The organism is Aeromonas sobria (genome assembly GCF_050266975.1).
GTDB classification, from domain to species: Bacteria; Pseudomonadota; Gammaproteobacteria; order Enterobacterales; family Aeromonadaceae; genus Aeromonas; species Aeromonas sobria_B.
Genome location: NZ_JBKISU010000019.1, coordinates 1 through 55,976 on the forward strand (window position 1 = coordinate 1; position 55,976 = coordinate 55,976).

53 protein-coding genes (1 of these 53 running past the window's edge) are annotated in these 55,976 nt (G+C 63.9%); 29 read left to right on the forward strand and 24 right to left on the reverse strand.

The annotated features are described in order from the left end of the window. A partial coding sequence (locus ACLHZ1_RS12105) for an IS3 family transposase (protein ID WP_427262353.1) occupies nt 1-158 on the forward strand: 158 nt, incomplete at its 5' end. 67 nt (nt 159-225) lie between these two features. Here ACLHZ1_RS12105 and hemN read toward each other — a convergent pair. The 4 genes from hemN to ACLHZ1_RS12125 all read right to left on the reverse strand — a co-directional run bounded on the left by hemN (nt 226) and on the right by ACLHZ1_RS12125 (nt 4,063). After that, a complete protein-coding gene (gene hemN / locus ACLHZ1_RS12110; RefSeq protein ID WP_427262285.1) occupies nt 226-1,599 on the reverse strand; it encodes an oxygen-independent coproporphyrinogen III oxidase in 1,374 nt (457 codons plus the stop codon). Nucleotides 1,600-1,626: 27 nt separating this feature from the next. Next, nucleotides 1,627-2,067 carry a DUF2489 domain-containing protein gene (locus ACLHZ1_RS12115; RefSeq protein WP_427262286.1) on the reverse strand — a complete coding sequence of 147 codons (441 nt, stop codon included), beginning with the start codon at nt 2,065-2,067 and terminating at the stop codon, nt 1,627-1,629. A gap of 11 nt (nt 2,068-2,078) precedes the next feature. Next, nucleotides 2,079-2,651 (reverse strand): Der GTPase-activating protein YihI, encoded by a 573-nt coding sequence (gene yihI / locus ACLHZ1_RS12120; RefSeq protein ID WP_427262287.1) that lies wholly within the window; start codon nt 2,649-2,651, stop codon nt 2,079-2,081. 794 nt (nt 2,652-3,445) lie between these two features. Next, nucleotides 3,446-4,063, reverse strand: coding sequence for a c-type cytochrome (locus ACLHZ1_RS12125; RefSeq protein WP_408796836.1), 618 nt, complete (start codon nt 4,061-4,063; stop codon nt 3,446-3,448). A 142-nt stretch (nt 4,064-4,205) separates the two neighbouring features. Between ACLHZ1_RS12125 and yihA the strand changes: the two genes are divergently transcribed. Next, complete coding sequence (gene yihA, locus ACLHZ1_RS12130) at nt 4,206-4,856, forward strand: ribosome biogenesis GTP-binding protein YihA/YsxC (protein ID WP_427262288.1); 651 nt, start codon at nt 4,206-4,208, stop codon at nt 4,854-4,856. 754 nt (nt 4,857-5,610) lie between these two features. Here yihA and ACLHZ1_RS12135 read toward each other — a convergent pair. The 8 genes from ACLHZ1_RS12135 to ACLHZ1_RS12170 form a co-directional block, all read right to left on the reverse strand. Then, nucleotides 5,611-5,871 (reverse strand): DUF1488 domain-containing protein, encoded by a 261-nt coding sequence (locus ACLHZ1_RS12135; RefSeq protein WP_427262289.1) that lies wholly within the window; start codon nt 5,869-5,871, stop codon nt 5,611-5,613. Further along, on the reverse strand, nt 5,868-6,689 hold the full coding sequence (gene aroE / locus ACLHZ1_RS12140) for a shikimate dehydrogenase (RefSeq protein ID WP_427262290.1): 822 nt from the start codon (nt 6,687-6,689) through the stop codon (nt 5,868-5,870). Before aroE ends, ACLHZ1_RS12135 begins: the two co-directional genes overlap by 4 nt. A gap of 103 nt (nt 6,690-6,792) precedes the next feature. Continuing rightward, nucleotides 6,793-7,701 carry an oxygen-dependent coproporphyrinogen oxidase gene (hemF, locus tag ACLHZ1_RS12145; protein ID WP_427262291.1) on the reverse strand — a complete coding sequence of 303 codons (909 nt, stop codon included), beginning with the start codon at nt 7,699-7,701 and terminating at the stop codon, nt 6,793-6,795. A gap of 69 nt (nt 7,702-7,770) precedes the next feature. After that, nucleotides 7,771-8,331, reverse strand: coding sequence for an L-threonylcarbamoyladenylate synthase (locus ACLHZ1_RS12150; RefSeq protein ID WP_408796841.1), 561 nt, complete (start codon nt 8,329-8,331; stop codon nt 7,771-7,773). A gap of 350 nt (nt 8,332-8,681) precedes the next feature. Continuing rightward, complete coding sequence (locus ACLHZ1_RS12155) at nt 8,682-9,239, reverse strand: topoisomerase DNA-binding C4 zinc finger domain-containing protein (protein WP_427262292.1); 558 nt, start codon at nt 9,237-9,239, stop codon at nt 8,682-8,684. A gap of 54 nt (nt 9,240-9,293) precedes the next feature. Further along, on the reverse strand, nt 9,294-9,767 hold the full coding sequence (locus ACLHZ1_RS12160; protein WP_427262293.1) for a DUF494 family protein: 474 nt from the start codon (nt 9,765-9,767) through the stop codon (nt 9,294-9,296). Continuing rightward, nucleotides 9,760-10,911, reverse strand: a complete 1,152-nt coding sequence (dprA, locus tag ACLHZ1_RS12165; RefSeq protein WP_427262294.1) for a DNA-processing protein DprA — start codon at nt 10,909-10,911, stop codon at nt 9,760-9,762. The genes ACLHZ1_RS12160 and dprA overlap by 8 nt, the downstream gene beginning before the upstream one ends. Nucleotide 10,912: 1 nt before the next feature. Next, nucleotides 10,913-12,001 carry a LysM peptidoglycan-binding domain-containing protein gene (locus ACLHZ1_RS12170; protein ID WP_427262295.1) on the reverse strand — a complete coding sequence of 363 codons (1,089 nt, stop codon included), beginning with the start codon at nt 11,999-12,001 and terminating at the stop codon, nt 10,913-10,915. A 109-nt stretch (nt 12,002-12,110) separates the two neighbouring features. On the opposite strand from ACLHZ1_RS12170, the gene def reads away from it, so the two are divergent. The 5 genes from def to ACLHZ1_RS12195 all read left to right on the forward strand — a co-directional run bounded on the left by def (nt 12,111) and on the right by ACLHZ1_RS12195 (nt 17,913). Next, nucleotides 12,111-12,623 (forward strand): peptide deformylase, encoded by a 513-nt coding sequence (gene def / locus ACLHZ1_RS12175; protein WP_427262296.1) that lies wholly within the window; start codon nt 12,111-12,113, stop codon nt 12,621-12,623. A 12-nt stretch (nt 12,624-12,635) separates the two neighbouring features. Further along, nucleotides 12,636-13,580, forward strand: a complete 945-nt coding sequence (gene fmt, locus ACLHZ1_RS12180; RefSeq protein ID WP_427262297.1) for a methionyl-tRNA formyltransferase — start codon at nt 12,636-12,638, stop codon at nt 13,578-13,580. Between the two features lie 60 nt (nt 13,581-13,640). Further along, on the forward strand, nt 13,641-14,939 hold the full coding sequence (gene rsmB / locus ACLHZ1_RS12185; RefSeq protein WP_427262298.1) for a 16S rRNA (cytosine(967)-C(5))-methyltransferase RsmB: 1,299 nt from the start codon (nt 13,641-13,643) through the stop codon (nt 14,937-14,939). A 61-nt stretch (nt 14,940-15,000) separates the two neighbouring features. After that, the gene (gene trkA, locus ACLHZ1_RS12190; protein ID WP_427262299.1) at nt 15,001-16,377 is read left to right on the forward strand and encodes a Trk system potassium transporter TrkA; all 1,377 of its coding nucleotides are present in this window, start codon (nt 15,001-15,003) and stop codon (nt 16,375-16,377) included. Nucleotides 16,378-16,470: 93 nt separating this feature from the next. Continuing rightward, nucleotides 16,471-17,913, forward strand: coding sequence for a TrkH family potassium uptake protein (locus ACLHZ1_RS12195; RefSeq protein WP_427262300.1), 1,443 nt, complete (start codon nt 16,471-16,473; stop codon nt 17,911-17,913). Between the two features lie 67 nt (nt 17,914-17,980). Here ACLHZ1_RS12195 and rmuC read toward each other — a convergent pair whose 3' ends face one another. Beyond that, nucleotides 17,981-19,321: a DNA recombination protein RmuC gene (rmuC, locus tag ACLHZ1_RS12200; protein ID WP_427262301.1), complete on the reverse strand. Its 1,341-nt coding sequence runs from the start codon at nt 19,319-19,321 to the stop codon at nt 17,981-17,983. Next, the gene (locus ACLHZ1_RS12205) at nt 19,318-19,533 is read right to left on the reverse strand and encodes a hypothetical protein (RefSeq protein WP_041999074.1); all 216 of its coding nucleotides are present in this window, start codon (nt 19,531-19,533) and stop codon (nt 19,318-19,320) included. Before ACLHZ1_RS12205 ends, rmuC begins: the two co-directional genes overlap by 4 nt. Nucleotides 19,534-19,669: 136 nt before the next feature. Between ACLHZ1_RS12205 and ACLHZ1_RS12210 the strand changes: the two genes are divergently transcribed. Then, the gene (locus ACLHZ1_RS12210) at nt 19,670-20,182 is read left to right on the forward strand and encodes a 4Fe-4S dicluster domain-containing protein (RefSeq protein ID WP_427262302.1); all 513 of its coding nucleotides are present in this window, start codon (nt 19,670-19,672) and stop codon (nt 20,180-20,182) included. A gap of 67 nt (nt 20,183-20,249) precedes the next feature. Here the strand turns inward: ACLHZ1_RS12210 and ACLHZ1_RS12215 are convergent, their stop codons facing one another. The 6 genes from ACLHZ1_RS12215 to ACLHZ1_RS12240 form a co-directional block, all read right to left on the reverse strand. Continuing rightward, nucleotides 20,250-20,702, reverse strand: coding sequence for an Rrf2 family transcriptional regulator (locus ACLHZ1_RS12215; RefSeq protein WP_427262303.1), 453 nt, complete (start codon nt 20,700-20,702; stop codon nt 20,250-20,252). 280 nt (nt 20,703-20,982) lie between these two features. After that, a complete protein-coding gene (locus ACLHZ1_RS12220; protein ID WP_427262304.1) occupies nt 20,983-21,822 on the reverse strand; it encodes a PfkB family carbohydrate kinase in 840 nt (279 codons plus the stop codon). Between the two features lie 109 nt (nt 21,823-21,931). Beyond that, complete coding sequence (gene ald / locus ACLHZ1_RS12225) at nt 21,932-23,047, reverse strand: alanine dehydrogenase (protein ID WP_427262305.1); 1,116 nt, start codon at nt 23,045-23,047, stop codon at nt 21,932-21,934. 43 nt (nt 23,048-23,090) lie between these two features. Then, nucleotides 23,091-23,810 (reverse strand): glutamine amidotransferase-related protein, encoded by a 720-nt coding sequence (locus tag ACLHZ1_RS12230; RefSeq protein WP_427262306.1) that lies wholly within the window; start codon nt 23,808-23,810, stop codon nt 23,091-23,093. A 51-nt stretch (nt 23,811-23,861) separates the two neighbouring features. Beyond that, nucleotides 23,862-25,358, reverse strand: a complete 1,497-nt coding sequence (locus ACLHZ1_RS12235; protein WP_427262307.1) for a CoA-acylating methylmalonate-semialdehyde dehydrogenase — start codon at nt 25,356-25,358, stop codon at nt 23,862-23,864. A gap of 95 nt (nt 25,359-25,453) precedes the next feature. Next, nucleotides 25,454-26,785: an aspartate aminotransferase family protein gene (locus tag ACLHZ1_RS12240; RefSeq protein WP_427262308.1), complete on the reverse strand. Its 1,332-nt coding sequence runs from the start codon at nt 26,783-26,785 to the stop codon at nt 25,454-25,456. Nucleotides 26,786-26,959: 174 nt separating this feature from the next. Between ACLHZ1_RS12240 and ACLHZ1_RS12245 the strand changes: the two genes are divergently transcribed. The 6 genes from ACLHZ1_RS12245 to ACLHZ1_RS12270 all read left to right on the forward strand — a co-directional run bounded on the left by ACLHZ1_RS12245 (nt 26,960) and on the right by ACLHZ1_RS12270 (nt 32,046). Then, nucleotides 26,960-27,502, forward strand: coding sequence for a cupin domain-containing protein (locus tag ACLHZ1_RS12245; protein ID WP_041999052.1), 543 nt, complete (start codon nt 26,960-26,962; stop codon nt 27,500-27,502). Between the two features lie 122 nt (nt 27,503-27,624). Then, nucleotides 27,625-29,124 carry an aldehyde dehydrogenase gene (locus tag ACLHZ1_RS12250; protein WP_427262309.1) on the forward strand — a complete coding sequence of 500 codons (1,500 nt, stop codon included), beginning with the start codon at nt 27,625-27,627 and terminating at the stop codon, nt 29,122-29,124. A 121-nt stretch (nt 29,125-29,245) separates the two neighbouring features. Beyond that, complete coding sequence (locus tag ACLHZ1_RS12255; protein WP_167335479.1) at nt 29,246-29,410, forward strand: hypothetical protein; 165 nt, start codon at nt 29,246-29,248, stop codon at nt 29,408-29,410. A gap of 132 nt (nt 29,411-29,542) precedes the next feature. Continuing rightward, the gene (gene rarD / locus ACLHZ1_RS12260; protein ID WP_427262310.1) at nt 29,543-30,445 is read left to right on the forward strand and encodes an EamA family transporter RarD; all 903 of its coding nucleotides are present in this window, start codon (nt 29,543-29,545) and stop codon (nt 30,443-30,445) included. Between the two features lie 105 nt (nt 30,446-30,550). Continuing rightward, nucleotides 30,551-31,366: an AraC family transcriptional regulator gene (locus ACLHZ1_RS12265; RefSeq protein WP_427262311.1), complete on the forward strand. Its 816-nt coding sequence runs from the start codon at nt 30,551-30,553 to the stop codon at nt 31,364-31,366. A 50-nt stretch (nt 31,367-31,416) separates the two neighbouring features. After that, complete coding sequence (locus tag ACLHZ1_RS12270; RefSeq protein WP_408796860.1) at nt 31,417-32,046, forward strand: LysE family translocator; 630 nt, start codon at nt 31,417-31,419, stop codon at nt 32,044-32,046. Between the two features lie 108 nt (nt 32,047-32,154). On the opposite strand, the gene ACLHZ1_RS12275 is transcribed toward ACLHZ1_RS12270, so the two are convergent. Continuing rightward, complete coding sequence (locus ACLHZ1_RS12275) at nt 32,155-33,573, reverse strand: PLP-dependent aminotransferase family protein (protein ID WP_427262312.1); 1,419 nt, start codon at nt 33,571-33,573, stop codon at nt 32,155-32,157. Nucleotides 33,574-33,733: 160 nt separating this feature from the next. Here ACLHZ1_RS12275 and ACLHZ1_RS12280 point away from each other — a divergent pair, with 160 nt between their 5' ends. The 3 genes from ACLHZ1_RS12280 to ACLHZ1_RS12290 are packed head-to-tail and all read left to right on the forward strand — an operon-like array spanning nt 33,734 to nt 37,427. Then, a complete protein-coding gene (locus ACLHZ1_RS12280) occupies nt 33,734-34,924 on the forward strand; it encodes an ATP-grasp domain-containing protein (RefSeq protein ID WP_427262313.1) in 1,191 nt (396 codons plus the stop codon). Beyond that, complete coding sequence (locus ACLHZ1_RS12285) at nt 34,921-36,174, forward strand: ATP-grasp domain-containing protein (RefSeq protein WP_427262314.1); 1,254 nt, start codon at nt 34,921-34,923, stop codon at nt 36,172-36,174. Before ACLHZ1_RS12280 ends, ACLHZ1_RS12285 begins: the two co-directional genes overlap by 4 nt. Before the next feature lie 11 nt (nt 36,175-36,185). Next, nucleotides 36,186-37,427 carry an MFS transporter gene (locus tag ACLHZ1_RS12290; RefSeq protein WP_427262315.1) on the forward strand — a complete coding sequence of 414 codons (1,242 nt, stop codon included), beginning with the start codon at nt 36,186-36,188 and terminating at the stop codon, nt 37,425-37,427. On the opposite strand, the gene ACLHZ1_RS12295 is transcribed toward ACLHZ1_RS12290, so the two are convergent. Continuing rightward, on the reverse strand, nt 37,400-38,116 hold the full coding sequence (locus tag ACLHZ1_RS12295) for a chromophore lyase CpcT/CpeT (protein WP_427262316.1): 717 nt from the start codon (nt 38,114-38,116) through the stop codon (nt 37,400-37,402). The two genes, ACLHZ1_RS12290 and ACLHZ1_RS12295, sit on opposite strands and share 28 nt — an antisense overlap. A gap of 394 nt (nt 38,117-38,510) precedes the next feature. On the opposite strand from ACLHZ1_RS12295, the gene ydfZ reads away from it, so the two are divergent. The 4 genes from ydfZ (at nt 38,511) to ACLHZ1_RS12315 (ending at nt 42,245) form a co-directional block, all read left to right on the forward strand. Continuing rightward, complete coding sequence (gene ydfZ, locus ACLHZ1_RS12300) at nt 38,511-38,708, forward strand: putative selenium delivery protein YdfZ (protein ID WP_427262317.1); 198 nt, start codon at nt 38,511-38,513, stop codon at nt 38,706-38,708. 380 nt (nt 38,709-39,088) lie between these two features. Beyond that, the gene (locus tag ACLHZ1_RS12305) at nt 39,089-39,616 is read left to right on the forward strand and encodes a winged helix-turn-helix transcriptional regulator (protein WP_427262318.1); all 528 of its coding nucleotides are present in this window, start codon (nt 39,089-39,091) and stop codon (nt 39,614-39,616) included. After that, nucleotides 39,613-40,890: a beta-ketoacyl-ACP synthase II gene (fabF, locus tag ACLHZ1_RS12310; RefSeq protein WP_427262319.1), complete on the forward strand. Its 1,278-nt coding sequence runs from the start codon at nt 39,613-39,615 to the stop codon at nt 40,888-40,890. Before ACLHZ1_RS12305 ends, fabF begins: the two co-directional genes overlap by 4 nt. A 404-nt stretch (nt 40,891-41,294) precedes the next feature. Next, nucleotides 41,295-42,245, forward strand: a complete 951-nt coding sequence (locus tag ACLHZ1_RS12315) for a transposase (protein WP_427262320.1) — start codon at nt 41,295-41,297, stop codon at nt 42,243-42,245. An 877-nt stretch (nt 42,246-43,122) separates the two neighbouring features. Here ACLHZ1_RS12315 and uvrD read toward each other — a convergent pair. Beyond that, complete coding sequence (uvrD, locus tag ACLHZ1_RS12320; RefSeq protein ID WP_427262321.1) at nt 43,123-45,294, reverse strand: DNA helicase II; 2,172 nt, start codon at nt 45,292-45,294, stop codon at nt 43,123-43,125. Nucleotides 45,295-45,745: 451 nt separating this feature from the next. Between uvrD and ACLHZ1_RS12325 the strand changes: the two genes are divergently transcribed. From ACLHZ1_RS12325 to ACLHZ1_RS12340, 4 genes are all read left to right on the forward strand, one after another. Beyond that, nucleotides 45,746-46,744: a BMP family lipoprotein gene (locus tag ACLHZ1_RS12325; protein ID WP_427262322.1), complete on the forward strand. Its 999-nt coding sequence runs from the start codon at nt 45,746-45,748 to the stop codon at nt 46,742-46,744. Between the two features lie 119 nt (nt 46,745-46,863). After that, nucleotides 46,864-48,444 (forward strand): ABC transporter ATP-binding protein, encoded by a 1,581-nt coding sequence (locus tag ACLHZ1_RS12330; protein ID WP_427262323.1) that lies wholly within the window; start codon nt 46,864-46,866, stop codon nt 48,442-48,444. A 240-nt stretch (nt 48,445-48,684) separates the two neighbouring features. After that, nucleotides 48,685-49,803 carry an ABC transporter permease gene (locus ACLHZ1_RS12335; RefSeq protein WP_427262324.1) on the forward strand — a complete coding sequence of 373 codons (1,119 nt, stop codon included), beginning with the start codon at nt 48,685-48,687 and terminating at the stop codon, nt 49,801-49,803. Between the two features lie 114 nt (nt 49,804-49,917). Next, nucleotides 49,918-50,883 carry an ABC transporter permease gene (locus tag ACLHZ1_RS12340; protein WP_427262325.1) on the forward strand — a complete coding sequence of 322 codons (966 nt, stop codon included), beginning with the start codon at nt 49,918-49,920 and terminating at the stop codon, nt 50,881-50,883. A gap of 57 nt (nt 50,884-50,940) precedes the next feature. Here ACLHZ1_RS12340 and ACLHZ1_RS12345 read toward each other — a convergent pair whose 3' ends face one another. Continuing rightward, nucleotides 50,941-51,846 (reverse strand): LysR substrate-binding domain-containing protein, encoded by a 906-nt coding sequence (locus ACLHZ1_RS12345; protein WP_427262326.1) that lies wholly within the window; start codon nt 51,844-51,846, stop codon nt 50,941-50,943. A 127-nt stretch (nt 51,847-51,973) separates the two neighbouring features. Here ACLHZ1_RS12345 and ACLHZ1_RS12350 point away from each other — a divergent pair, with 127 nt between their 5' ends. The 4 genes from ACLHZ1_RS12350 to ACLHZ1_RS12365 form a co-directional block, all read left to right on the forward strand. Then, nucleotides 51,974-53,101, forward strand: coding sequence for an S-(hydroxymethyl)glutathione dehydrogenase/class III alcohol dehydrogenase (locus ACLHZ1_RS12350; protein WP_427262327.1), 1,128 nt, complete (start codon nt 51,974-51,976; stop codon nt 53,099-53,101). A gap of 68 nt (nt 53,102-53,169) precedes the next feature. After that, on the forward strand, nt 53,170-54,018 hold the full coding sequence (gene fghA, locus ACLHZ1_RS12355) for an S-formylglutathione hydrolase (protein WP_427262328.1): 849 nt from the start codon (nt 53,170-53,172) through the stop codon (nt 54,016-54,018). A gap of 414 nt (nt 54,019-54,432) precedes the next feature. Next, entirely contained in the window at nt 54,433-55,866 is a 1,434-nt protein-coding gene (locus ACLHZ1_RS12360; RefSeq protein WP_427262329.1) for a hypothetical protein, read from the forward strand. 77 nt (nt 55,867-55,943) lie between these two features. Beyond that, nucleotides 55,944-55,976 carry the 5' portion of a DinB family protein gene (locus ACLHZ1_RS12365; RefSeq protein WP_427262330.1) on the forward strand. The gene runs 474 nt beyond the window's last position, so 33 of the gene's 507 nt are visible here — the first part of the coding sequence; it begins with the start codon at nt 55,944-55,946; its stop codon lies beyond the right edge, outside the window.

Genomic DNA, 55,976 nt, shown 5'->3' on the forward strand with positions numbered 1-55,976 from the left:
GCGAATGCTGGTTCAACGAAGAGTACGAAGATACAGAGCAGTTGAAGCGTGCGGTGGATGAATACATCCACTACTACAACCACGAGCGGATCAAAGCAAAACTAAACGGCCTGAGCCCGGTACAGTATCGAACTCAGGCCATGTCATCCGCCAACTAATGTGCCCAATAAATGGGGTTCACTTCACCGAGGCGGTTTTTTTTATGGTGAGCATAAGGGCTCTGGCTCAGATCACCCGGGAGAACTGCTGGGCCCGCGCCGCATTGCGCAGATAGACATCGAAGCACATGCAGATGTTGCGAATGAGCAACTGGCCCGTGCCGACCACCGTCAGGCCTGTGTCGGTCAGGCGCACCAGACCATCGTCGACAAAGGTCTGCAACAGCTTGAGATCGTCGGCAAAATACTGGGCGAACACCAGATCATGGGCCTGTTCGACCGCTGCGAAATCCAGGGAGAAGTCGCAGATGAGGCGCTTTATCACCTCCCGGCGGATCAGGTCGTCCCGGTTCAGGGAGCATCCCTTCCACTGGGCATGGCCAAGCGTTTCCACCTGGGCGTAGTAAGCCTTGAGATCCTTCTGATTCTGGGAGTAGGCATCCCCCATCATGCTGATGGAGGAGACCCCCAGCCCCAGCAGATCGCAATCCCCCTGGGTGGTGTAGCCCTGGAAGTTGCGATGCAGGGTACCGTTGCGCTGGGCCACCGCCAGCTCGTCATCGGGCTTGGCGAAGTGATCCATGCCGATGAACTGGTAGCCCTGACCGGTGAGGAAGGCGATGGTGTCCTGCAGCATGGCCAGCTTCTCCCGAGGGGCCGGCATATCCGCCTCTTTCAGCTTGTGCTGGGCGGCAAAGCGGCTCGGCAGGTGGGCATAGTTGAAGATGGAGAGGCGGGCCGGATCGGTCTTGAGCACTTCCTCCAGAGTGTGGTGGAAGCTGTCGCGGTTCTGGTGCGGCAGGCCGTAGATGAGATCCAGGTTGGTGGATCTGAACCCCAGCTCCCGCGCCCGCTCCAGCATGGCACGAATGAAGTCGTTGTCCTGCTCCCGGTTGACCGCCGCCTGCACCTGCTTGTTGAAGTCCTGCACTCCAAGGCTGATGCGGTTGAAGCCCAGCTCCCGCAGCACGTCCAGCATGGAGAGTGCGATCTCCCGCGGATCCACCTCTATGCTGATCTCCCCTTGCTCCGCAAACCGGAAGTGTTGCCGCAGCATGGCCATCAGCCGCCGGGTCTGGGCTTCGTCCAGATAGGTGGGGGTGCCGCCGCCCCAATGCAGTTGCGTCACGGTGCGGTGGGCAAACAGGGGGGCCTGGGCGGCAATTTCCCGCTCCAGATAGTCGAGATACTGATCGGCCTTGTGCTGATGGCGAGTGATCACCTTGTTGCAGCCACAGTAGTAGCAGAGCTTGTGGCAGAAGGGGATGTGCACATAGAGCGAGAGATTGCGCTGGGGATACTGGCCGGCGGCACGGACGAAATCCGGATAACCGAACGCCTCGTTGAATTCCAGCGCAGTGGGATAGGAGGTATAACGGGGGCCGCTGTGGTTGTACTTCTCGATCAGCGCCTGATCCCACACTATCGGTTCGACTCGCACACTTGCTTCCTCATGGGTTGGCCGGGATCACTTGCCCAGCTGAAAATCCTTCAACAGGGCCACATCCTTGAGGATCTGGGCCTCCAGTTCGACCTCGTAGCCGCTGCGCTCGAGATCCATCTTCATGATCTCGTTACGCTTGAGCGCCTTGCGCGCCTCATGGGTCGGCATCTCCTTCACCTTCTCATACAAGCCGTACAGGCCGGGGAACTCCTCGGCAAAGGCGCGTCCCTCCTTGATCTGCAGGGCATTGAGCAGGTTGGTCAGGCGGATGGCCCCTTCCGAGTAGTCGCACTGGCCATCGCGCACCGCATGGGCGATGACGCGCACGCTGTCGAGGATACGCTCGTTGCGTGCCCGAATGGCCTGCTCCTGCTGCTCCGTCTGGCGTCGTACCCTGGCCAGCAGCATGCCGGCATAGACGGCCAGACCGAGCAAGACAAGGCTACCCGCCAGGGTAGCCAGCATCAGGGCGCCGCTCACTTTTTCTTGGGCTCTGCTTGTTGCGGTTGGTAATCCGCCTTGGTGAAGCGATCCCACAGATCCTCTTCGGTCGCGGGAGCCTGCGTCTGCTCGGCATCCTCAGCCAGGAAGGCGGACTCGTCTTCGTCCTCGTCATCTATGATGCCGAGTTCATCCATCAGCTCCTGATAGCGATCGACCCGCTGGTCGACCCAGGCCTGATCGGCGGCGCTCAGGGTCTCACCCTCATCCAAACGGTCGAGGAAATCATTGAGACGATCATCGTTTTCGATGGCGGCCAGCTCCTGCTCCGGAGTCAGCTTGAGGATCTTCTCCCTGGCAACCTTGGCGGGCTGCGGCTTGCTCTGTTTGTCGTCGACGATCAGTGCTACCGGCTTGCGCGACCCCAGGCGAGGATCCTGTGCCTGCTTGCTGCCCTTGTTGCGCTTGGGCTCGGCGACCTGCTGGCGCGTCCCCGCCTTCAGACCTTTGCGCCGGGCGGCACGCTTGCGCTCACGGCCTTCCAGGGCACTGGCATCTGATTCTTTACGCTTACCCGTGGGTTTGCGACTGGGTTGTTTGGCCGACATGAATGACTCCGGGACATTGCTGGATATAAAAACCGCCACGAGGCGCCATGGCGCCTGGCGGGATAAGATGCTGACAGTGAATGATTGAGGAGGCACGGGATCCAGCATCATGGCAGCCCCGCAGGGCAACTGAGCATCGCAGGATCGGTACCCTCTGGGCATGTTGCTGGTATTTTGACACAAAATGCCGGCCCGGGTTAATCATCCAATAGAAAAAAGGCAGCCGAAGCTGCCTCTATATGCTGTGCGAGTCCCATCCCTGTCAATGCCGCCCTTCCCTGGCGCCTCGCCGCATATCTTTATATGGGTCTTCCTGACCTCAGTTGATCATTCCTGAATATGCGTGTGCCTGCTTGCCTCGACGCGCGACCTCCCTGTGGTACGTCGACCCGATTGCATCCCGCGCCCCTCCCGTCCCGAGAGGTCATCATCCTGATGCTTCACTCCCTTGCCAGACATCCCAGCCTGTCCCGACATCCTTGCGCTCACCCGCTCCCAGGTGAATCCTTGACCCGATCTCGAGTCATTTCCTGGCCGCAACTCTATCAAGTTCAGGAGGTGACTCAATCCGATCGCTCTCTCGTGAGGGGGAAAGGGTGACAAAAGAAATGAATAACCAATTAATAAATAATAACTTTATTGGATAAGGCGTGATTTTTTCAGCCGAGGCCAACGCTCGGAATGGGAAATATCGCACAGGGAGAGGGGCAAAGCGGCAACCCATAAAACAAGGGAGCCCTTGGGCTCCCTGCTTCGTTAGGCGGCTTGGCGGTGCAAGCTGCGCCATGCCGTCATCAGTGCAATCCGGCAACGTACTTGGACAGCACTTCGATATCGTGGTCCGTCAGTTTCTTGGCCACATCACGCATCATGCCATTGGGGTCATTGTCGCGGGTCGCGGCCCGGAACCCCTCCAGCTGCGCCTTGATGTAGGCGGGATGCTGACCGGACAGGCTAGGATACTTGGCCTGCTCAACTCCCACCCCACGGGGGCCATGACAGGCGGCGCAAGCGGGCAGGCCCCGGCTCATGTCACCCCCCATGTAGAGCGCCTTGCCTTCGGCAATGACCTCATCGGGCACCGCCACCGGCGTGATCTGCTGGCCGGAGAAGTAGGCCGCCAGGTCATCCATGTCCTGATCGGACAAGGGCAGTGCCATGGGTCCCATGATGGGAGAAGCGCGACCCGAGGTGCCAGAAGCGGCAGCCTTCAGTTCCACTAACTGTTTTTTGATATATGATGCGTGCTGACCAGCAAGCTTGGGGTAAATATCAGCAGGACCATTGCCGTCCGGTCCATGACAGGCAGCGCACACCGCCGATTTGGTTTGTCCCGCAGCGGCATCGCCCTTGGCTTGTGCCATCCCCGTTACGCCAACCATCAGAGCAAGAGTAATGACTAGGTTCTTCATGGCGTTCCAACTTCTCGTTATTAGGCTTCCAGATCCCATGCCGCTGAAGGCATGTTAAAATAAACGCGTTTAAGCGACGCCATTTTACACGATTTCACAAAAAAGTAACTCTATAACCCTCTCTCTCCATGGGGAATTTACGTTGGATACACAAACTCTGAATTTCAATAAGGTGCATTTTGTGACCAGCGCACCCGACATCCGTCACCTGCCAAATGATGGGGGTGTCGAGATTGCGTTTGCCGGACGTTCCAATGCCGGCAAGTCATCAGCCTTGAACACCTTGACCAAGCACAAGAACCTGGCCCGCACCAGTAAGACGCCAGGCCGGACCCAGCTGATCAACCTGTTCGAGCTGGAACCAGGCAAGCGTCTGGTCGACTTGCCAGGTTACGGTTATGCCCAGGTTCCACTGGAAATGAAGCTAAAGTGGCAAAAGTCGCTGGCCGAATACCTGCAACGTCGTGAGTCCTTGAAAGGCTTGGTGATCCTGATGGACATCCGCCATCCGCTCAAAGAAACCGACATGAACATGCTGGAGTGGAGCTCTCACCGCCAATTGCCGGTCATGCTGCTGCTGACCAAGGCCGACAAGCTGAGTCCGGGGCCACGTAACAATCAGGTGATCAAGGTTCGCCAGGCGGTGGCCAATCTGGGTCCTCAGATCCAGGTTGAAGCCTTCTCTTCCCTCAATCAGATCGGGGTCGAGAAGCTGGCGCAGACGCTCAGTGGCTGGTACCTCTCGGGTGAGACGGCCGCAGACGCCATCGATGCCGAGTCCGACACCGAATAATCCCGCCACTTTTCAATTGGCGGAGCCGGCTCCGCCAATTGAAACCCCTCCTGAGCCCCCTCTCATCAATCCCGCCGTCACCAACCCTCATCCACGACGTTATAACTAGCTGTTTTTAATAGCTAACAACTTAATTCCTACCAAGAACAAACAAAAACATCAAATGATAACGTTTTCAACATGGGTCAGTGCCCGCCGGCTAAAAATCGGCAACAAATACCAAACTGTAATTTAATTACATTGAGCAGCCGACAAAGGGATAAAAATGAGGCCAGTTCCCTGGGTAAGGAACCGGCCCGAAGACACTGTTCAAAATTGGGAAGAAATCAGTCTTGAGAAGAAATGACGACTGGGTTTACTCAAGAAACCCCCTCATTTTATCAGAGGACAGTGGTTTTTAAAGTCTTTACTCTAAACCAGAACCATAAAAAAACGCCCCGACGATGACTCATCGGGGCTGCTATTCAGCCACATTCAATTACGTGAAATAAAAGGTCTGAAAGATAGAACATCTTACCTCTGTACCCTACGAGAACAACTGTACATCAAACCAACAAAAAAGTGAAAGTAATTTATGTAACAAAGTTTCACCAAGAGTGGGCAAATATTTTTCTTTTATTTTCATATAGATAAAAAAATCCCCAGTACGAATACCGGGGGTTATAAAGGTGACTAACTAGCACTTCCTCAACTATCTAGTTAGTCAGCCTGGTCTTGAGAAAGTTCCAATCCTCAGCAAAAAAACTTTGTCTGTTTAGAGATAGATGGCGCCATCCTCTCCAAACTCTTGTTCTTCAATGAGTTTTTCAACCATTTCCTCAATATCGAACCGCAGGCTCTCGAATGCTCGCAGGATATCGTCTTCCCGCACCAGGGAGAGTCCGGCCAACCGCTCCAGACGGTGGCGACTGATATAGCAAGAGATCAATCCCCCCATCAACTGAGCCGGGAAGTGAACCCGCTGCTGCTCGGCCTGCCATTCGGCCGAGTCCGGGAATTGGATGCTCTGGTTCATGCCACCCCCAGATTGCGTTTCAGTTCGCGCAGCACCTGGGTCGTTCCCGGGCGAATGCCGCGCCAGATGGTGAACGCCTCGGCGGCCTGCTGCACCAGCATGCCGAGCCCATCCATGATCTTGCGCGCCCCCTGCGTCCGAGCCCAGGCGTTGAACGGTGTCTCTTCGGCGCCATACATCATGTCATAGACGGCGATATCACTGTGTATGACCGAAGGGGGTATGGGGGGCAGCGATCCTTGCAGGCTGGCCGAGGTGGAGTTGATCACCAGATCGAACGGCCCGAGCAGATCCTCGTATCGTGCGGCCTCAACGGGACCCAAGGGGGCAAAGTCCCGGGCCAGCTGGGCCGCCTTGTCATGGGTGCGATTGGCGATGACCAGGCGACTCGGCCCCTTGGACAGCAAGGGGGCCAGGGCCCCACGGGCCGCCCCCCCGGCACCGAGCAGCAGGATCCGGCTCCCCGCCAGGCCGACCCCCTGGGAGGTCAGATCGGCTACCAGGCCGGCGCCGTCGGTATTGTCCCCCAGCAGGAGGCCGTCGTCGGTCAGCTTGATGGTATTGATCGCCCCGGCCAGCCTGGCACGCGGGCTCAGGCTATCGACCAGCGCAAACGCCTGCTCCTTGAACGGGACAGTGATGTTGCAGCCCTTGCCTCCCTCGGCGAAGAAACCGCGCAACGCCTCGGCAAAGTCGTCAGGTGCGGGCTCCGCCAGGGTATATTCCATCGGCTGCTGGGTCTGCCGGGCAAAGAGGGTGTGAATGAAGGGGGATTTACTGTGTCGTACCGGATAACCGAATACCGCATACCTGTCCATCGCAAGGGTCCATCTGGAGGAGAATGATCCGATTTAACGGTTTTTCCCCCGCCGGGACAAGGGCATTTCCCATGAAAAAGGGCCGCCTCGGCGACCCTTGTCATCAGAGCCACTGCCGCGGCTTGAGATAATCCTGATAGAGCCGCGCCTCCGCCGACCCCGGCTCGGCATGCCAGTCGTACTCCCACCGCGCCAGAGGCGGCATGGACATCAGTATGGATTCGGTCCGGCCACCGGTCTGCAGGCCAAACAAGGTACCCCTGTCGTAGACCAGATTGAACTCGACGTAGCGACCACGGCGATAGAGCTGGAACTGGCGCTCCCTCTCGCCGTAGGGGGTATCCTGGCGGCGGGCCACAATGGGCAAATAAGCCTCGAGATAGCCTTCTCCCACCGCCCGCATGAAGGCAAATGACTGCTCGAAGGGCCAGCGATTGAGATCATCGAAGAAGAGACCGCCAACCCCGCGGGTTTCGTCCCTGTGCTTCAGATAGAAATAACGGTCGCACCAGGCTTTGAATTCGGGATAGATCTCATCGCCAAACGGCTGGCACAGCTCATGAGCCACGCTGTGCCAATGCCGCACATCCTGCTCGAACGGGTAGAAGGGAGTCAGATCGAAGCCACCGCCAAACCACCAGATGGGCGCTTCGCCCTCCTTCTCGGCGATGAAGAAGCGCACATTGGCGTGGCTGGTCGGCACATAGGGGTTGTGGGGATGGATGACCAGCGAGACCCCCATGGCCTCGAAGCGACGTCCGGCCAGCTCGGGTCTGTGGGCGGTGGCCGAGGCGGGCATGGCATCGCCATAGACATGAGAGAAGTTCACCCCCCCCTGCTCGATCACCTTGCCGGCCCGCATCACCCGGGTTCGGCCACCGCCGCCGCCCTCCCGCGTCCAGGCATCCTCGACGAAGCGGCCCAGGCCGTCGGCCCGCTCCAGCCCCTGACAGATGGTGTCTTGCAGTGCCAGCAGGAAGGTCTTGACTGCGGCCACATCCGGTTTGCTCATTGCTTCTCCAGCCGGCGGGATCGTGGCGCCCCGCCTCATTATTGTCTTGTCAGGGGTCCGGCCGTCACGTCAGGAGGGGCGGATCACGGCGCCGCTGCGAGCGTCTTTTATTTCGGACGGATTGCTGAGCCCGCCCACCTCGCCAACCTGTATATGTGCCAGCTGCGCGGCCAGGGCCTGACCTATCTGGGCGACGCTGCGAGCAGGCTCCTCACCGGTCAGGTTGGCGCTGGTCGAGACCAGCGGCTTGCCAAAGGCGCGGCACAGCGCCTGCACCTGAGGATGGCCACTGACCCGCACCGCCAGGGTATCGAAACGACCGGTCAACCATGCCGGGGTACTCGCCCGGGCGGGCATGACCCAGGTGAAGGGGCCGGGCCAGCTCGCGTCGACCCTGGCCATCTGCTCGCTGCTTAGCTGGCTCAAGTCGATGTAGCTCTCCAACTGACTCAAGTCGGCGGCAATCAGGATCAGTCCCTTCTCCACCGGGCGCTGCTTGATGGCGAGCAGACGCTGTACCGCTGCCTGGTTATCGGGATCACAACCCAGACCAAAGACGGCCTCGGTGGCATAAGCGATGACGCCGCCCGCCCGCAGGGCGGCGACGGCTTGTTCAAATTCGTTCGACATACGCATTCTGTATCAGGGCCAACGCGCCAGCTCGGGCTGTCGCGTCTGGTTCACGTCAATGATAAAGCCTGCAGGGTGGCGCCTTCGCCATGACCCCTTCGGCGCTCTTCCCTCGCCGGCACACGTAGGCAACCTAAGATAGCCTTGCCATCGATGCCAAGCCGCGAGGCGGTATTCGAAGGCCTGCTTCCTTGCCTGTGTCACAGCCAAGATGTCGCTGCCCGAAATGCGCTCCATCACGGGGAGCGCGGCACAAATCCCGGCGACGCAGGCTGATGCCAGACGGGGACACGCTTACACCAGAGGCGAACCAAATGACGATGCACTTGGCCCATCAGGCGGCGGCGCGATTATACCCGCTCGTCTTGGTGGCCGCATTTCTTTTGCGGACAGCACCATTTCAGCGTCCCCCGGACCCGCTTCTCCACCATGATGCCCCAACCACACTTGGCACAGGGCATGGCCACAGGCTTGTCATTGACCACATATTTACAGTGGGGATAGTCATCGCAGCTATAGAAGAACTTGCCAAAACGGGAGGTTCGGCTGACCAGATGGCCCTTGCCGCAGGCGGGACAGGGGATCTGGGTATCATCGCTCTCCTGCAGGGAGGCCATGTGCTGGCAGGCGGGGTACTGGGTGCAGCCGACGAAGAGACCGTAGCGCCCTTTCTTGATGGCCAGCGGTTGGCCGCACGACGGGCAGACGGAGCCCTCCATCACCGTTTCGATGTCGCGGCCGGAAGGGGTCAGCGAACGGATATAGTCGCAGGCAGGATAGCTGGCACACCCGAGGAAGGGACCATGCTTGCCCTGACGGATCACCAGCTCGGAGCCGCATTGGGGGCAGGGCTCTCGCTCGAGAGCATGCTCGTGGGCGGAAAACAGGTGATTGTCGATCTTGGACATGGGCCGCGCCTCGAATTCAGAAGATCCAAATTCTACCAGCGCGGCACCGGGCTGTCAGTGCAGTATGCCGTCCGACTCGTCGAACACCAGCTCTTCCATCTGATGGTAGGCGGTCTCGCTGCCGGGCACGTTGAACAGCACCATCATCACGACCCATTTCAGGTCATCGAGTTCGATGTCGGGTTTGTCGAGTTCGAGCAGCCGCTCGATGCAGATTTCGCGGGTCTCGGCGTTGAGCACCTGCGCCTGTTCCAGGAACAGCAGGAAGCCGCGACACTCGGTGCTGAGCCGCGCCAGCTCTTGCGGCGCATAGACCCGCATCGAGCCCTGGGCGCTGGCGGTGACATAGACTTCCCGCTCGCTGTCATGGAGGTTGGCCAGTCGTTCCAGCCAGTTGAGGGCCTTGTTGATCTCGTCCTGGTTGAAACCGGCACGGGTCAACTCGTCGGTGAGTTCATCTTGCTGGACCATTACATCGGCATCACTGTGGATGTAGGTCTCGAAAAGGTACATCAATACATCAAACATGATTCGCCCTCCTCGTTCTGACGTATCCACCGGCTACCGCTATCACAGCACCTGCCAGCTCAAGCTCGACTAACCTGCCCAGAACCACCTCGACAGGGAGCTCGGCCCGCTCGGCAACGGTATCCACGCTCGTGGTCTCATAACCTACGTTATCCAACAAATCGGCATAAGGCAATGCACTATTAGTACCGGTATTTGCATCCATCTCGTCGGCTTCGGCCCCCGAGACGGCGCGGATCTGTGCCCAATTGAGCTCGACCAACACATCCTCTGGCTCCATCACCAACTTGGCTCCTTGCTGGATCAGCCGGTTGCAACCGAGGGCCTGTCCATTCTGGGGAGCCCCCGGCACGGCAAACACCTCGCGCCCCTGCTCCAGGGCATAGCGGGCCGTAATGAGGGAACCACTCTGTTCGGCCGCCTCCACCACCAGGGTGCCGAGGGAGAGGCCGCTGATGATGCGATTGCGGCGAGGAAAGTGCTCCGCCAACGGCCCTTTGCTAGGGGCCAGCTCGGAGACGATGAGACCGCCGCTGGCCACTATCTCATCGGCAAGGCCCTGATGTCGCTTGGGATAGACGGCATCCAGCCCGGAGCCGAGCACGGCGAGGGTGATTCCCCCGGCGGCGAGCGCCTGCTGATGGCAGATGCCATCGATACCGAGCGCCAGCCCAGAGGTGATGGCCAGTCCGCTCTCGGCCAGTGCCCGGCTGAGACGGGCGGCATTGTCCCGGCCGGCATAACTGGGATGACGGCTGCCCACCATGGCCAGTTGCACTGTGCCCAGTGCATCGAGATCGCCACGGCAGTAGAGCAACAGGGGGGCGGCCGGGATTTCACGCAGCAGGGGAGGATATTCGGGGCTGTCGCGGCAGATGAGGCGGTTGCCCGGACGCTCGGCCCACTCCAGCGCCTGGACCACACCGACTTGCGGATGGCGCAGCGCCTGGATCTGCACCCAACTGAGACCGACCTCATGGAGCTTGGTGTCGTCCCAGGCAAAGAGGATGTCGATGGCGCTCGCCGCCGCCCCGCTGTCAGAGCCGGACACGGCCGCCAGCAGGCGGGTCGCGGTGACCGGGCCGATCCCGGGGACGGCCTCCAGGGTCAACCAGGCGGTCAGTCTGCCCTGGGAGGATCCCATCTCAGAAGTGGCTGACCTTGTAACCCGTGCTGACCATGTCCTGGCTCTGCAAGATCATGCCGTAGCTCAGCTTGTCATAGACCTTGAACAACATGATGCGGGCGATGGACTCATCCGGCAGGGGTGTGCGGTCCGCAGAGTGAAACCCCTTGTCATAGAGGGAGGAGAGATCCCGATAGGAGACCTTGCCATACTTGTCCGTCAGGCGCCCCCCGGGCCGCAGCACATCCAGCACGTCCCCGGGCGCCATCTGCTCCCTGGCCCCCTTGTTGATCAGGACGATATCGAACTTGCCCCCGCCCCGGGCCTTGCTTGGCAGCTCGACCACATAACCAGGGGTGGTCATGGGCGCCGCACGAGGGACAAACAGGGCTGACAGCATCTCCTGCGCCGGCAGGGGCATCAACCTGTCCCCCTGATAGACTTCCCGCTGACTGCTGGTGAGAAGGACGCGACTGCGATTCTTTGGCAACCGCTCCTGGGCGCGAGCCGTGCCCACGAAGATGGCCTCCTGGCCCAGCAGTTCGCGGGTCTGCTTGTCCCGGTAGACTGTGCCCGGCCGATAGATGCCATAATCCTGCCCCGGAATGAGCGCCCCCTGCACATAGAGGGTGGCCCCCTCCAGCATGCCGATATGGCCCGCATTCTCACCCAGGATATAGGGCAGGGTCTTGCTCTCCTGCTGCGTCGTGAAGATATGATCCGTCTGCATGAAGGGGCCTATCTCGCTCAACGGCAGGGTGGGGATCGGATTGGCCTTGCTCTCGTAGTGGCTCTTGGGGGAGAGCCGGAGCACCCGCTTGCCCCCCTGCACCATCTTGCCGAGGCGGGGCTCCCCATTGACCCAGCTCAGTTGCAGCACCTCACCCGGGTAGATCCAGTGCGGATTGGCGATCTGCGGGTTGATGTTCCAGAGCCTGGGCCAGAGCCAGGGTTGCTCCAGATACTTGCCGGATATATCCCAGAGGGTATCCCCCTTCTGGACCTGATAGCTGCTGGGATAATCGCTCTTGAGGGTCAGTGCCTGGGCCAGCACGCCCTGACTGATCAAGGCGAATAGACAGGCTAAAGTCGTTTGCTTCAGATACATAACGCTCCCTGTTATTTTCTGCACGCAAAGTGTTGCTGTTTTTTGTCGGCGTAAATGACTAGAATTACGTCAATATTGACTGCATTGATACGAAGCTAAAGACAAGACTATGGCCATTCTAGATGTACTGCGTTTCCCCGATGAACGTCTGCGCACCATCGCAGCCCCCGTCGAGACCATTACACCCGAGTTACAACAGATTGTAGATGATATGTTCGACACCATGTATGCGGAGGAAGGCATAGGCCTGGCCGCAACCCAGGTCGACATCCATCAGCGCATCATAGTTATCGACGTTTCGGATGACAGGGAAGACCCTCTGGTGCTGATCAACCCGGAAGTCATCGCCCAGTCAGGCAGCACCGGTATCGAAGAGGGTTGCCTCTCTGTCCCCGGCAGCCGTGCCCTGGTGCCCCGCGCCGAGTGGATCAAGATCCGCGCACTGGATCGCAACGGTGAGCCGTTCGAGCTGGAAGCGGATGATCTGCTGGCCATCTGCATCCAGCATGAGATGGATCACCTGGTGGGCAAGCTGTTTGTGGATTACTTGTCCCCACTCAAGCGCCAGCGCATCCGTCAGAAGCTGGAAAAAATGGCGCGCGAAGACCGTAAAGCCGGTTAAGGACCTGCCCCCTTGAAGAAATTGAAACTGATTTTTGCCGGTACTCCCGACTTCGCCGCCCGTCATCTGGCGGCGTTGTTGTCTTCCGGCCATGAGGTTGTCGCCGTCTATACCCAGCCCGACAAGCCTGCCGGCCGTGGTCAGAAGCTCAGCGCCAGCCCGGTCAAGGAGCTGGCCCTGGCCCACAACCTGCCCGTCCATCAACCCGCCTCACTGCGCAACGAAGCGGCCCAGGCCGAGCTCCAAGCCCTGGGGGCCGACCTCATGGTGGTGGTGGCCTACGGCCTGATCCTGCCCAAGGTGGTGCTCGACACCCCGCCCCTTGGCTGCATCAACGTCCACGGTTCCCTGCTGCCCCGCTGGCGCGGCGCGGCCCCGATCCAGCGCGCCATCTGGGCGGGCGATAGCGAAACCGGTGTCACCATCATGCAGATGGACGTCGGGCTGGACACTGGCGCCATGATCCGCAAGGCTCATTGCCCCATCGCCAGTGATGAGACCTCCGCCAGCCTGTATGACAAGCTGGCCGAGCTGGGCCCCCAGGCATTGGTCGACACCGTCAATGCCATGGCCGCCGGTGACACCGCCGCCGAGCCCCAGGACGACGCCCTGGCCAACTACGCCGAGAAGCTCTCCAAGGAGGAGGCGCGCATCGACTGGTCGATGGATGCCGCCGCCATCGAGCGCTGCGTTCGCGCCTTCAATCCCTGGCCCATCAGCTGGTTCGAGGTGGCGGGACAGACCATCAAGCTGTGGCAGGCGCAAGCCATAGACAGCGACCATGGCCAAGCCGCCGGCACCCTGCTCAAGGCCGACAGGCAAGGGATAGAGGTGGCCACCGGCAAGGGCGTGCTGCGCCTGCTGACCCTGCAGCCTCCCGGCAAGAAGGCCATGGCGGCGCTGGACCTGCTCAACTCTCGCCGCGACTGGTTTGTACCCGGCACCCAACTGGTTTGAGCGGGATTGAATCGAAACAAGCGGGGCCCGGGCCCCGACTTGCGCATCTAAGGTAAGACTATGAAAACACGTGCACAGGCCGCCCTCGTCATCCAGCAGGTGCTGGACCAGGGGCTCTCCCTCTCCGCCGTTCTGCCTGCTGCCCAGGAGAAGGTGGCGCCTCGCGATCGCCCCCTCCTGCAAGAACTCTGCTACGGCACCCTGCGCTGGATGCCGCGCCTGGACGCCGCCGTGGGCGAGATGATGGACAAGCCGCTCAAGAACAAGAGCCGCATCTTCCACTATCTGATCCTGGTCGGCCTCTACCAGCTCATCTACACCCGCATTCCCGCCCACGCCGCCGTGGCCGAGACCGTCAATGCGGTCAAGCTGCTCAAGGGCAGCTCACTGCGCGGCCTGATCAACGGGGTGCTGCGCAACTTCCAGCGCAGCGCCGAGGTGATACTGGCCCGCATCGACCGGGTGCCCAGCACCCGCCTCGGTCACCCGGAGTGGCTCACCAAGCGCCTGCGCCAGGCCTATCCCGACGATTGGGAATTCATCATGGAGGCCAACAACCAGCGTCCCCCCATGTGGATCCGCAACAACGGCCAGCGCCAGAGCCGCGAGCAGATGCTGGCCCGCATGGCCGAGGCCGGCATCCATGCCGTCGCCGGTGAAGAGGGGGCTGACTGCATCCTGCTCGAGCGCCCCTGCGACGTGACCAAGCTGCCCGGCTTCGAGGCCGGCGACTGCTCGGTGCAGGATGGTGCCGCCCAGCTGGCCGCCCAGCTGCTCGACCCCCAGCCCGGGGAGTGGATACTGGACGCCTGCGCCGCCCCGGGCGGCAAGACGGCGCACCTGCTCGAGCGCCAGCCCGAACTGGCCGGCGTGGTGGCGGTCGATGCCGATGATAGCCGCCTCAAGCGGGTGCAGGAGAACCTGGATCGCATCGGCCTCAAGGCCAGGCTCATCCATGGGGATGCCAGCACGCCGGATCTGTGGTGGCCAGAGGGGCAGTTCGACCGCATCCTGCTCGATGCCCCCTGCTCCGCCACCGGCGTGATCCGTCGCCATCCCGACATCAAGTGGCTGCGCCGGGATCAGGACATCCGCGAACTGGCCGAGCTGCAGGGCCGCATCCTGGCCGCGCTCTGGCCCCGGCTCAAGGCCGGCGGCACCCTGCTCTACGCCACCTGCTCCGTGCTGCCCGAGGAAAACCGCGACCAGGTGCGCGCCTTCCTCGCGGCCACCCCGGACGCCCACCTGATCCCGCTGCACCCGCAGGATACCCCGGCCTGTCCGGGCCGCCAGTTCCTCCCTGGCGAGGCGGGCATGGATGGCTTCTACTACGCCAAGCTGGTAAAAGTTCAGCCATGACCGGCATCATTGGCCAGGCCGATGGCCTCCTCTTCTCTCTGCATGTGAGCAAGCGTTCCCTATGAAAATCATCATCTTGGGAGCCGGCCAGGTGGGCGGCACCCTGGCCGAGAACCTGGCCGGGGAAAACAACGACATCACCTTGGTCGACACCGACAGCGACCGCCTGCGGGAGTTGCAGGACAAGTTCGATCTGCGGGTGGTCAATGGTCACGGCGCCCACCCCAAGGTGCTGCGCGAAGCGGGCGCCCAGGATGCGGACATGCTGGTGGCCGTCACCAACAGTGACGAGACCAACATGATCGCCTGCCAGATCGCCTACTCCCTGTTCAACACCCCGAACAAGGTGGCCCGCATTCGCTCCCCCGCCTATCTGGTGGAGCGGGATCGCCTGTTCCTGCCGGAATCCGTGCCGGTGGATCACCTGATCGCCCCCGAGCAGCTGGTGACCGACTATGTGCGCCGCCTCATCGAGTATCCCGGCGCCCTGCAGGTGGTGGACTTCGCCGGCGGCAAGGTGGGCCTGGTGGCGGTCAAGGCCTACTACGGCGGCCCCCTGGTGGGCAACGCCCTCTCCAGCCTGCGCGAGCACATGCCCAACATCGAGACCCGGGTGGCCGCCATCTTCCGCCAGGGCCGCTCCATCCGTCCCCAGGGCACCACCATCATAGAGGCCGATGACGAGGTGTTCTTCGTCGCCGCCGCCGGCCATATCCGCGCCGTGATGTCGGAGCTGCAACGGCTCGAGAGCCCCTATCGCCGCATCATGATCGTCGGCGGCGGCAACATAGGCGCCGGCCTCGCCCGCCAGCTGGAGAAGCGTTACAGCGTCAAGCTTATCGAGCGCAACCAGAAGCGGGCGGAGCAGCTCTCCGAGCTGCTGGAGAACACCATCGTCTTCTGCGGCGATGCCGCGGATCAGGAGCTGCTGGCCGAGGAACACATCGACCAGATCGACGTCTTCATCTCGGTCACCAACGAGGACGAGGCCAACATCATGTCGGCCCTGCTCGCCAAGAAGATGGGCGCCAAGAAGACCATGGTGCTGATCCAGCGCGGCGCCTACGTGGATCTGGTGCAGGGCGGCTCCATCGATATCGCCATCTCGCCCCAGCAGGCCACCATCTCGGCCCTGCTGACCCATGTGCGCCGGGCCGACATCGCCAACGTCTACAGCCTGCGCCGCGGGGCGGCCGAGGCCATCGAGGCCATCGCCCATGGCGACGAGAACACCTCCAAGGTGGTGGGCAAGACGGTGGGTGAGCTCAAGCTGCCGCCCGGTACCACCATAGGCGCCATAGTGCGCGGTGAAGAGGTACTGATCGCCCACGATCGCACCGAGATCCAGCAAGATGACCACGTGGTCATGTTCCTGGTGGACAAGAAGTACATACAGGAAGTGGAACGGCTGTTCCAGCCAAGTCCCTTCTTCCTGTAACGCCACCATGCGGATTCATCGGACTGACAAGCCAGGGAACAGCACCAGCGGTGGCGCTCCCGGCTTCTCTCATCAACAACCAGGCCGAGCATCATGATCAAGCTGCGTCCCATCGTGTTCACCCTGGGGCTGGTACTCTCCAAGCTCGCCCTCTTCATGTGGCTGCCCACCCTGCTCGCCTTGCTGACCGGCTCGGAAGGCTTCGTCGAATTTCTGCAGTCGGTGGTCATCACTCACCTCGCCGCCTTCTGGTGCCTGCACTACGGCCGCAAGGCGGAATTTAGGCTCGGGGTGCGGGAGATGTTCCTGCTCACCACCTCCGTCTGGGGCGTGGCCTGCCTGTTTGGCGCCCTCCCCTTCGTCTTCATCAACCACATCGGCTTCGCCGACGCCTACTTCGAGACCATGTCGGGGGTGACCACCACGGGCTCCACCGTGCTGTCCGGGCTCGACGGCATGGCCCACAGCATACTGCTGTGGCGTTCCATCCTGCAGTGGCTGGGGGGAGTGGGCTTCATCGTGATGGCGGTGGCCGTGCTGCCCTACCTCAACGTGGGGGGCATGAAGCTGTTCCAGACCGAGAGCTCGGATTGGTCCGACAAGAGCGCCCCCCGCGCCAAGACGGTGGCCAAGAACATAGTGCAGGTCTATCTGGTGCTCTCCATGCTCTGCTTCCTCGCCTACTGGGTGAGCGGCATGACGCTGTTCGAGGCGGTCAACCATGCCATGACCACTCTCAGTACCGGGGGCTACTCCACCTCGGATCAATCCATGTCCCACTTCTCCCATGCCGCCCACTGGATTGGCACCCTCTTCATGTTCCTCGGCGGCCTGCCTTTTCTGCTCTATGTGCAGAGCCTCTCCCGGCGCGATGCCAGCCTGCTGCGCGACGCCCAGGTGCGCGGCTTCTTCTGGCTGGTGGTCTGGGTCACCCTCATCATGACGCTCTACCTCTGGCATCGTGGCACCTTCGATTTCATGGATGCCTTGCGCATCAGCAGCTTCAACATCGTCTCCGTGCTCACCACCACGGGCTACGGCCTCGGCGATTTCGGCACCTGGGGCTCCCTCACCAGCCTGCTGTTCATCTTCATCATGCTGCTCGGGGCCTGCTCCGGCTCCACCTCGGGGGGGCTGAAGATCTTCCGGGTCCAGGTGGCCTTCGCCCTGTTCAAGAAGCAGATGCGCCAGCTGATGCACCCCTCTGCGGTCTTCCCGCAGAAGTACAACGGCCGCCCGGTCAACGACGCCATCATCCGCTCCATGATCTCCTTCGTGCTGGCCTATTTCGCCATCATACTGCTCATCGCCGCCCTGCTGGCGGTGATAGGGCTGGATCCCCTGAGCGCCATCTCGGGGGCCATCACGGCGGTGGCCAACGTGGGTCCGGGCATGGGCCCCCTGATCGGGCCGAGCAGCAACTTCGCCGCCCTGCCGGACGTCGCCAAGTGGCTGCTCTCCTTCGGCATGTTGCTGGGGCGGCTCGAGATCCTGACGGTGGCGGTGATCTTCTTCCCCTCCTTCTGGAAGCAGTGACGCCCATCGCAACGACAAGGGCAGCCCGCGGGCTGCCCTTGTCGTCTGTTCATCCCCCGCATCCGCCTCAGTCGCCGGACTCCTCCCGCTCCAGGGCGCGATTGACCAGGGGCTCGGGCAGGGTCTTGGTCACCTCCACCCCCAGCTCGCGAAACCGCTCGGCCTGGGCGATCAGGTTGCCGCGGCCGCTGGCCAGGCGGCCCATGGCCTTGTCGTAGCTCTCCTGAGCCTTGTGCAGGCTGCCACCCAGCTGCTGCATCTCCTCCACGAACAGCCGCAGCTTCTCGTAGAGGCGCCCGGCCCGCTCGGCGATCTGCCGCGCATTCTGGTTCTGGCGCTCGTAGCGCCACAGGTTCTCTATGGTACGCAGCGCCACCATCAGGTTGGTGGGGCTCACCAGCAATATGTTGTGCTCCAGGCCGAAGCGCACCAGGGCAGGATCCGCCTCCAGCGCCGCCAGAAAGGCGGGCTCCACCGCCACGAACATCAGCACATAGTCCAGGGTGCGCACCCCGGGCAGCTGCTGGTAATCCTTGCGACCCAGCTCGCGGATATGGTTGCGCACCGAGGCGACGTGCTCCTTGAGCGCCACCGCCCGCCCCAGCTCGTCATCGCTGTTGTACCAGCGTTCGTAGGCGGTCAGCGACACCTTGGCGTCGATGATGATGTCCTTGCCCTGGGGAAGGTGGACGATGACGTCGGGCTGGTAGCGCTTGCCCTTGTCGGTCTCCAGGCTGACCTGGGTCTGGTATTCGTGCCCCTCCCGCAGGCCGCACTCGGAGAGGATGCGGGCCAGCACCACCTCGCCCCAGTTGCCCTGCTGCTTGCTGTCCCCCTTGAGGGCGCGGGTCAGGGCCGCCGCCTCTTCGGTCATGCGGGCGTTGAGTTCGGCCAGGCGCTCCAGCTCGAACTTGAGGCTGTGGCGCTGGGCCGTCTCCTGGGCGTGGGTCTCCCCCACCTGGCGGCGAAACCCCTCCAGCTGCTCCTTGAGCGGGCCGAGCAGGTTGTCCAGGCTGTGCTGGTTCAGTTCACGGAAATTACCCGAGTTCTGTTCGAAGATGCGATTGGCGAGGTTCTCGAACTGCTGGCCGAGGCGCGCTTCCGCCTGCTGCTGCAACGCCAGCTTCTCGGCGCTGGCGAGACGCTCGCTGCGCAGGGTCGCCTCGGCGTCCTTGAGGCGGGCGGTGAGCTTGATGACGAAGTGTTGCTGCTGCTCCAGCTTCTCCTGATCCCGCAGCTGCTGCTCCTGCAGCTCGGCGAGACGCTCCTGCCAGGTCTCGGCCCGCTCCCGGCTCAGGGCCAGCTCCTGAGCCAGGGCCTGGGCCCCCTGGCGCCCCCACAGCCAGCCAAGCCCCACGGCCAGCAGCCCGGCGCCGCCAAGCCAGAGCCAGGTCAGCGATGCCATCATCGCCGGCCCCGCTGGCGCAGGAACAGCAGCAGATAGCGATTGATCAGCAGCCAGAGCACCACGTAGAGCAGATAGGACGACAGCACCACCCACTTGTGGCCATTGACGCCGGTATCCAGCTCATCGAAGCCGATCCCCTTGAATCGGCAGTAACCCCACATCAGCAGGGGGAAGACATAGAGCAGGGAGGCCCGCCACAGAAATAACCACATAGAGTCAGCCCAGCAAAAAAGACTCGCCTAGCTTACACAAGGGGGCCTGGCCTTGCGATCCTGCCGTGCGGGTTCCGCTGGCTTGTGCGGCATTATGCCCATAGAATTACCCCCTATTGGGTATCAGGAGGCCAGCATGGCCCATGCACTCTGTCGACGGCTGACGCGGCTCTGGGCCAGGCGTCGGCCCCGGACCATCGACTGCCGCGAGGCCCGCCCCCCCTGGGCCATCGAGGAGTCCCAGTTTCTCGCCCTCTGCCAGCGCTGCGATCGCTGCCGCCAGGCCTGCCCACGGGGGCTCATCAAGGGGGCTGGCGGCGCCGAATACCTGGGCAGCCCGGTGGCCGGCACCCCAGTGCTGGATCTCGCCTGTGGCCAGTGCAGCTACTGTGGCAGCTGCGCCAGGGCCTGTCCGAGCGGCGCCCTCGATCTGCGCTACGGCCGCCAGGTGCAGACCCGGGTCAGGATAGAGGCGAGCTGCCAGGCCCGTCAGGGCTTCTACTGCCTGCTGTGCGAGGACGCCTGTCCCCGCCAGGCGATCAAGGCGGCTCCTGAGGGGGTTACGGTCAACATGGTCGCCTGCGATGGCTGCGGCGCCTGTGGCCTCGCCTGCGTCTATGGCGCCATCAGCCTGGTGCGCCAACCCTGATCCCGCCTGCGCCAGACGGCAGAAGGGGCCCGCAGGCCCCTTCTCCACCACGCAGCGGCGGCTCGTTTCAGCCCACCACCAGCAGCTGATCCTGCTCCAGCCCCAGCAGGTGACAGAGCCGGGTCGGATCGCTCACCACATCGGCCAGGGTGTACTCCCCCAGTACCTCGAGGAAGGCGTTCATCGCCTTGCGCAATATGCCCTGGATGCGGCAGCCGCCGGCCAGGCGGCAGTTGTCCGTCTTGCAGTAGGCGGGGCAGAGGATGTTCTCCATGTCCATCACCACGTCCCGCAGGTTGATGGAGACGGCGGCGCGGCCGAGACGAATGCCGCCATGCTTGCCGCGCACCGTCTCTATGTACCCCTTGATGCCGAGCTGATGCACTATCTTGACCACGTGATTGCGGGAGATGGCGAAGGTGTCCGCCACCTCTGTGATGGTCGACAGCCGATCCGCCGGCTGCAATGCCAGGAAGGTCAGGGTGCGCAGGGCATAGTCGGTAAAACGGGTCAGTTGCATGCTGGATCTGCCTCTCACTACAGCCGGAAATCGGACAAAGAGACCGGAGGGGGACGGCGGTCGGGACCGGGCTCCCTGAGGTTGAGGCTCCAAGGTTAAGAGCTGCCGCAGCGGGTGTCGATGAAGATGCACATAAATCGACACTTTCTTTGATTGATCGCAAACTTGCCGACTTGTACCGCCGTTTGCCCCGCTTTCAGCAGCAATCGGCGCAAGGAAGCGCGAGGATAAAGGGGGGCGAAATCCCCGGGATCCCGGCCCCGGATCAGGCGGCGCGGCCTCAGTGACCCTGGGCCAGCCAGCTCTTCAAGGCCTGGGAGGGGATGGAGCTCTGGCTGGCGACCGCGAAGGCGCCCCAGTCCACCGCGCATTGCAGCGCATCCGCCATGGCCATGCCCCGGGCCAGGCCATGGATCAGCCCGGCGGCGAAGGCATCCCCCGCCCCCGTGGTATCCACCACGGAGACGGGGCGGGCCGCCACCCGGATCCGCTCCTCGCCATGGATGGCGACCGCCCCCTCCTTGCCCTCCGTCAGCACCAGCCACTGCAACTTGTCACCGGCCAGGGTCAGGGCATGGGCCCAGGGGTCGGCTAGCTCCCCCAGATCGGAGCGCGACGCCACCAGCAGGTGACAGGGCCTGGGGTGCTTGCCCCCCTTGGGATACTGGGCCACCACCAGGCACTGCTCCAGCATGGCGGTCATGTACTGGGCCACTGCGCCCCCCGGGTAGTTTACATAGAGGCAGTCCACCCCGCGTTGGGGCAGCTGGCCCGGCAGATCCGGGCGGCGGGGCTGGCGCAATATGGTGCGCTCCCCGGTGGCATCCACCAGGATGAGCAGCTCGCCGGTCTCGCCGCCAAATCGCTCCACATGCTGGCAATCCAGGCCGTGGCCGCGGGCCTCGGCCAGCAGCCAGTCACCGGTCTCGTCCAGGCCGATGCGCGAGGCGATGGCGACCTGGTGCCCGGCCCACACCAGCCCTATGCCGGTATTGGCGGCGCCGCCCCCCAGCCGCCGCCCCTGATCCACGTAGTGCAGGCGGGCCCCGGCCACCAGGGGTTCAGAGAGGGAGAGCACGTGGTCACAGTTGAGATTGGCGAGCAGCAGGATGCGGGACATGGGGAAACCTCCGGGAGAGCGAAGGCTCATTATAAAGAGAAAGGGCCATGACGGCCCTCCCGGGGATGGCAGGGTTTGTGAACCCGCTCAAGCTTTCGCCGCGACCGGCTCAGCCCAGTACCGATTCGGCGCTGGCGTATTCGTAGCCCAGCGCCTGGGCCACCGCCTGCTGGGTCACCCTGCCCTTGAACACGTTCAGGCCGGCCCTCAGGTGCTTGTCCTCCTTGAGCGCCTGGACATAGCCCTTGTCCGCCAGCGCCAGCACGAACGGCAGGGTGGCATTGGTGAGGGCGAAGGTGGCGGTGCGCGCCACCCCTCCCGGCATGTTGGCCACGCAGTAGTGGATGATGCCATCCACCACATAGGTCGGCTCTTCGTGGGTGGTGGGGTGGGAGGTCTCGAAGCAGCCCCCCTGATCGATGGCCACGTCCACCAGCACAGAGCCCTTGCGCATCAGTCCCAGCATGGCGCGGGTCAGCAGCTTGGGCGCCGCCGCCCCCGGGATCAGCACGGCGCCGATCACCAGATCCGCCTGGGCCAGGCAGGCCTCGATGTTGACCCGGGTCGAGTAGAGGGTCTTGAGGGCCGGGCCGAACAGACCATCGAGCTCCCGCAGCCGCGGCAGGGACTTGTCGAGCAGGGTGACATCGGCCCCCAGCCCCAGGGCCATGCGCGCCGCGTTGATCCCCACCACACCGCCACCCAGCACCACCACCCGGGCGGGGGCCACACCAGGCACGCCGCCGAGCAGGGTGCCGTTGCCTCCCTGGGCCTTCTCCAGGCTGTGGGCCCCGGCCTGGATCGCCATCCGCCCCGCCACCTCGGACATGGGGGCCAGCAGCGGCAGGCCGCCACGCTCGTCGGTCACCGTCTCGTAGGCGATGGTCACGGCGCCCGAATGGACCAGCAGCTGGGTCTGCACCGGATCCGGTGCCAGGTGCAGGTAGGTGAACAGCAGCTGATCCGGGCGCAGCAGCTCGCACTCCTCCGGTTGCGGCTCCTTCACCTTCACTATCATCTCGGCCCGGGCGAAGATCTCCGCCGCGCTGGCCACCAGCTCGGCTCCCGCCCCCTGGTACTCGGCATCGGACAGGCCGATCGCCTCGCCCCCCTGCCGCTGCACCAGTACCTGGTGGCCCCGGGCCGTCAGCTCCTGCACCCCGGCGGGGGTCATGCCGATGCGGTATTCGTGGTTTTTGATTTCCTTGGGTACGCCAATGATCATCTCGATGCTCCTGCGTTCGTCCTTGTCCCCCGCCGGCGCCCCGCTATGGCCGAGCCGGCAGCATGCCTAAAAATCGCAACAACCAGCCCAGCATGATGTTGGAGTCCACCTCCTGCTCCAGGGAGGCGAGGAAGGCCTGATAGCGTTCCGGCGCCAGACTCTGCTGCCGCTTCTCGATCAGCGCCCTGTCATAGTCCACCGAGAATTCGGGGTGGCCCTGAATGGCAACGATGTGCTCCCCCTGGCCAAACATGAAGTTCGGACAGAAATCATTGCCCGCCAGGCGGCGCCCGCCAGAGGGCAGGCGCATCACCTGATCCTGATGGCTGGCGAGGATGCGGATCCGATCCAGCCCGGGCTGCATCCAGGGCTCACTCGCCAGCATGGCATTGCTGGCCACCCCCAGTCCCCAGCCCTTGTCGGACTTGCCCACCTCGCCCCCCAGGGCCTGGGCGATCAGCTGATGGCCGAAGCAGACTCCCGCCAGCTTGACCCTGGCCTCATCTGCCCGGCGCACCCACTCCCGCAGCGCCACCACCCAGGGGGCATCGCTATAGGCGTCGTGGCGCGAGCCTGTGATGAGCCAGCCATCGCACTCGTCCAGATCGGTCGGCAACTCGCCATCCAGGGCCGACCAGACCCGAAACGCCAGATGGGGCGCCAGGGCCCTGAATCCCTCGATAAACATCCCGGAATAGACCCGGCCAAACTGCTGCTCGAACTCGGGGTCCAACCGATCACAATCGAGAATTCCCAGTCGCATCCTTCACTCCTTTGCGTCACATCAGGGGCCGACCGAAATCGGCCCTGGGCCCTATTTCATGGTCGGCATGGAAAATTCGGCGCCGGCGCGCAGGCTCTGGGGCCAGCGGGCGGTCACCGTCTTCATCTTGGTGTAGAAGCGTACCCCATCCGGCCCATGCATGTTGAGCGGCCCGAAGAGGGATCGCTTCCAGCCACCGAAGCTGTGAAACGCCATGGGCACAGGGATGGGGACGTTCACCCCTACCATACCGACCTGCACCCGGGTGGTGAAGTCCCGCGCCGTGTCGCCGTCGCTGGTGAAGATGGCGGTGCCGTTGCCGTACTCGTGCTCGTTGATGAGGCGCAGGGCCGTCTCGTAGTCAGGCGCCCGCACGATGGCGAGCACGGGGCCGAAGATCTCCTCCCGGTAGATGCGCATCTCGGGGCCGACCCGGTCGAACAGGCTGCCGCCGATGAAGTAGCCCTCGCCGTGACTCACCCCACGGCCATCCACCACCAGCTCGGCCCCCTCGGCCACCCCCTGATCCACGTAGCCGCGCACCCTGGCCAGGTGCTCGCGGCTGATGAGGGGCCCCATCTCGTTTTCCGGACTCTGGCCGAGGCCGGGCCCGACCCGCAAGGTTTCCACCAGGGGGGCCAGCTTGGCCACCAGGGCATCGGCGGTCTCGTCCCCCACCACCAGGGCCACCGAGATCGCCATGCAGCGCTCGCCGGCCGCGCCATAGGCCGCCCCCATCAGGGCGGAGACCGCCTGGTCGAGATCCGCATCTGGCATCACCAGCATGTGGTTCTTGGCGCCGCCCAGGGCCTGCACCCGCTTGCCGTGAGCCGAGGCGGTGGCATAGATGTATTCGGCGATGGGAGTGGAGCCGACGAACGACACCGCGGCCACCCTGGGGTCGGTCAGCAGCACGTCCACCACCTCCTTGTCGCCGTTGACCAGGTTCAGCACCCCGTCCGGCAGGCCCGCCTGTTTGAGCAGCTCGGCCATGCGCAGGGAGAGGGACGGATCCTTCTCGGAAGGCTTGAGGATGAAGGTGTTGCCGCAGGCCAGGGCCACCGGGAACATCCACAGCGGCACCATGGCCGGGAAGTTGAACGGCGTGATGCCGGCGCACACCCCCACCGGCTGCATCAGGGAGTAGCTGTCCACCCCCCGGCCCACGTTGAGGGAGTGCTCCCCCTTGAGCAGATGGGGAATGCCGCAGGCGAACTCCACCACCTCCAGCCCCCGGGTCAGCTCACCCTGGGCGTCTGAAAACACCTTGCCGTGCTCGCGACTGATGAGCCGGGCCAGCTCGTCCCTGTGCTGCTCCATCAGCTCCTTGAAGCGAAACAGCACCCGGGCCCGCACCAGGGGCGGGGTCTGGGACCAGGCGGCGAAGGCGCCCTCGGCGCTGGCAATCGCCTCGGCACACTCGGCGGCGGTGGAGAGGGCCACCGTGCCCTGCTGCTGGCCGGTGGCCGGATCGAAGATGGCCCCGAAACGCTCGCTGCGGCTCTCCCTCGTCTCGCCGTCGATGAAGTTGTCAATTCTGTAACTCATAAATCCTCCGTGATGGGTCATTGCTCCTCCCTCTGCCGCGCCGAGAAGGGGCGGGGGGATGGCGCCCAGGGCGGGGTCATCCCGGGTGACAAGGGTCAGTCCTGGGCCTGCAGGGCGTCCTGCAGCAGGGTGAAGAGGTCGTCGATCTCGCTGCGTTCGATGATGAGGGGGGGCGACAGGGCGATGATGTCGCCGGTCACCCGGATAAGCGCCCCCTTCTCGAAGCAGCGCACGAACACCTCGTAGGCCCGCTTGCCCGGCGCATCGGGTATGGATTCCAGCTCTATGCCCGCCACCAGGCCGTAGTTGCGCACATCCTTCACATGCTTGCAGCCCCTGAGGGAATGGGCCGCCTCCTCCCAGTAGCCCGCCAGCTCGGCCGCCCGGGTCAGCAGGTTTTCATTGCGGTAGATCTCGAGGGTGGCCAGACCCGCGGCCGCCGCCACCGGGTGACCCGAGTAGGTGTAGCCGTGGAACAGCTCGATGGCCCCCTTGCCCGCCGCCATCATGTCGTCATGGATATGGTTCTGTACCAGCACGGCCCCCATGGGGATGGCGCCGTTGGTGAGCCCCTTGGCGCAGGTGATCATGTCGGGGATGACATCGAACTCCTGGGCCGCAAAGGGGGAGCCGAGGCGGCCGAAGCCGGTGATCACCTCGTCAAAAATCAGCAGGATGCCGTGCCTGGTGCAGATCTCCCGCAGCCGCTTGAGGTAACCCTTGGGGGGCATGATGACGCCGGTACTGCCGGCGATGGGCTCGACGATGACGGCGGCTATGTTGCTGGCGTCATGGAGGAAGACGATCTTCTCCAGCTCGTCGGCTAGGGTGAGATCCTCCTCGGGCAAGCCCCTGGTGAAGGCATTCTTGGCGATATTGAGGGTGTGGGGCAGATGATCCACCCCGCCGAGCAGGGAGCCGAACCACTTGCGGTTGCCGGGAATGCCCCCCACCGAGATGCCGCCGAAGCCCACCCCGTGGTAGCCGCGCTCACGGCCGATGAGCCGGGTGCGGGTGCCCTGACCGCGGGCCCGCTGCCAGGCCAGGGCGATCTTGAGCGCCGTGTCCACCGATTCCGAACCCGAGTTGGTATAGAAGACGTGGCCGAAGCCCTTGGGGGCTATCTCCACCAGCTGGTTGGCCAGCTCGAACGGCAGGGGATGCCCCATCTGGAACGTGGGGGCGAAGTCGAGGTGGGCGATCTGCTGGGAAACCGCCTCGGCGATCTCGCGGCGACCATGGCCCGCGTTGCAACACCAGAGGCCGGCGGTGCCATCCAGTATCTTGCGACCATCCTCTGCGCGATAATACATGCCCTCGGCAGACTTGAGGATCCGTGGCGCCGCCTTGAACTGCTGGTTGGCGGTGAAGGGCATCCAGAAGGCGGACATGTCCGCCGGCGTATTGATGTCACTGACAACTTTCATGGTCACCTCATCCTTAAGGTGTTTAGCTACTCAGGGTGATCGACTATTAAATTAAACACCTGTATCCATAAAAAAGGGCGCTATGCTGCCCAGTGATGGTGTCACCCCGACCAGGGTGGTATAAGATATTTAACACAAATTCAATAATAGTAAACACTCGAGGAGAACAGAAGGATGGATATAGGTCAACGCCTCAAGGCGGTCCGCACCAAGGCGGCCCTGTCCCAGCGCGAACTCGCCAAGCGCTCGGGGGTGACCAACGGCTTTATCTCCCAGATAGAAAAAAATCAGGTCAGTCCCTCGGTCGCCTCCCTGCGCAAGGTGCTGGAAGGCATTCCCATGTCCCTGGCCAGCTTCTTCACCGACGAGACGGCCCTCGACTCCGAGGTGGTCTTTCGCGCCGCCGACATGCCGGATCTCGGCAGCCACCCCATCAGCTACCGCCTGGTGGGCCACAGCCGGGCCAATCGCGCCATCGGCATGTTGCAGGAGAGACTGCCCCCCGGCGCCGACACCGGCGATGACATGCTCAGCCACGACGGCGAAGAGTGCGGCATCGTCATCCAGGGCCGGGTCGAGGTGACCATAGGCGAGCAGATCCACCTGCTCGGGGCTGGCGATGGCTACTACTTCGACAGCCGAACCCCGCACCGTTTTCGCAACGTCGACGAGCAGGAGTGCGTGCTGATCTCCGCCAACACACCGGCCACCTTCTGATCCGGGTCGGCGGCTATCCTGGCCACCCGCTGTTTAAGAAGTTGTTACAAGCCGGATTTACAGGCGGCGAAATGTTTAGCATATTGATACGCGGATGACCTTTGCACGTTCAAGGAGCGAACATGAGTGATATGAACCTGGCCCAGTGGCAATACCGACAGGCCCAGCTGACCCTCCCCACCCAGGCGTTCATCGACGGCAGCTACCGGGATGCGGTCAATGGTGCCACCTTCGAGTGCATCAATCCGGCCAATGGCCAGCTGCTGGCCAACGTCGCCGCCTGCGATGCCGCCGATGCCGAGCTGGCGGTCAAGGCCGCCCGCGCCGCCTTCAACGACAGGCGCTGGGCGGGACAATCCCCCAAGGAGCGCAAGCTGGTGTTGCAGCGCTTCGCCGAGCTGATGCGGCTCCACCGGGTCGAGCTGGCGCTGCTGGAATCCCTGGACATGGGCAAGCCCATCTCGGATGCCATGGGTTACGATGCCCCCGCCGCCGCCAACTGCATCGCCTGGAACGGCGAGGCCATCGACAAGCTCTATGACGAGGTGGCCCCGGTCGAGGAGGGCGCCCTGGCCCTGGTGACCCGGGAGCCGCTCGGGGTGGTGGCCGCCATCGTCCCCTGGAACTTCCCCCTGGTGATGGCGTGCTGGAAGCTGGGCCCGGCGCTCGCCACCGGCAACTCCGTCATCCTCAAGCCGTCGGAAAAATCCCCCCTCACCGCCCTGCGCATCGCCGGCATCGCGAAAGAGGCGGGCATCCCGGACGGCGTCTTCAACGTGCTGCCGGGCTTTGGCCATACCGTGGGCGAGGCGCTCGCCATGCACATGGATGTGGACTGCATCACCTTCACCGGCTCCACCCGGGTCGGCAAGCATCTGGTGCAGTGCTCCGGTAAATCCAACCTCAAGCGCGCCTTTATGGAGTGCGGCGGCAAGAGCCCCAACATCATACTGGCGGATGCGCCGGATCTGGACGCTGCCGCCAAGAGCGCCGCCGCCGCCATCTTCTACAACCAGGGCGAGGTGTGCACCGCCGCCTCCCGGCTGCTGGTGCAAAACAGCATCAAGAGCGACTTCATCGAGCGGCTGCTGGTCCATGCCAGGGAGTGGGTCGCGGCGGATCCCCAGGATCCCGCCACCCGCATCGGCGCCATGGTGGATGGCATCCAGATGGAGCAGGTACTGCGCCATATCGAGATAGGCAAGCAGGAGGGGGCCAGGCTGCTGCTCGGCGGCGAGCGCACCCGGGAGGAGAGCGGCGGCTTCTACATAGCCCCCACCATCTTCGATGAGGTGACCCCCCAGATGCGCCTCTTCCGCGAGGAGATCTTCGGCCCCGTGCTCGCCATCACCGGCTTCGATACCCTCGAGGAGGCCATTGCCCTTGGCAACGACACCGACTACGGCCTGGCCGCCGCCATCTGGACCGCGGATCTCAACAAGGCGATCAAGGGCTCCCGCGCCCTGCGCGCCGGTACCGTGTTCGTCAACAACTGGGACGGCGGCGACATGACCATGCCCTTTGGCGGCTTCAAGCAGTCGGGCAACGGCCGCGACAAGTCCCTGCACGCCCTGGAGAAATACACAGAGCTCAAGAGCACCTGGATACAGCTCGAGTCCTGAACCTGGCACCGGAATGGACATGGAAGGGGGGCTTGCCCCCCTTTCTCGTTTTTCCCCTTCCCTCACCCGAGTCGATTGATATAATCATCAGCTACACAAACCCTTCAATATCAAGATAAAAATGCTTTTTCTCGTGGGAAGCGTGCTGCTGCTGGTGATAGGGCTGCCACTGCTGTTTTTCCTGCTGGGTCAGGGGGAAGCCTATGTCACCTGGGGCCCCTGGATTTCGGCCATAGTGCTTATGCTGTGGGTGTTGCTGGATATCGGCAAGATCCGCCGGGGGTGAGGCGAAGTGCCGGATCCCCGGCCATAAGTTGCCTGTTAATCACTATTTAATCGCTTCTTTCCCGCCCCCGGGATGGCTAAACTGCGGGTTTGGCGATGTCAGTCACATCCGCCGTCCAGCGAAGGTCATCCAATGCCACAACAGATCCAGCGCCAGGGCATCCTCTATGCCCTGTGCGCCTATACCCTCTGGGGCATAGCCCCCGTCTACTTCAAGCTGATCGCCGAGGTGCCCGCCGCCGAGATCCTCACCCACCGCATCATCTGGTCCTGTGCCCTGCTGGTGATCCTGGTGCTGCTGGGTCGCCAGTGGTCCAAGGTGCGCGCCGTGCTGCGCAAACCCAGGGTCTTGATGACTCTGGCCCTGACCTCTACCGTGGTGGGCGGCAACTGGCTGCTGTTCATCTGGGCCATCAACAATGGCCACATGCTGGATGCGAGCCTGGGCTACTACATCAATCCCCTGTTCAACGTGCTGCTCGGCATGGTGTTTCTCGGGGAGAAGCTGCGCCGCCTGCAGTGGTGGGCCGTGGGCCTCGCCTTCATCGGCGTGGCGGTGCAACTGATAGCGTTCGGCTCCCTGCCCTGGATCGCCCTGGTGCTGGCCAGCTCCTTCGCCTTCTATGGCCTCATCCGCAAGAAGCTGGCCCTGGATGCCCTCACCGGGTTGCTGCTGGAGACCCTGATCCTGCTGCCCCCGGCGGCCATCTATCTGTGGGGCATAGCCGACAGCCCCACCAGCCATATGGCGGACAACAGCCTCTACCTCAACCTGATGCTGATTGCCGCCGGCGCCGTCACCACGGCCCCCCTGCTCTGCTTCACCGCCGCCGCAACCCGGCTCAAGTTCTCCACCCTGGGGTTCTTCCAGTACATAGGGCCCAGCCTGATGTTCATCCTGGCGGTCACCCTGTATGGGGAGGCGCTGCGCACCGACAAGCTCATCACCTTCGCCTGCATCTGGAGCGCCCTGGTGCTGTTCAGCCTGGACGGCCTGCGCAGCAGCCGGCGCCCGCCCCAGCCGGCGGCCCGATAAACCGGCAGACACACCCGGCATTGGCCGGGTGTGTGCTGTCTGGCCTCGCCCCGGGATTGCAATAATCTACAAGCGTCCCGCCTTCATCTGGGGTATTGATAGGGGATGAAACCCATAGCCCCCATTCACTACTGGCACTCCCCCCACCTGCCGGGGCTGGAGCTGTCCCACTCCCATCACAGGGAGTTCAGCTATGGCCGTCACGTCCATCTGGACTATCACGTCGGCCTGGTGCAGCGCGGCGGCCAGAAGTTCATCCACAAGGGCAACAGCCACGCCCTGGTGCGCGGCGAGCTCTCCACCGTCAATCCCGACGAGATGCACGACGGCCTGAGCCTGCTGCCGGAAGGGTACGAGGTGCGGGTCTTCTCCATCGATCCCGCCACCCTGGCAAACTGGCTGCCCGGTGGCGAACACTTCTTCGACCGAGCCCTGCAGCGGCGCCCGGATCTCTACGCCGGTTTCGCCCGCCTGCACATGTACCTGGAAGATCCCCTGGCCGACGGCCTGCTGGCCCAGAGCACCCTGCTGACCCTGCTCGGGGATCTGCTGCACCTGACGCCCGGCGAACACAGGCTGTCGGATCCCCAGCTCAAATTCCTGCGTGAGCACCTGCTGGACAGACTGGATCAACCCCACAACCTGGAGGATCTCGCCGCCCTGTTCGGGCTGGATCGCTTCGCCTTCCTGCGTCAGTTCAAGAAGAAGAGCGGCATGACCCCCTATGCCTGGCTCAAGCGGCTGCGGCTCGAGCGCAGCAAGGCCCTGCTCGCCCGGGGCATGGCGGTGAGCGAGGTGGCGCTGGCGGTGGGTTTCTTCGATCAGAGCCATTTCCACCACGGCTTTCGCCAGGCCTTCGGCATCACGCCGGCGCACTACCGCCAGCAGATGCAATCTTTTACAAGCCGCGGCCATCCCTGAGCTGGCAAGCTCTTCTCCTCATCGCCGGCACCATAAAGGAAAGCGCCCCCATGCAGAGCCTGTTCATCACCCTGGGACTCCTCCACCTCATCGCCCTGGCCAGCCCTGGGCCCGATTTTGCCTTGATCCTGCGCACCAGCCTGCACAGGCCCACCGCCCTGGGGGCCGCCATCGGCATCGCCCTCGCCATCCTGTTGCACGCCACTTTCAGCCTGACCGGCATCAGCCTGCTGATCGCCAGCCACCCCTGGTTGTTCACCCTGGTGCGGCTGGTCGGCGCCCTCTATCTGGGCTGGCTCGGCTGGGGTGCCCTCAGGGCCGCCTGGCAGGGTGGCGAGGCCGACCGTCTGCAGGCGGGGGGCGAACGGGGCGGACTGGCCCTCGGCATTCGGCGCGGACTCGCCACCAATCTGCTCAACCCCAAGGCGTTGCTGTTCTTCGTCGGCCTGCTGGCGGCCATGGTCACCCCCCAGGTGGGCGGCCTGACCCGGGGTCTGCTGATCCTGGAGCTGTTCCTGCTCTCCCTCGCCTGGTTCGGCCTGCTCGCCTGGTGCCTCTCCACCCCGCGAGCCCAGCGCCTGCTCGGCCGGGTGCAGCGCCCCCTCAATCTGGTGACCGGCCTGCTGTTTGGCGCCGTCAGTCTCTCCATCCTGGGCGGCATGGCCGAGCAGCTCATTTAGCGCGGCCCTCCCTCAGGGGCCAGGCCCCGGCCTGCTGTTTGGGTGCCCGGTCGCAGTCTCTCCCTCCCGGGCGGCATGGCCGAGCAGCTCATTTAAGCGCGGCCCCCCTCAGGGGCCAGGCCCTCGCCCCGCCTCTTGCAGCAGCCGACCCAGCCGCGCCATCAGCTCGTGGTGATCCGTGTGAGCCAGGTTGAGCCGCATATGGCGTTGCCCCTCCTCGCTCCGGGTGAAGAGGGAGCCCGGCGCCAGGGCGATGCCTTCGGCCAGGGCCGACTGGGCCAGGGTCTCGCTGTTGACCCCGTCCGGCAGCCGCACCCAGCGAAACAGGCCCCCCTGGCCATCGAACTCCAGCCCACAGCCCAGCCCCGCCAGCCAGTCGTCGACGCGCCCCCCCGCATCGCACAGCCGCTGGCGGATCCGCCGCAGCTGCCGGTCGTAGTGGCCATCTCGCAGCAGCCCGGTCAGCATCCGCTCCCCTATCTCCATGGTCACTCCGCCGCACACCTGTTTCAGGCCGGCGAGGCTGGCGGCCAGGGCCGGGCTGGCCGCGACGAAGCCCAGCCTGAGGTTGGCGCTGAGCAGCTTGGAAAATCCCGACACATAGGTCACCCGATCCCAGCCCCCCAGGCTGGCCAGCCGGGGCACCCCCTCCCCGAGCAGATCCCCATAGAGGTCATCCTCGATCAGATGGCAATCCCAGCGGGACAGCAATGCCAGCAGGCTGAACGCCTGGGCGGGCGAGAGCGACTGGCCGGTGGGATTGTGCAGCAGGCCTGAGGTGAGATAGAGCCGCGGCTTCTCCTCCCTGAGCCAACGCTCCAGCAGGGGCAGATCGGGGCCATTCGGGGTGCGGGGCAGGGAGAGCACCCGGGCGCCATGCAGACTCAGGACGCCGTGGAAGTTGAAGTAACAGGGGTCATCCACCAGCACGGTATCCCCGGGGCGCAACAGCAGGCGCAGCAGCAGATCCAGCGCCTGCATGGTATTGGCCGTGGTCACCAGCTGGCCCGGGGTCAGCGCCATGCCGAGCACCGCCAGCCGATCCCTCAGGGTCTCGCGCAGGGGGCGATAGCCGGCGGCATCGCCATACTCGGCCAGTCTGAGGTTGGGCTGCCGACTCACCTGGCGCAGGGCCTGGCGCAGGTTGTCACCATCGAGCCAATCGGCGGGCAAGAAGCCGCAGCCGGGACGGCTCGCCCCCTGCTCGCCGATCAGGGCGCGCCGGGAGACGCTCAGAAAATCCTGGGGCAGCAGTTGCCCCAGGCTGTCGCCATCCGGCACCGGGCCACGGCGGGAGACGAAATAGCCCCGCCCCTGGCTGGCATGGACCAGCTGCTGGCCCTTGAGCCGGTCCAGGGCATCCACCACGGTGAACTTGCTCACCCCGAACTGGCGCGTCAGGGCATGGATGGAGGGGAGCCGCGTCCCCATGGGCAGCACGCCCTCCCGGATCAACTGGCCGAGGTGGTCCGTGATTTGAACCACCTTGGGCTCCCCTGGCCTGAATGCCAACGCTGGGATCATCATGGCTGCCTCCTTGCGCAACTTTACCGGCCACTTTACCGGCAAAGTAATGCCAAATGAATACCGTCCTTCCCTGCCCCCCCATAGGGGGCGAGATTAGAGTTGCCCGATTCTCCGACTTCGCCGCCCGCACGGCGCACCACTTCCAGGTGGAGTATCACCCATGAACATCGTCATCCTGCACCGGCTGCCCTATGGCAAGATCCGCTACGACCAGGTGATAGACCAGGGCGTGCACCGGGTCGATTACCTCTGCCTGCCCGGCGGCGCGGCAGACCTTCCCCCCGGGAGTCACCATCATGAGGTCGCCAGCTTCGAGGCCGAGGCGCTGGCCCGCCAGTGCGCGTCCCTGCTGCAACGGGCCGATCGGCTGATCGCCCGCTCCGAGTACGAGCTGCTGGCGGCCGCCCAACTGCGCGAGCGTTTCGCCATCCCCGGGGATAGCCCGGCGGCCATACTGCCCCTGCGCGACAAGTGGGCCATGCGCCTGCGCTGTCGCGACGCCGGTATCCCCCAACCCGACTTCTGGTCTCTGGCGGCCTTTGCCCGCCTGCCGGACAGTCCCGGCTGCTTCGTGCTCAAACCCAGGCTGGAAGCCTCCAGCACAGGGATAGTGATGGGAGACAGGCGCAGGCTGCTCGACGCCATCGGCCAGCTGACCCGCCCGGACGACTACTTCGTCGAGGCTTTCATCCCTGGCAGCATCTGTCATCTGGACGGCTTCCTGCGCGATGGCGAGGTCGTGCAATCCATCACCAGCCGCTATGTGGGCAACTGCCTCGACTACGCCGGGGGCGCCCCCCTGGGCTCGGTCCAGATAGCCCCCCAGCCGCAGATGGAAGTGCTGCTGCGCCAGACCCTGGCCGCCCTGGGCCAGGCGCAGGGCTGCTTCCACTTCGAGCTGATCCAGGATGAGGCGGGCCGGGTCCATTTCCTCGAGACCGCCTGCCGGGTCGGCGGGGCCGGGGTCGCCGATACCTTCGCCCTGAGGACGGGGCTCAACCTCTATCACATCGACCTGCAATACCAGCTCCACGGGGAGATCACCCAGCAGGCGGCCCCCCTGACCGACACCCACTACGGCTGGTTCGTCTACCCGGCCCACCACAGGGGCGAGACCCAGCGCATCCACTTTGACCACGGCCGCTGGGGCGCCCTGCTGCACAGCTGGCATCAGGCGACACCTGTGGCGGCACGCCCCGGCAGCATCAGCTACGCCACCGGCGCCACCCCCTTGTCCGGCATAGTGCAGGGCCGGGCCGAGGCCCTGCCCCTGGCCCTCGGCGCCCTGCTGGAGCAGACCCGAGTGGAATACATTTCGACCCCGCTCGCGCGGATGGAGGCATCAGCATGACCCCCTGTTTCGTCATCGTCGGTTACAACAATGTGCGCATCTATGATGTCGCCAAGCTCCGCCAGCAGGCCCACAACCGGTTCGACTGCCAGCTGGTGCTGGTGGTGGAGCGGGCCAGCCTGCAAGACTGGCAGGCCGCCGATCTGGTGATCCAGGCGGAGCTCGGCCAGAGCCCCGCCCTGGCGCGGGTGTGCGAGGCCCTGGCCGAGGCGGCCATGACGCCGGTCGGCATACTCCCCTTCTCCGATCGAGGGGTACCGCTCGGTGCCCTGCTGGCCCAGCACTACCGGCTGCCCGGCGCCCGGCCAGAGGCGGCCCTGGCGGGTCTGGACAAGGGGCGCTTTCGCGCCATGGAGGCCGAGGAGCCCGCCCCGGATCACTATCTGCCCCTGACGGCCCGGGCCATCGACAGCCTCGAATCCCTGATCGCCACCCGGGAGGCATTGGGCGGCAGCGGCTTCATCAAGCCGGTGGCCGAGGGCAACAGCCGGGGCTGCATGGCGGTTCATCAGCACACCGACTGCGCCGCCGTCTGGGCCGAGCTCGCCCCCTATCACGCCAGCGGCATCATGATGGAGCCCCTCATCGAGGGGGCGCGGGAATTTAGCTGGGACTATGTGGCCGGTTGCCGCTGGCTGACCGAGAAGCACACCACCCAGGGGGAGTACCGCGCCGAGTACCAGCAGATAGTGCCGGCCCGGCTCACCCCGGAGCAGACCCGCTGGCTCAATCAGGCCGGGGGCTTCATGCGTCGGCTGCTGGCCGAGGAGTGGGGGGCCTATCACAACGAGCTCTTCCTGCGCGAGCAGGGAGCCAGCGCGGTGGAGAGCAACATGCGGCCGGCGGGGATGCACATCTGGGATCTCGCCGCCCTCAGCTTCGAGGCGTTCGACCCCTGGCAGCGCTGGCTGCACTGGGCCCGCACGGGGCAGACCCACAGCGCCCTGCCCCGCCAGCTGGGCTATAGCGGGATCCGCATGTTGCGCCCGCGCCAGAGCGGCACCCTGAGCCGCCAGGCCGATATCCCGCGCCTCGCCCAGGCCCTGGGCATCACCCTGCATCAGGGGAGCTACAGCAAGGCCGTGGGGAAGCGGGTCAGCGCCAGGGTGACCGACAATGGCGGCTTCATGGGCCAGATAGTGTTGCACCATGCCGACTACCCGACCCTGCTGGCCTGGCTCGACACCCTGGCCGACGCCATCGAGGCCGACACCCAGATCGCCTGCGACCAGCCGGTCGTCCACTGTTGAGGAGGCAGGCCATGCAGGGAATGCGCTTCTCCGTCTTTCTGGGCTCCCGCATGCTGTCCGGGCTCGGCGATCAGATCCTCCAGTTTGCCGTGCCCCTGCTGGTCTATCGCAGCACGGGGAGCGTCGCCCTCTCCGGGCTGGCCTTCTTCATCGAATGGCTGCCCCGCCTCATCTCCCTGCCCCTGGCGGGGGTGTTTGCCGATCGGGTCGGTGGACGGCGCGTCTACATACTGGCCGATGGCCTGAGGGCGGGGGCCTGCGTCGTCACCGCCCTCATCATGACCCTGTGGCCCGGCAGCGGCATGGCCCCCATCATGGTGATGATGGCGCTGTGCGCCTTCTGCTATGCCCAGGCCTTCATCGCCCTCGAGACCACCCTGCCCCAGCTGGTGCCCCCCGCCGACATGGCCAAGGCCCAGAGCTGGTTGCAGGTCACCAACAACGGGGCCAGCGTGCTCGGCCCCGCCTTGGCCGCAGCCCTGCTCATCTGGCTGCCGGCCACCCAGCTGCTGTGGGGATGCGCCCTGGGCTTCACCCTGAGCGCCACCGGCGTGCTGGGGCTGACCCGGGGTGCCGCCCCCGCCGCCCACAGCCAGAGCCAACGCCGGGCCCTGCTGCCCGAGCTGCGAGTCGGGCTCGGCGCCCTGCTGGCCCAGCCCATACTGCTGCGCCTGGTGGGGCTCGCCATGCTGGTCAACCTGATCGTCGGCCTGGCGCTCGCCACCGCCGCCCCCATGACGCTGGGGCTGTTTGGCCAGAGCGATCAGACCCTGGCCAGCGTCCAGCTCACCATGGGATGCATCTCCATCGGCGCCTTCCTGCTGATGCCCTGGCTGCTGCGCCGGGTCGCCGTCTACTGGATTGGGCAGCTCGCCTTCCTGCTGATCCTGGCCGGGGGCCTCATCATGGCCATGGCCCCGAGCTTCGGCTGGTATCTGCTGGGATGCGGCCTCAGCTACGGCCTGTGCGGCCTGTTCAATGTCTTCATTCGCACCGAGCGGCTGCACTGGATAGCGGAACAACAGCGGGGCAGGGTGATCAGCCTGATGGTGCTGCTCAATCAGCTCAGCCTGCCCCTGGCCGGCCTCATCATCGCCCTGCTGGGAGACAGGGTGGCGGTGCAGGAGATCTTCCTGATGGCGAGCCTGGTGTGCGCCCTGGGCTACCTGCTGCTCTATCGCGCCCTGGCGGGCGCCGCCCGGACCCGGGCCCTGCCCGAGCCGACTCAGCCGGTGGCGGGCAGCCGCAGGTAGAGATAGCCCTCCCCCGGGCTGCCCCAGCGTGGCTGGCCCGCCTCGTCGTAGGCCCTGTCCAGCAGCCGGATCCTGTCCTTGCCTATCCAGATGTACTGCACCAGGGTGGCGGCGCCGCCAAACTCGGTCGGGCAAAGGCCTATGTCGCTGCGGCCCCGATAGTCGCCGGAAGGTTGGCGATGCAGCCAGATGTCGCAGCCGCCGCGCAGGGAGAGCTGGGAAGGGGTGAGGCCTGCGAGCAGGTCGGGATCCCGCCAGGCACCGGCAAAGTCGCTGGCCCTGGGCATGGTCAGCTCGCTCATCAGAACCCGCCCTCCTGGGCCCGCGCTGAAACGGTAGATGCGCTGGCGAAAGGGTCGCTCGGGGCGCCCGGCCAGGCTCTGCTCGGCATAGACCCAGCGCACCCCGGCCCCGCCGGGCCAGATCTCTGTCAGCCTCAGGGTGGCATTGGCGAAGCGCGGGTCATAGCCGGCCTGCTCGGCATTGCTGAACTCGCCGCGAAACCAGGAGAGCAGCGGCTCCATGCTGCTCTGGCTCGCCGACGCGGCCGGGCGCGCCACAAAGGGGGTGGGGGCCGCCCATGCCAGAGCGGAGCAGAGCAGAGCAGCGCGAGCAGGGCCGCCATCGCCGTGACCATCGAATCCATCCGAATCATTTTCATGGCGGCGATTATATGAGCTATCGCTCACAAAAACAGCAAGCCAGATCAAACCCTTAAAGATCCCGGCCGGGCCGCTTCCCCTCTCGGTCACCTCTCTGGCCGCTAGGCCGCCAGGGCCCGACTTGTCGCCCGGCAGGGCGGCGCGCCAGATGTCGTTCTGGTGGGCGTCCCGCCTTTTCTCTGCTTTTCTCTGCTCCCACCCCCCCCCCCCTCTCCCCTACCTTTTCATTTTGGGACACCCACCTTTTTGATATCGACAGCCAACCTCGCTGTGACACGCACAAAAAGATGGGTGTCCCAGATTGCCCCTCCAGATTGCCCTTTTTTTGATCTGTGACACGCATCCCACTTTTTTGGAGGCGTAGTCTGGGTCCGCTGTCCTCGGCACAGGGCCGGGACACACATCAGAAAAGGAGAATGCCATGAAGATCTATGATAGAAACCGCAATGTGCTGACCCTTGGCCAGCGCGTCATGATTGCCGCCACCGGCGCCGTCGACACCCTGAAGGAGGCTCGCACCGACAACATGACTCCCTATGAGGCGGAGCATGAGAAGTGCGTGCTGCTGGCCAACACGCAAGAGCGTTATGCGCCCATCGAGTTGATTAGACTAGGCTGATACCCAGTTCCAACTGTCACCCTACTCTTTACAATTCACCCGGCCGTCGCACCCTCGGCATGGCGGCCGGGTTTCTGGCTCCCCCTGTTTCTCCGAGATGTGCTCGCGCCATATCCCCATCATCTGACGGTAATGCCTTGTCCAAAAAGATGGGTGTCCCAGATTTCCTCGCCCCATTGCCGGGAGCCAGACCCCACGGCGCACCCTGCCCCCCTCGGCAGCCGCCTGGCGATGGCATGTCCGACAAGGTGGGTGTCCCAGATATCCCCTCTCCAAGGTGTCGCATAGCATCGCCCACCACCGGACGGCACGAGTTACTTGCATAATGGAAGTAAGGGCCGTATGGTTACTTCCATTATGCAAGTAACCTGATAGCCCATATGCGCAAGAAGAGTCTGAGTGAACAGCAGTGCCCCATCGCCCGCAGCCTGGATCACGTCGGCGAGTGGTGGAGTCTGCTGATTATCCGCGATGCCATGCATGGCCTGTCTCGCTTCGATGAATTTCAAAAGAGCCTTGGCATCTCCCCCAACATACTGACCCGGCGCCTGACCGCCCTGGTCGAGGGGGGCCTGATGGAGAAGCGGCTCTACTCCGAGCGCCCCCCTCGTTATCAATATGCACTTACCCCCCGCGGCCAGGATCTCAGCGCCGTGCTGATTGCGCTGCTCACCTGGGGCAACAACCACCTGGCGCCCGAGGGGGCCAGCATCCAGCTGAGGGATACCCAGACGGGCGAGCTGGTCGAGCCCATGCTGGTGGACAGGCGCACCGGTCAGGAGATTTCACCCTCGCGCCACACCCTGGTGCCGGGACCGGCCGCCAGCGACGGCATGAAGCAGCGTCTGCGCCATACCAATGGCGTGATGAGCGGCGATAACCCTTCGAAACAGGAATCAGAATCATGAGCTCAACTCGCATCGTGGTGACAGGAATGGGAGCGGTGACCCCGCTTGGATCTGGGGTGGAAACCGTGTGGCAGCGGCTGCTGGCGGGCCAGTCCGGCTTGCGCCGCCTGCCGGAGGCCTTCACCGAAGGGCTGGCCGCCAAGGTGGGCGCCATGGTTCCTACCTTGGCCGAGGATCCCGTGGCCGGGTTTGACCCCGATGCCGTGGTGTCGACCAAGGAGCAGAAGAAGATGGACCGCTTCATCCTGTTTGCCATTGCCGCGGCCAAGGAAGCCCTGTTGCAAGCCAACTGGGCCCCCGAGACGGCGGCGGAGCAGGAGCGCACCGCCACCATCATCGCCTCGGGCATCGGCGGCTTCCCCGCCATCGTCGATGCGGTGCGTACTACGGATGAACGGGGACCCCGCCGGCTATCTCCTTTCACCATTCCCTCGTTTCTGGTCAACATGGCAGCGGGCCATGTCTCCATCAACTTCGGCTTCAAAGGGCCGCTCGGGGCACCGGTCACGGCCTGCGCCGCCGGGGTGCAGGCCATTGGCGACGCCGCCCGCCTCATTCGTTGCGGTGAGGCCGACATCGCCATCTGTGGCGGGGCCGAGGCCACCATAGACCGCGTCAGCCTGGGCGGGTTTGCCGCCGCCCGCGCCCTGTCATCCGCCTATGCCGATGATCCCGAAGCGGCCTCCCGCCCGTTCGATGTCAACCGCGACGGGTTTGTGATGGGCGAAGGGGCCGGGATCCTGGTGATTGAATCACTGGAACACGCCCTGGCCCGGGGCGCCACCCCCATAGTGGAGCTGGTGGGCTATGGCACCAGTGCCGATGCCTATCACCTCACCGCCGGCCCGGAGGATGGAGACGGCGCTCGCCGCGCCATGATGGCTGCCCTGGCTCAGGCCGGCATTCAGGGGGCGGATGTCCAGCACCTCAATGCCCATGCCACCTCGACTCCAGTGGGTGACAGGGGGGAGCTGGCCGCCATCAAACGCGTCTTTGGCGATGACAACCAGATTGCGGTGACCTCCACCAAGTCCGCCACCGGCCACCTGCTGGGGGCCGCCGGGGGGATAGAGGCCATCTTCACTGCGCTTGCCATTCGCGATCAGCGAGTGCCCGCCACCCGCAACCTGCTGCAACCCGACCCCCTCGCCGAGGGCCTGGATATAGTGCGTGGCGCGGCTCGTGACATGCGGATCGAGCACGCCATCTCCAATGGGTTTGGCTTTGGCGGCGTGAATGCCAGCGTGCTGTTCAAGCGCTGGCAGGGGGCCTGATCTCGCCGGCACTTTTCATCTTGGGACACCCACCTTTTTGATATCGACAGCCAACCTCGCTGCGACACGCACAAAAAGATGGATGTCCCAGATTTCCTCCATCTGCTGGGAACCGCCGGGGGGATAGAGGCCATCTTCACCACCCTGGCCATTCGCGATCAGAGAGTGCCTGCAACCCGACCCCCTCGCCGAGGGCGTGGATATAGTGCGTGGCGCGGCTCGTGACATGCGGATCGAGCACGCCATCTCCAATGGGTTTGGCTTTGGCGGTGTGAATGCCAGCGTGCTGTTCAAGCGCTGGCAGGGGGCCTGATCTCGCCGGCACTTTTCATCTTGGGACACCCACCTTTTTGACAGCGCTTTAGCTCTGTTCTTGACTGAAAGGGGAATCGCAGGAGGGTGCCATGACCATCGCCCATTCACGTCAAATCAGTTTGCAGGATACGCCTTACTACCATGTGGTCAGTCGCTGTGTGCGGCGGGCTTTCTTGTGTGGTGAAGATGCCCACTCCGGCCAGAGCTACGAGCATCGTCGTCAGTGGGTGGTCGACAAGCTGGGCCAGCTGTCGCGGCTGTTTGCCATCAGCGTCTGCGCCTATGCGGTGATGAGCAACCATTACCATCTGGTGCTCAAAGTCGAACCAGACACTGCCGCCAGCTGGAGCGAACGGGAGGTGGCAGAGCGCTGGGCTGCACTGTTCCAATGGCCGCTGCTGGTACGGCGCTGGTATCAAGGGGAATCTCTGATTGAGCCTGAACTGGCAGTCGTGCAACAGCTGATAACCCAATGGCGTGAACGGCTGCATTCCATCAGCTGGCTTGTTCGATTGCTCAATGAAACCCTGGCCCGCCAGGCAAATCGGGAGGATGGTTGCAAGGGGCATTTCTGGGAAGGACGCTTCAAGAGTCAGGCCTTGCTCACCGAGTCTGCCCTGTTGGCCTGCATGGCCTACGTGGACCTCAATCCAATACGAGCCGCGATTGCCGACAAGCCCGAACAGAGCGACTACACCAGCATCAAGCAGCGCCTAGATGAAACACCAACAAGCGACGCCTTGCCTCCGCTATTGCTGCCATTTGCCAGCCAGGGAAAACCGGATGGCTTGCCCCATACCTTCGTTGACTACCTGGCGCTGGTCGACTGGACAGGTCGCGTCATCCGAGCCGACAAGCGAGGCCATGTACCGGCTCACCTTGCGCCTATCCTGCAACGGCTGGGCCTTGATGCTGCACAATGGTTGAGACAAGTGACATTGTTTCGGCGACAAGGCATCAGAGCCGTGGGTGACAGGGAGCATTGCCAACAGTTTGCGCAGCACTGTGGCCAGCAACGATGTCACCAGCCGCCTCCTTGAATCCCTCCTCCTCTTCAAATCAAACCCCGGCATGTCATCCGATGCCGGGCATGACTGTGTCTGAATAAGAGTTTTAGCGCCAGCGCAGCCCTGGCCCACCCAGATCCAGGAACATTCTCGCTCTCAGTCCGCCACAACATCGACAGCCAGCTTGGCTGCGCCTCACTCAAAAAGGTGGGTGTCCTAGATTTTCCTAGATTTTCAGAATCTTTTGGTTATGGGCAGTAAGACCTGGTACAGACCTCTACTCCTCCCGTCGCACCGAAACCAGAAAATAACTCACCAAGTAGGATTGCTATCGCTACGGCTAAAGCACTGTAGCTGGCTGATGTGGCTAGTACGTCCATAAGAAAAACCTGAGGCGTCAAATCACCTTTCTCTTTCATCGCCTGATACTTAACACTGGATATGAACAAGAAAAGTAGGGAAAAGGACACCGTGGGATATGAGTTCACTAGAAACAGTAATGCGATGGGAATGAGGAAAATCCATGATCCAGTCGCAATGATGGCGAGAAGAGCTCCTATTGCGACAAACCCTCCTATTGCCATAAGCAATAACTCGAACACATCCATATTTTCCCCTGAAAAATATCCTTGTCAGTAAATTTCACTTTTCCAATATAGGTGTCCAGTACCCGCTTCGGCGGCTTTTTTCATTTCTGAGGATTCCCCATGGCCAGCAATGACACCGATATCCAGCTGCAGATCCCCGCCACTGTTGAAGGGCTGGTCGAGATCAGCGTCAGGGAAATAGGACACGAGGAGAAATAGGACACCCACCGTTTTGAGCGCCGCGTAGCGGTCAACGAGCCCATAAGCCCAAACAAAAAGGAGCCATCGGCTCCTTTTCACATCACGGGCGAGTGCGCTGCGCCCTACAGCGCCTCAAGACGGGCATACGCCGTCACCAGCCACTTGGCGCCGACGTCGTCGAACTGGATCTGCACCCGGCTCTGCTGGCCGACCCCTTCGAAGTTGAGCACTATGCCTTCGCCGAATTTCGGATGGAGCACCCGCTGGCCGAGCTTGATACCGTTGGCGTCGAAGCTTTGCTGCACCTCGTTCTGGCTGAAGCGGCCGTACTGGGTGGGGCGACTGACCTGGGTGCGCAGCCGGATCTCTTCCAGACACTCGGCGGGCATCTCGCGGATAAAGCGGCTCGGCTTGTGGAACATCTCGCGGCCGTAGATGCGGCGGCTCTCCGCATAACAGATGTAGAGCTTCTCCATGGCGCGGGTCATGCCCACGTAACAGAGGCGCCGCTCCTCCTCGAGCCGCCCCGACTCCTCGGTGGATTGCTGGCTGGGGAACATGCCCTCTTCCACACCGACCAGCAGCACCAGGGGATATTCCAGCCCCTTGGCGCTGTGCAGGGTCATCAGCTGCACCGCATCGGCATATTCGTCCGCCTGATTCTCGCCGGATTCCAGCGCCGCGTGGGCGAGGAAGGCGGAGAGATCGCTCATGTCCTCCAGCTCGTCCGGGCGCTGGTACTGACGGCAGGCGGTGACCAGTTCGTCAAGGTTCTCTACCCGCGCCTGGGATTTCTCGCCTTTTTCCGCCAGATACATGGCCTTGAGGCCGGAGTGCTGGATGGCGATATCCGCCTGCTGGTGCAGGGGCAGCAGGGAGACCTGCTCCTCCAGCGCGTCGATAAGATCGACAAAGCCGCGCACCGCGTTGCCGGCGCGGCCGGTCAGCACCTTGTCATTGAGCAGCGCCTTGGCCGATTGCCAGAGGTTCTGGCCCTGATCCCGGGCGTTGTTTCGCAGGATCTCCAGGGTGCGATCGCCGATGCCCCGGGTCGGGGTGTTGACCACCCGCTCGAAGCTGGCGTCGTCGCCACGGTTGTTGATAAGCCGCAAATAGGCCATGGCGTCCTTGATCTCCTGGCGCTCGAAGAAGCGCAGGCCGCCGTAGATGCGATAGGGCATGGCGTCCTGCATCAGCGCCTCTTCCAGCACCCGCGACTGGGCGTTGGAGCGGTAGAGGATGGCGCAGTCGGCCAAGAGGCCGCCTTTTTCCTTCCAGTCCTTGAGGCGGCCCACCACGAAACGGGCCTCGTCCACCTCGTTGAAGGCGGCGTAGAGGGAAATCGGGTCGCCTTCTGCCCCCTCGGTCCACAGCTCCTTGCCGAGCCGCTCCGAGTTGTTGGCGATGACGCTGTTGGCGGCTTTGAGGATATTGGCGGTGGAGCGGTAGTTCTGCTCGAGGCGGATGGTCTCGGCGCCCTGATAGTCGGTCAGGAAGCGCTGGATGTTCTCTATCTTGGCGCCGCGCCAGCCGTAGATGGACTGGTCATCGTCACCGACGATCATCACCCGGCCTGTGTCGCCGGCCAGCATCCGCAGCCAGGCGTACTGGATGCCGTTGGTGTCCTGGAACTCGTCCACCAGTATGTTCTGGAAGCGATCCCGATAGTGCTCGAGGATGTGGGGCTTGTTCAGCCACAGCTCGTGGGCGCGCAGCAGGAGTTCGGCAAAGTCCACCAGCCCGGAGCGATCGCAGGTCTCCTGATAGGTCTTGTAGATCTGCTGATAGGTGCGGGTGACGGGGTCGCCGTAAAGATCGATGTCGCCGGGGCGCAGCCCCTCGTCCTTCTTGCCGTTGATGTAGCCCATCACGGCGCGGGGGGCCCAGTGCTTCTCGTCCAGATTGAGCGCCTTGAGCACCCGGCGAATGAGGCGGTACTGGTCGTCGGAGTCGAGGATCTGGAAGTCCTGCGGCAGCCCCGCATCCAGATGGTGGGCCCGCAGCAGGCGGTGGGCGATGCCGTGGAAGGTGCCTATCCACATGCCGCGCACGCCGTCACCGATCACCTTCTCGACCCGGCCACGCATCTCGGCCGCCGCCTTGTTGGTAAAGGTCACGGCGATGATGGAGAAGGGTGAGCAACGCTCCACCTGCATCAGCCAGGCGATACGGTGCACCAGCACCCGGGTCTTGCCCGAACCGGCACCGGCCAGCACCAGCAGGTTGCAACGGGGGGCCGCCACCGCGTCTCTTTGCTTGTCATTGAGCCCGTCGAGCAGGGTTGAAACGTCCATCACCACTCCTGTTTATTTATACAGGCGGCGATTATACGGCTTGTGGCGCCGCAGACCAAATCCCGGTGCATCACCGCCTCCTCACGGTGAGGCCCCGCCCCGCGCCCGAGGGCGGCCCGCTCCCCCTGGCGGGTCGCGCGGCGGCCACTGGGCCATGCTGGCGTCAATAGACACTCACTCTCGCCCCGGTCTGGGAAAACGCTTGCGCACAACCTCATGATTCGTAATGAAAATGTCATTTGAGGCCGCCTTGTTGCAGCACAAAAAACCATAAAGTCGTCTATAAACAACAACTTATAAAGTCATTCGCTTATGTATCAAATCGTTAGCGCAAACGTTTTTCTGTGATGCCCGCCTTGACCCCCAACCTCACTCACATACAGTTAGCCTGCGTGCACGCTTGCCTGCGCCAGCAGGTTACGGACCCTCAATAACAATCAAGGACAAGATCGTGACTCAGCTACTCAAACTGGCCAGTGTGGCCGCCTTCACCCTGGCCGCCCTCTCGGCCCAGGCCGCTTCCCAGCCCGCCGTCATCTATGACACCGCTGGCAAGTTCGACAAGTCATTCAACGAGGCCGTGTTTCGCAACGGCGTCGAGCTCTACAACAAGGACAAGGGGGTCAAGGTCAGGGAGTTCGAGCCCCAGAACGAGGCCCAGCGCGAGCAGGGGCTGCGCCGTCTGGCCAGCCGGGGCAACAGCCCCATAGTCGCGGTCGGCTTCAACATGGGCTCCGCGGTGGAGAAGGTCGCCACCGAGTTCCCCGAGGTGCAGTTCACCATCATCGACATGGTGGTCGACAAGCCGAACGTGCAATCCATCGTCTTCAAGGAGCATGAGGGCTCCTTCCTGGTAGGCGCCCTGGCGGCCATGGCATCCAAGAGCGGCAAGGTCGGCTTCGTGGGCGGCATGGATATCCCGCTGATCCGCAAGTTCCAGTGCGGCTATGAGCAGGGCGCCAAGTACGTCAATCCCAAGATGGAGGTGTTCCAGAACATGACGGGCTCCACCCCGGCGGCCTTCGCCGACCCGGCCAAGGGGGCTGAGCTCGCCAAGTCCCAGTTCGCCAAGGGGGCCGACGTCGTCTATGCCGCCGCCGGCGGTACCGGCATCGGCGTCTATCAGGCCGCCAAGGACGAGGGCAAGCTGGCCATCGGCGTGGATTCCAACCAGAACCACCTGCAGCCGGGCACCATGCTCACCTCCATGGTCAAGTCGGTGGGCCTGGCCGCCTACAAGACCTGGGATGATGCCACCAAGGGCAGCTGGCAGCCGGGCATCCAGTCCCTGGGCCTGGCCGAAGGCGGGGTGGACTGGGCGCTGGACAAGGACAACGAGGCGCTGATCACCCCTGAGATGAAGGCCAAGGCGGACGCCATCAAGGCCGACATCATCGCCGGCAAGGTCAAGGTGCATGACTACATGAGCGACGGCACCTGCAACTACTGATAGCCCATTGGCTACCAGACACACCGGCCCGCTCGCGGGCCGGTTTTCGGTCTCACTCCCTCTGAACGGGCCTGCCCGACCAGGGGGAGAGACGCGTCATGATTAGCAAGGACTGCATCATGGACCAGACGGATCGCTACGCCATCGAATTACGCGGTATCGACAAGCGGTTTGGCGAGGTATACGCCAACAAGCAGATCGATCTCCAGGTTCAAAAGGGCAGCATTCACGGCATCGTCGGCGAGAATGGCGCCGGCAAATCGACCCTGATGAGCATCATCTACGGTTTCTACCACGCCGATCGCGGTGACATGTTCATCGACGGCCACCCCTTCAAACCCCATGGCTCCCAGGATGCGATCGCCGCAGGGATAGGCATGGTGCACCAGCACTTCATGCTGGTGAACAATTTTACGGTGTTGGAAAACGTCATCCTCGGCGCCGAGCACGGCTGGCACCTGGGCAAGAGCCTGGCGGCGGCCGAGAAACTGCTCGGCGAGCTGGCACGGGACTATGGCCTCGAGGTGCCCCTGCACGAGAGGGTCGAGGATCTGCCGGTGGGGCTGCAGCAGCAGGTCGAGATCCTCAAGGCGCTCTATCGCGGCGCCCGCATCCTGATCCTGGACGAACCGACCGGGGTGCTGACCCCGCAGGAGGCGGATCACCTGTTCGAGGTGCTGAAAAAACTGCGGGATCAGGGCACCACCATCATGCTCATCACCCACAAGCTGCGGGAGATCCTGGCCATCACGGATAGGGTCTCCATCATGCGCCGGGGGGAGATGGTGGCCCACGTGGCCACCAAAGATACCGACAAGGAGCAACTGGCCGAGCTGATGGTGGGGCGCAAGGTGCGGCTCAGGGTCGACAAGGGCCCGGCCCGGCCGGGGGCCCCCAGGTTGCAGGTGGATGGCCTCGGCTACCGGGATCCAAACGGCGTGCCGCGACTCAAGTCCGTCAGCTTCGCGGTACGGGCCGGGGAGGTGGTCGGGGTGGCCGGGGTCTCCGGCAACGGCCAGTCCGAGCTGCTCAGCCTGCTCGGCGGCATCCTCACCCCCAGCGAAGGGGGCTTCACCCTCCACGGCAAGGGGAGCGTGCACCGCATCGATGGCCAGCACCCGGCCAGCCCGGAGCAGGTGCGCGACTATGGCCTGGGCCATGTGCCGGAAGACAGGCACAAGATGGGGCTCATCAACCGCTTCGACGCCCAGGAGGCCTTCATCCTGGGTTATCACCGCCGTGCCCAGTACAACAAGGGCTGGCTGCAGGACAAGGGGGCCATCCGCCGGGACTGCCAGGACAAGATGGAGAAGTGGGACGTGCGCCCGCCCAGCCCGGACCACAAGACAGCGAACTTCTCCGGCGGCAACCAGCAGAAGCTGGTGATCGCCCGCGAGGTGGAGCAGGACCCGGACGTGCTGCTCATCGGCCAGCCGACCCGGGGCGTCGACATAGGCGCCATCGAATATATCCACCAGCAGATCATCGCCATGCGGGATCAGGGCAAGGCGGTGCTGCTGGTGTCGGTGGAGCTGGACGAGATCATGAGCCTGTCGGACCGGATCCTGGTGATCAGCGACGGCCGCATCGTCGGCGAGCTGGATGGCGCCAGTGCGGATGAACGCACCATAGGTCTGATGATGGCGAATATCGTTCCCGACGAGGTGGCGGCAAGCCCATCGCAAGGAGCCACATCATGAACAGGGGATCAACCAGCGCAGCAAACGCAACAATCGCTGGCCTGATGACGGCGAATATCATCCCGGGCGAGGTGGCGGCAAGCCCATCGCAAGGAGCCACATCATGAGCATGGGATCAACCAGCGCAGCAAACGCAACAAACACAACAAACACAACGATCGGCCTGATGATGGCGAATATCGTTCCGGGCGAGGTGGCGACCCCATCCCCCACCCACGGGGCAGGCAAGGAGAGCCAACCATGAGTCAACAACGCGTACCGGCCTGGGTCTCGGTCGGCGTCCTCTCGGCCATGAACATAGGGCTGGCCTTTCTGGTCTCCGCCATCCTGTTCTATTACCTGGACATCAAGCCCCTCGATGCCGCCGAGATCATGTGGTACGGCGCCTTCGGCACCGGCGAGGGGATAGGCTTCACCCTCTACTACGCCACCGGTTTCATCTTCACCGGTCTGGCGGTGGCGGTGGCCTTCCACGCCGGCCTGTTCAACATAGGTGGCGAGGGGCAGGCCTATATCGGCGGCCTGGGAGTGGGCCTGGTCTGCCTGCTGCTCGGTGACGTGCTGCCGTTCGCCCTGCTGCTGCCGCTGGCCATCATAGCCGGCGGCCTGTTCGGTGCGGCCTGGGCCTTCATCCCCGCCTGGCTGCAAGCCAAACGGGGCAGCCACATCGTCATCACCACCATCATGTTCAACTTCATCGCCGCCTCCCTGATGGCCTACCTGCTGGTGGACGTGTTCAAGCCGCCGGGATCCATGGCCACCGAGAGCCGGGTGTTCGCCGAAGCGAGCTGGCTGCCGAAGATGAGCGAGCTGGCGGCCGCTGCCGGCATGACCCTGCCCAACAGCCCGCTCAACATCAGCTTCTTCTGGGCGCTCGTCTGCGCGCTGCTGGTATGGGTCTTCATCTGGCACACCCGCTGGGGTTACCAGGTGCGCGCCGTCGGGGCCAGCGCCTCGGCCTCCGCCTATGCGGGCATCTCCTACCCGGGGGTGGTGATCCTGGCCATGGTGATCTCCGGCATGCTGGCGGGCTTCTTCGCCCTCAACGTGCTGCAGGGGGAGCTGCACCAGATCAAGCTCAACTTCGTGGAGGGATTCGGCTTCACCGGCATCGCCGTGGCCCTGATGGGGCGCAACCACCCGGTCGGCGTCATCATCGCCAGCCTGCTGTTCGGCTTCCTCTACCAGGGGGGCGCCGAGCTCAGCTTCGAGTTCGGGGTGGATCGCAACATAGTGGTGGTGCTGCAGGGTCTGGTGATCCTGTTCTGCGGCGCCCTGGAACACATGCTGCGCCCGCGCATCGAGCAGGCCTATCTGGCCATTGCCCGACGTCCGTCCGTTCCGGTCAAAGGAGTCTGACCATGTTTGAAACCCTGATCCTGATGCTGGACGCCACGGTGCGCACCGCGCCGCCGCTGATCCTCGCGGCTACGCATGACGGGGATGTTTTGCGAACCGAAGGGAGTCCACGCCATGTTTGAGACACTGATATTGATGCTGGACGCCACGGTGCGCACCGCGCCGCCGCTGATCCTCGCGGCCATGGCCGGCATGTTTTGCGAACGCTCCGGGGTGGTCAATATCGCCCTGGAGGGCAAGCTGCTGGCGGCGGCCTTCGCCAGCGGTGCGGCGGCCGCCGTCTCCGGCTCCGCCTGGATTGGCCTGGGGGCCGGGGCCGGCATCGCCATCCTGTTTGCCCTGCTGCACGGCTTCGCCACCATCACCCACAGGGGCGATCAGGTGGTGAGCGGCATGGCCATCAACATACTGGCGGCGGGTCTCACCGTCACCCTGGGCCGTTACTGGTTCGATCAGGGGGGCCAGACCCCGGCGCTGTCCGGCGCCGCCCGCTTCGCCCCCATCGATCTGCCCTATGCCAAGGCGCTGTACGACGTGCCCGTCATCGGCCAGCTCTACAGCGAGCTCTTGAGCGGCCACTCCCTGCTGGAGTACCTGGCCTTCGCCGCCGTGCCCCTGGCCTGGTGGGTGCTGTTTCGCACCCGCTTCGGCCTGCGTCTGCGGGCGGTGGGCGAGGCCCCGGCCGCGGTGGATACCGCCGGCATCTCGGTGGTGCGCATGCGCTACACGGCCCTCATCATAGGCGGCCTCCTGGCGGGGATAGGGGGCACCTATCTGGCGGTGGCCCAGACAGCCCAGTTCATCCCCAACATGAGCGCGGGCAAGGGCTTCATGGCGCTGGCGGCCCTGGTGTTCGGCAAGTGGCGCCCCTGGAGCGCCATGGCGGCCTGCCTGCTGTTCGGCTTCCTCGACGCGGTCGCCATCCGCTTGCAGGGGGTCAGCATAGGGGACTTCCCCATCCCGGTGCAGGCCATAGAGGCGCTGCCCTATGTGCTGACCGTGTTCCTGCTGGCGGGCTTCATCGGCCGGGCCGTGGCCCCCAGGGCCCTCGGCACCCCCTATGTGAAGGAGCGGGAATGAGGCGCTTGCTGCAACCATGATCCAGGAGGGCCCGTCGGGCCCTCTTTTTCATGGTGCTCAGCCGATGGGGGGCATCAGGGAGGGCTGGCCCGGCTCCCCGAGCCGCTCGGCCAGATAGTCCACCAGCAGCCGCACCTTGGGGGAGAGGTGGCGGTTTTGCGGGTAGAGGGCCCAGATCCCCTCCTCGGGGGCCCGCAGATCCGGCAGCAGTTCGATGAGGCGGCCGGCGGCGAGATGGTCGCCGACGTAGTAGTCGGGCAGCTGCACTATGCCTATCCCCTTGAGGGCCGCGTCCATCAGGGCGTGGCCGCTGTTGCACCTGAGCAGGCCGCGCAGCCGCACGCTGTAAGGGCGGCCATCCAGGGTGAAGTGCCATTCGTCACCGTTGCCGAGCAGGCAGGCGTGACGGGAGAGCTCGGAGAGGCTGTTGGGCATGCCGCGGCGCGCCGTGTAGTCCGGGGAGGCGCACACATAGGGCACCCGCCCCGCCAGACGCCGCGCCACCAGGCTGGAATCCTTGAGGTGGCCGAGGCGGATGGCCAGATCGTAACCGTCATGCACCAGATCCAGCAGCTGGTTGGTGAGGTTGAGGGTCACCTCCAGGGCCGGATAGCGCACCATGAACTCGTTCACCAGCGGGGCGATGCGGCTCTCGCCGTAGGAGACGGGGGCCGTGATGCGCAACAGCCCCTGGGGCTGGGCCTGATGGCGGCCCAGGGCCAGCTCGGCCTCGTAGAGGTTGTCCAGCAGCTGGCGACAGTGGCGATAGTAGATCTCGCCGAGCTCGGTGAGCCGCACCTGGCGGGTGGTGCGCAGCAGCAGCTTGGCCTGCAGCCTGTCTTCCAGCTGCGCCACCTGGCGGCTGACCTGGGCCACCGACACCCCGAGCTGGCGCGCCGCCGGGGTAAAGCCCCCCTGCTCCGCCACGCTGACAAACTCACATATCCCTTCCCAGCCGAACATTATTACCTATGAGTAAAAGTGATTTGATATTTAACCCCATTATCACCAAATGAACGGGAAACTACACTCAGGCAGGTGCAAATTACGCTGATACATTTCCAGACAACCATCACAAGAGGATCCTTTCATGGCACAGGTACAGAGCATCAAGTGCAAGGCCGCCATCGCCTGGGGCCCGGGCCAGCCCCTCTCCATCGAAGAGGTGGAGGTCATGGCCCCCCAGGCCGGCGAGGTGCGGGTGCGGATCGTCGCCACCGGCGTCTGCCATACCGATGCCTTCACGCTGTCCGGTGAAGATCCGGAAGGGGTCTTCCCCTGCATCCTGGGTCACGAGGGGGGCGGCATCGTCGAATCCGTCGGCGAAGGCGTCACCAGCGTCAAGGTCGGCGATCACGTGATCCCGCTCTACACCCCGGAGTGCGGCGAGTGCAAGTTCTGCAAATCCGGCAAGACCAACCTGTGCCAGAAGATCCGCACCACCCAGGGCAAGGGGCTGATGCCGGACGGCACCACCCGCTTCTCGAAAGACGGCCAACCCATCTATCACTACATGGGCACCTCCACCTTCAGCGAGTACACGGTACTGCCGGAGATCTCCATCGCCAAGGTGGACCCGGCCGCCCCGCTGGAAGAGGTGTGCCTGCTGGGCTGCGGCGTCACCACCGGCATCGGCGCCGTGATGAACACCGCCAAGGTCAAAGAGGGTGAGAGCGTCGCCATCTTCGGGCTGGGGGGCATTGGCCTCTCCGCCGTCATAGGGGCGCGCCTGGCCAAGGCCGGTCGCATCATCGCCGTCGACATCAACGAGAGCAAATTCGAGCTTGCCCGCAAGCTGGGCGCCACCGACTGCATCAACCCGAACGATTACGACAAACCCATCCAGGAGGTGATCGTCGAGATGACCGACGGCGGCGTCGACTTCTCCTTCGAGTGCATCGGCAACGTCAAGGTGATGCGCGCGGCGCTCGAATGCTGCCACAAGGGCTGGGGCGAGTCGGTCATCATAGGCGTGGCCGGCGCCGGTCAGGAGATCAGCACCCGTCCGTTCCAGCTGGTGACCGGCCGGGTCTGGCGCGGCAGCGCCTTCGGTGGGGTGCGCGGTCGCAGCGAGCTGCCGAGCTATGTCCAGCGCTACATGCAGGGTGAGTTCAAGCTGGACGACTTCATCACCCACACCATGGGGCTGGAGCAGATCAACGAGGCGTTCGAGCTGATGCACCAAGGCAAGAGCATCCGCACCGTCATCCACTACTGAGTCAGGCAGGGCGGGCAGCTCCCGCCCTCTCTCTTTCATCCCAGGCGCCCATGGCGCAGGAGGATCAGATGTCGTTAGATATCATCGCCAGCAACAAGAGCTTCGACGGCTGGCACAAGCAGTATCGCCACGAATCGGCGCTGCTCGGCTGCGAGATGCGTTTCGCCGTCTACTTGCCGCCCCAAGCGCTGACCGGCCAGAAGGTACCCGTGCTCTACTGGCTGTCGGGCCTCACCTGCACCGACGAGAACTTCATGCAAAAAGCCGGTGCCCAACGCATCGCCGCCGAGTTAGGGATAGCCCTGGTGGCGCCGGACACCAGCCCCAGGGGTGAACAGGTTCCGGATGATGCCGCCTATGACCTTGGCAAGGGGGCGGGTTTTTACGTCAACGCCACCCAGTCCCCCTGGCGGGCGCACTACCAGATGTATGACTATGTCACCCGGGAGCTGCCCGACCTTATCGAGACTCACTTCCCCATCTCGAGTCGCCGCGCCATCAGCGGCCACTCCATGGGGGGTCACGGGGCCCTCATCGCCGCCCTGCGCGAGCCCGGCCGCTACCGTTCGGTGTCGGCCTTCAGCCCCATCAGCCACCCGAGCCGCAGCCCCTGGGGCCAGAAGGCGCTGGGGGCCTACCTCGGCAACAACCCCTTGCTGTGGCAGGAGTGGGACAGTTGCCAGCTGCTGCGCCACCACGACTGCCAACCCCTGCCGACCCGGGTCGACGTCGGTCTGGACGACCCCTTCCTCGCCGAGCAGCTCGGCATAGAGACGCTGGCGGAGATCGCCGAGGCCAAGGGCTGGCCCCTGGCGCTTCATCGTCACGCCGGCTACGACCACAGCTACTACTTCGTGGCGAGCTTCATCGAGGCCCACCTGCGCTTTCACGCCGAGCACCTGCTCGATCGCCCCTGATCGCCCCCCATACCGAGGCTCCGAGGGCAGCCCAGCTGCCCGCTTCTGCTCACCCCTGACCACCTCTTCTCTGCCACTCTCCCTCTCTTCCCCGGCCTCCCGCGCCCTTTTGTTGCCCCCCTCGCAGATATTTTGCCTGACATTAAATCTTGCCAGCCCGAGCGGGCACAGCAGATATGGTTCACCCCGTCCCCAGCCGCGCCCCCACGGCATCGCCGCCAGCACGCCGAGCTTGGCGCCGATGGATGGCGCCCGCGGATCAACTCCACCAGCATTAATCTTCATTAATCCAATTAAAAACAAATGTTTATGCTAACCACGCACAAGATGGACCGCCTTGAATCTCATCTGCCAGCGTGCTAGAAAATCGCCAAGACTCTTTCGCCACCCTGACTCCCACTGCGAGATCCCATCATGATTGCCCTCATTCAACTCTCCCCCATACTGCTGGTGATCTCCCTCATCATGGGGCTGAAACGCCCGCCGGTGCAGGCAGCCCTGCTGGGCTCCCTGCTGGCCCTGGCCCTGTGGCTGGGCGGCCTGGCGGATCCCTTCCTCCCCGCCACCCTGGTGCGGGTGCTGCAAGACAGCACAGTGCTCTTCCTGAGCACGGCCTGCGTGATAGCCCCTGGCCTGCTGTTCGTCATCTATCTGGAACGTATCAGGGCCAATCAGGCCCTGGAGGGCTGGGTGAGCGGGCTCGGCTGGCGGGGGGCCGCCCTCGCGGTCTTCGTCGTGCTCGGGCTGGCTCCCCTGCTCGAGTCCATGACCGGCTTCGGGGTGTCGCTCATCGCCACGGTTCCCCTGCTGCTGGCCCTGCTGGATCGCCAGGTGGCGCTGCGCATCGCCCTCACCGGCATGTGCATCATGCCCTGGGGCACCCTGGGGCTGGCCACCGTCATCGGGGCGGCCCTGGCGGGTCTGCCCGCAGAGACGCTCGGTGCCTGGGCCGCCTGGACCAGCGCCCCTGTCTTCATGCTGGCCATCGGCCTGGCCCTCTGGCTGATGGGGCAGCGGCACCCCCTGGTCTATCTGGCAGGCTGCGCCATGGCCGGGCTCTTCATCGTGCTGCTGCACTTCATCAGCCGCACGGCGGGACCCGAGATAGCGGGAGTCGGCGCCGGTGGCGCCATCCTGCTGGTCGGGCTGGCCTGGGCCCGCTTCAAGGAGCAGGCCCGGCTCCGCTTCCCCCGCCAGGCCTGGCCCTACCTCGCCCTGCTGGCGGCCATCTTGCTGCTCAAGGGGCTCAACGCCCTGTTTGGCATCGCCGATCTGCTGATTGTTCAGGGCTACCAGGTGAGCTGGAAACCCCTCGCCTCCCCCGGTCTGGCGCTGCTTGGCGTCAGCCTGCTGCTCATCGCCCGGGAGGGGAGCCAGCAGCTGGGTCAGGCCTGGTTCACCCGGGCCAAGCGCCCCCTGCTCACCATCCTCTTCTTCCTCTTCATGTCCCAGCTGCTGGTCAAGGCCGGCTTCCTGACCAGCATCAACCAGGGCCTGAGCGAGCTGAACGCCAGCCTGCTGAGCCCCCTGATCGCCCTGTTCGGCGCTCTGTCTGGCTATATCACGGGTTCCAACGTCGGCGGCAATGCCATCGTCATGCCCTCCATCGCCCACCTGCCTCTCGCACAGTCGCTGCTGCCCATCATGGCGGCCGTCCAGAACAGTGCCGCCGGTCATGCCGCCCTGGGCTCCCTGCCCATGGTCGCCCTGCTGATCGGCCTGGCCAAGGGGAGCCATGAGGAGGAGCAGAGCCTGATCCGCTTCGCCTTCTGGCTGGTGCTCGCCAATACCTTGCTGGTGGCGGCGGTCGGTACCCTGCTGGCCAGCATCATCACCACCGGAGGCTGACATGCCCATCTTCACCACCCTGCTGGTCGCGGCGGTCGGTACCCTGCTGGCCAGCACCATCACCACCGGAGGCTGACATGCCCATCTTCACCACCCTGCTGGCCATGCCT

Coding starts and splice junctions, on each gene's coding strand:
- ACLHZ1_RS12115 (WP_427262286.1), bottom strand. CDS start 2,067: ATGCTGGCTACCCTGGCGGGTAGCCTTGTCTTGCTCGGTCTGGCCGTC.
- yihI (WP_427262287.1), bottom strand. CDS start 2,651: ATGTCGGCCAAACAACCCAGTCGCAAACCCACGGGTAAGCGTAAAGAA.
- ACLHZ1_RS12125 (WP_408796836.1), bottom strand. CDS start 4,063: ATGAAGAACCTAGTCATTACTCTTGCTCTGATGGTTGGCGTAACGGGG.
- ACLHZ1_RS12135 (WP_427262289.1), bottom strand. CDS start 5,871: ATGAACCAGAGCATCCAATTCCCGGACTCGGCCGAATGGCAGGCCGAG.
- aroE (WP_427262290.1), bottom strand. CDS start 6,689: ATGGACAGGTATGCGGTATTCGGTTATCCGGTACGACACAGTAAATCC.
- hemF (WP_427262291.1), bottom strand. CDS start 7,701: ATGAGCAAACCGGATGTGGCCGCAGTCAAGACCTTCCTGCTGGCACTG.
- ACLHZ1_RS12150 (WP_408796841.1), bottom strand. CDS start 8,331: ATGTCGAACGAATTTGAACAAGCCGTCGCCGCCCTGCGGGCGGGCGGC.
- ACLHZ1_RS12155 (WP_427262292.1), bottom strand. CDS start 9,239: ATGTCCAAGATCGACAATCACCTGTTTTCCGCCCACGAGCATGCTCTC.
- ACLHZ1_RS12160 (WP_427262293.1), bottom strand. CDS start 9,767: ATGTTTGATGTATTGATGTACCTTTTCGAGACCTACATCCACAGTGAT.
- dprA (WP_427262294.1), bottom strand. CDS start 10,911: ATGGGATCCTCCCAGGGCAGACTGACCGCCTGGTTGACCCTGGAGGCC.
- ACLHZ1_RS12170 (WP_427262295.1), bottom strand. CDS start 12,001: ATGTATCTGAAGCAAACGACTTTAGCCTGTCTATTCGCCTTGATCAGT.
- def (WP_427262296.1), top strand. CDS start 12,111: ATGGCCATTCTAGATGTACTGCGTTTCCCCGATGAACGTCTGCGCACC.
- rsmB (WP_427262298.1), top strand. CDS start 13,641: ATGAAAACACGTGCACAGGCCGCCCTCGTCATCCAGCAGGTGCTGGAC.
- trkA (WP_427262299.1), top strand. CDS start 15,001: ATGAAAATCATCATCTTGGGAGCCGGCCAGGTGGGCGGCACCCTGGCC.
- ACLHZ1_RS12195 (WP_427262300.1), top strand. CDS start 16,471: ATGATCAAGCTGCGTCCCATCGTGTTCACCCTGGGGCTGGTACTCTCC.
- rmuC (WP_427262301.1), bottom strand. CDS start 19,321: ATGATGGCATCGCTGACCTGGCTCTGGCTTGGCGGCGCCGGGCTGCTG.
- ACLHZ1_RS12205 (WP_041999074.1), bottom strand. CDS start 19,533: ATGTGGTTATTTCTGTGGCGGGCCTCCCTGCTCTATGTCTTCCCCCTG.
- ACLHZ1_RS12210 (WP_427262302.1), top strand. CDS start 19,670: ATGGCCCATGCACTCTGTCGACGGCTGACGCGGCTCTGGGCCAGGCGT.
- ACLHZ1_RS12215 (WP_427262303.1), bottom strand. CDS start 20,702: ATGCAACTGACCCGTTTTACCGACTATGCCCTGCGCACCCTGACCTTC.
- ACLHZ1_RS12220 (WP_427262304.1), bottom strand. CDS start 21,822: ATGTCCCGCATCCTGCTGCTCGCCAATCTCAACTGTGACCACGTGCTC.
- ald (WP_427262305.1), bottom strand. CDS start 23,047: ATGATCATTGGCGTACCCAAGGAAATCAAAAACCACGAATACCGCATC.
- ACLHZ1_RS12230 (WP_427262306.1), bottom strand. CDS start 23,810: ATGCGACTGGGAATTCTCGATTGTGATCGGTTGGACCCCGAGTTCGAG.
- ACLHZ1_RS12235 (WP_427262307.1), bottom strand. CDS start 25,358: ATGAGTTACAGAATTGACAACTTCATCGACGGCGAGACGAGGGAGAGC.
- ACLHZ1_RS12240 (WP_427262308.1), bottom strand. CDS start 26,785: ATGAAAGTTGTCAGTGACATCAATACGCCGGCGGACATGTCCGCCTTC.
- ACLHZ1_RS12245 (WP_041999052.1), top strand. CDS start 26,960: ATGGATATAGGTCAACGCCTCAAGGCGGTCCGCACCAAGGCGGCCCTG.
- ACLHZ1_RS12250 (WP_427262309.1), top strand. CDS start 27,625: ATGAGTGATATGAACCTGGCCCAGTGGCAATACCGACAGGCCCAGCTG.
- ACLHZ1_RS12255 (WP_167335479.1), top strand. CDS start 29,246: ATGCTTTTTCTCGTGGGAAGCGTGCTGCTGCTGGTGATAGGGCTGCCA.
- rarD (WP_427262310.1), top strand. CDS start 29,543: ATGCCACAACAGATCCAGCGCCAGGGCATCCTCTATGCCCTGTGCGCC.
- ACLHZ1_RS12265 (WP_427262311.1), top strand. CDS start 30,551: ATGAAACCCATAGCCCCCATTCACTACTGGCACTCCCCCCACCTGCCG.
- ACLHZ1_RS12270 (WP_408796860.1), top strand. CDS start 31,417: ATGCAGAGCCTGTTCATCACCCTGGGACTCCTCCACCTCATCGCCCTG.
- ACLHZ1_RS12275 (WP_427262312.1), bottom strand. CDS start 33,573: ATGATGATCCCAGCGTTGGCATTCAGGCCAGGGGAGCCCAAGGTGGTT.
- ACLHZ1_RS12280 (WP_427262313.1), top strand. CDS start 33,734: ATGAACATCGTCATCCTGCACCGGCTGCCCTATGGCAAGATCCGCTAC.
- ACLHZ1_RS12285 (WP_427262314.1), top strand. CDS start 34,921: ATGACCCCCTGTTTCGTCATCGTCGGTTACAACAATGTGCGCATCTAT.
- ACLHZ1_RS12290 (WP_427262315.1), top strand. CDS start 36,186: ATGCAGGGAATGCGCTTCTCCGTCTTTCTGGGCTCCCGCATGCTGTCC.
- ydfZ (WP_427262317.1), top strand. CDS start 38,511: ATGAAGATCTATGATAGAAACCGCAATGTGCTGACCCTTGGCCAGCGC.
- ACLHZ1_RS12305 (WP_427262318.1), top strand. CDS start 39,089: ATGCGCAAGAAGAGTCTGAGTGAACAGCAGTGCCCCATCGCCCGCAGC.
- fabF (WP_427262319.1), top strand. CDS start 39,613: ATGAGCTCAACTCGCATCGTGGTGACAGGAATGGGAGCGGTGACCCCG.
- ACLHZ1_RS12315 (WP_427262320.1), top strand. CDS start 41,295: ATGACCATCGCCCATTCACGTCAAATCAGTTTGCAGGATACGCCTTAC.
- uvrD (WP_427262321.1), bottom strand. CDS start 45,294: ATGGACGTTTCAACCCTGCTCGACGGGCTCAATGACAAGCAAAGAGAC.
- ACLHZ1_RS12330 (WP_427262323.1), top strand. CDS start 46,864: ATGGACCAGACGGATCGCTACGCCATCGAATTACGCGGTATCGACAAG.
- ACLHZ1_RS12335 (WP_427262324.1), top strand. CDS start 48,685: ATGAGTCAACAACGCGTACCGGCCTGGGTCTCGGTCGGCGTCCTCTCG.
- ACLHZ1_RS12340 (WP_427262325.1), top strand. CDS start 49,918: ATGTTTGAGACACTGATATTGATGCTGGACGCCACGGTGCGCACCGCG.
- ACLHZ1_RS12345 (WP_427262326.1), bottom strand. CDS start 51,846: ATGTTCGGCTGGGAAGGGATATGTGAGTTTGTCAGCGTGGCGGAGCAG.
- ACLHZ1_RS12350 (WP_427262327.1), top strand. CDS start 51,974: ATGGCACAGGTACAGAGCATCAAGTGCAAGGCCGCCATCGCCTGGGGC.
- fghA (WP_427262328.1), top strand. CDS start 53,170: ATGTCGTTAGATATCATCGCCAGCAACAAGAGCTTCGACGGCTGGCAC.
- ACLHZ1_RS12360 (WP_427262329.1), top strand. CDS start 54,433: ATGATTGCCCTCATTCAACTCTCCCCCATACTGCTGGTGATCTCCCTC.